The 57671-nt window shown below is 70.8% G+C and carries 53 protein-coding genes and 1 pseudogene (2 of these 54 running past the window's edge); 33 read left to right on the top strand and 21 right to left on the bottom strand.

Features of this window, described 5'->3' with window-relative positions; genetic code table 11:
* The 3 genes and pseudogenes from AB0K00_RS18135 to AB0K00_RS18125 form a co-directional block, all read left to right on the top strand.
* Nucleotides 1-162: pseudogene (locus tag AB0K00_RS18135) on the top strand (transposase family protein) (it extends 664 nt beyond the left edge of the window).
* Nucleotides 163-210: 48 nt separating this feature from the next.
* Entirely contained in the window at nucleotides 211-483 is a 273-nt protein-coding gene (locus tag AB0K00_RS18130; protein ID WP_363522157.1) for a hypothetical protein, read from the top strand.
* Complete coding sequence (locus AB0K00_RS18125; RefSeq protein ID WP_363522156.1) at nucleotides 372-1043, top strand: tyrosine-type recombinase/integrase; 672 nt, start codon at nucleotides 372-374, stop codon at nucleotides 1041-1043. The genes AB0K00_RS18130 and AB0K00_RS18125 overlap by 112 nt, the downstream gene beginning before the upstream one ends.
* A 48-nt stretch (nucleotides 1044-1091) precedes the next feature.
* Here AB0K00_RS18125 and AB0K00_RS18120 read toward each other — a convergent pair whose 3' ends face one another.
* Complete coding sequence (locus AB0K00_RS18120; RefSeq protein WP_363522113.1) at nucleotides 1092-1697, bottom strand: TetR/AcrR family transcriptional regulator C-terminal domain-containing protein; 606 nt, start codon at nucleotides 1695-1697, stop codon at nucleotides 1092-1094.
* 93 nt (nucleotides 1698-1790) lie between these two features.
* Here AB0K00_RS18120 and AB0K00_RS18115 point away from each other — a divergent pair, with 93 nt between their 5' ends.
* Together AB0K00_RS18115 and AB0K00_RS18110 are read left to right on the top strand one after the other, a co-directional pair.
* Nucleotides 1791-2558: a DUF998 domain-containing protein gene (locus AB0K00_RS18115; RefSeq protein WP_363522112.1), complete on the top strand. Its 768-nt coding sequence runs from the start codon at nucleotides 1791-1793 to the stop codon at nucleotides 2556-2558.
* A 341-nt stretch (nucleotides 2559-2899) separates the two neighbouring features.
* Complete coding sequence (locus tag AB0K00_RS18110; protein ID WP_363522110.1) at nucleotides 2900-3721, top strand: hypothetical protein; 822 nt, start codon at nucleotides 2900-2902, stop codon at nucleotides 3719-3721.
* Between the two features lie 136 nt (nucleotides 3722-3857).
* Here AB0K00_RS18110 and AB0K00_RS18105 read toward each other — a convergent pair whose 3' ends face one another.
* Complete coding sequence (locus AB0K00_RS18105) at nucleotides 3858-4328, bottom strand: hypothetical protein (protein ID WP_363522108.1); 471 nt, start codon at nucleotides 4326-4328, stop codon at nucleotides 3858-3860.
* 759 nt (nucleotides 4329-5087) lie between these two features.
* Between AB0K00_RS18105 and AB0K00_RS18100 the strand changes: the two genes are divergently transcribed.
* Nucleotides 5088-7166, top strand: coding sequence for an MMPL family transporter (locus AB0K00_RS18100; RefSeq protein ID WP_363522154.1), 2079 nt, complete (start codon nucleotides 5088-5090; stop codon nucleotides 7164-7166).
* Between the two features lie 32 nt (nucleotides 7167-7198).
* Here AB0K00_RS18100 and AB0K00_RS18095 read toward each other — a convergent pair whose 3' ends face one another.
* The 3 genes from AB0K00_RS18095 to AB0K00_RS18085 form a co-directional block, all read right to left on the bottom strand.
* Nucleotides 7199-8623, bottom strand: coding sequence for a HAMP domain-containing sensor histidine kinase (locus AB0K00_RS18095; RefSeq protein ID WP_363522107.1), 1425 nt, complete (start codon nucleotides 8621-8623; stop codon nucleotides 7199-7201).
* Entirely contained in the window at nucleotides 8620-9294 is a 675-nt protein-coding gene (locus AB0K00_RS18090) for a response regulator transcription factor (RefSeq protein ID WP_363522105.1), read from the bottom strand. The genes AB0K00_RS18095 and AB0K00_RS18090 overlap by 4 nt, the downstream gene beginning before the upstream one ends.
* Nucleotides 9295-9483: 189 nt before the next feature.
* A complete protein-coding gene (locus AB0K00_RS18085) occupies nucleotides 9484-9651 on the bottom strand; it encodes a hypothetical protein (RefSeq protein WP_363522103.1) in 168 nt (55 codons plus the stop codon).
* Between the two features lie 90 nt (nucleotides 9652-9741).
* Between AB0K00_RS18085 and AB0K00_RS18080 the strand changes: the two genes are divergently transcribed.
* A complete protein-coding gene (locus AB0K00_RS18080; protein ID WP_363522101.1) occupies nucleotides 9742-10038 on the top strand; it encodes a hypothetical protein in 297 nt (98 codons plus the stop codon).
* A gap of 852 nt (nucleotides 10039-10890) precedes the next feature.
* Here AB0K00_RS18080 and AB0K00_RS18075 read toward each other — a convergent pair.
* Entirely contained in the window at nucleotides 10891-12078 is a 1188-nt protein-coding gene (locus tag AB0K00_RS18075) for a hypothetical protein (protein WP_363522099.1), read from the bottom strand.
* 213 nt (nucleotides 12079-12291) lie between these two features.
* Complete coding sequence (locus AB0K00_RS18070; RefSeq protein ID WP_363522152.1) at nucleotides 12292-13152, bottom strand: AraC family transcriptional regulator; 861 nt, start codon at nucleotides 13150-13152, stop codon at nucleotides 12292-12294.
* A 162-nt stretch (nucleotides 13153-13314) separates the two neighbouring features.
* Between AB0K00_RS18070 and AB0K00_RS18065 the strand changes: the two genes are divergently transcribed.
* Nucleotides 13315-13944 (top strand): methyltransferase domain-containing protein, encoded by a 630-nt coding sequence (locus AB0K00_RS18065; protein WP_363522097.1) that lies wholly within the window; start codon nucleotides 13315-13317, stop codon nucleotides 13942-13944.
* Nucleotides 13945-14328: 384 nt separating this feature from the next.
* Here the strand turns inward: AB0K00_RS18065 and AB0K00_RS18060 are convergent, their stop codons facing one another.
* The 3 genes from AB0K00_RS18060 to AB0K00_RS18050 all read right to left on the bottom strand — a co-directional run bounded on the left by AB0K00_RS18060 (nucleotide 14329) and on the right by AB0K00_RS18050 (nucleotide 16376).
* Nucleotides 14329-15201, bottom strand: a complete 873-nt coding sequence (locus tag AB0K00_RS18060) for a zinc-binding dehydrogenase (protein ID WP_363522095.1) — start codon at nucleotides 15199-15201, stop codon at nucleotides 14329-14331.
* Between the two features lie 71 nt (nucleotides 15202-15272).
* Entirely contained in the window at nucleotides 15273-15791 is a 519-nt protein-coding gene (locus AB0K00_RS18055) for a DUF3592 domain-containing protein (protein ID WP_363522093.1), read from the bottom strand.
* Nucleotides 15792-15932: 141 nt separating this feature from the next.
* Complete coding sequence (locus tag AB0K00_RS18050; protein ID WP_363522091.1) at nucleotides 15933-16376, bottom strand: hypothetical protein; 444 nt, start codon at nucleotides 16374-16376, stop codon at nucleotides 15933-15935.
* A 341-nt stretch (nucleotides 16377-16717) separates the two neighbouring features.
* Here AB0K00_RS18050 and AB0K00_RS18045 point away from each other — a divergent pair, with 341 nt between their 5' ends.
* Nucleotides 16718-17692 (top strand): hypothetical protein, encoded by a 975-nt coding sequence (locus AB0K00_RS18045; protein WP_363522089.1) that lies wholly within the window; start codon nucleotides 16718-16720, stop codon nucleotides 17690-17692.
* A 54-nt stretch (nucleotides 17693-17746) separates the two neighbouring features.
* On the opposite strand, the gene AB0K00_RS18040 is transcribed toward AB0K00_RS18045, so the two are convergent.
* Nucleotides 17747-18532 carry an SDR family NAD(P)-dependent oxidoreductase gene (locus AB0K00_RS18040; protein ID WP_363522087.1) on the bottom strand — a complete coding sequence of 262 codons (786 nt, stop codon included), beginning with the start codon at nucleotides 18530-18532 and terminating at the stop codon, nucleotides 17747-17749.
* 160 nt (nucleotides 18533-18692) lie between these two features.
* Between AB0K00_RS18040 and AB0K00_RS18035 the strand changes: the two genes are divergently transcribed.
* The 5 genes from AB0K00_RS18035 to AB0K00_RS18015 all read left to right on the top strand — a co-directional run bounded on the left by AB0K00_RS18035 (nucleotide 18693) and on the right by AB0K00_RS18015 (nucleotide 28446).
* Entirely contained in the window at nucleotides 18693-19592 is a 900-nt protein-coding gene (locus tag AB0K00_RS18035) for a hypothetical protein (protein WP_363522150.1), read from the top strand.
* Nucleotides 19593-19845: 253 nt separating this feature from the next.
* A complete protein-coding gene (locus AB0K00_RS18030; protein WP_363522085.1) occupies nucleotides 19846-20193 on the top strand; it encodes a DUF6401 family natural product biosynthesis protein in 348 nt (115 codons plus the stop codon).
* 205 nt (nucleotides 20194-20398) lie between these two features.
* Complete coding sequence (locus tag AB0K00_RS18025; RefSeq protein WP_363522083.1) at nucleotides 20399-25879, top strand: AAA family ATPase; 5481 nt, start codon at nucleotides 20399-20401, stop codon at nucleotides 25877-25879.
* A 92-nt stretch (nucleotides 25880-25971) separates the two neighbouring features.
* The gene (locus AB0K00_RS18020) at nucleotides 25972-26541 is read left to right on the top strand and encodes a GAF domain-containing protein (protein ID WP_363522081.1); all 570 of its coding nucleotides are present in this window, start codon (nucleotides 25972-25974) and stop codon (nucleotides 26539-26541) included.
* A 102-nt stretch (nucleotides 26542-26643) separates the two neighbouring features.
* A complete protein-coding gene (locus AB0K00_RS18015; protein ID WP_363522079.1) occupies nucleotides 26644-28446 on the top strand; it encodes a DUF4118 domain-containing protein in 1803 nt (600 codons plus the stop codon).
* A 130-nt stretch (nucleotides 28447-28576) separates the two neighbouring features.
* Here the strand turns inward: AB0K00_RS18015 and AB0K00_RS18010 are convergent, their stop codons facing one another.
* Nucleotides 28577-30199, bottom strand: coding sequence for a hypothetical protein (locus tag AB0K00_RS18010; protein WP_363522077.1), 1623 nt, complete (start codon nucleotides 30197-30199; stop codon nucleotides 28577-28579).
* 204 nt (nucleotides 30200-30403) lie between these two features.
* On the opposite strand from AB0K00_RS18010, the gene AB0K00_RS18005 reads away from it, so the two are divergent.
* Nucleotides 30404-33196, top strand: coding sequence for a BTAD domain-containing putative transcriptional regulator (locus AB0K00_RS18005; RefSeq protein ID WP_363522075.1), 2793 nt, complete (start codon nucleotides 30404-30406; stop codon nucleotides 33194-33196).
* A 32-nt stretch (nucleotides 33197-33228) separates the two neighbouring features.
* On the opposite strand, the gene AB0K00_RS18000 is transcribed toward AB0K00_RS18005, so the two are convergent.
* Entirely contained in the window at nucleotides 33229-35373 is a 2145-nt protein-coding gene (locus AB0K00_RS18000) for an Hsp70 family protein (RefSeq protein WP_363522073.1), read from the bottom strand.
* A 120-nt stretch (nucleotides 35374-35493) separates the two neighbouring features.
* On the opposite strand from AB0K00_RS18000, the gene AB0K00_RS17995 reads away from it, so the two are divergent.
* The 12 genes from AB0K00_RS17995 to AB0K00_RS17940 all read left to right on the top strand — a co-directional run bounded on the left by AB0K00_RS17995 (nucleotide 35494) and on the right by AB0K00_RS17940 (nucleotide 44280).
* Nucleotides 35494-35835: a hypothetical protein gene (locus AB0K00_RS17995; protein WP_363522071.1), complete on the top strand. Its 342-nt coding sequence runs from the start codon at nucleotides 35494-35496 to the stop codon at nucleotides 35833-35835.
* On the top strand, nucleotides 35832-36224 hold the full coding sequence (locus tag AB0K00_RS17990) for a hypothetical protein (RefSeq protein WP_363522069.1): 393 nt from the start codon (nucleotides 35832-35834) through the stop codon (nucleotides 36222-36224). The genes AB0K00_RS17995 and AB0K00_RS17990 overlap by 4 nt, the downstream gene beginning before the upstream one ends.
* 10 nt (nucleotides 36225-36234) lie before the next feature.
* Nucleotides 36235-36765 (top strand): flavoprotein, encoded by a 531-nt coding sequence (locus AB0K00_RS17985; RefSeq protein WP_363522067.1) that lies wholly within the window; start codon nucleotides 36235-36237, stop codon nucleotides 36763-36765.
* Nucleotides 36762-37373, top strand: a complete 612-nt coding sequence (locus AB0K00_RS17980) for a nucleoside monophosphate kinase (RefSeq protein WP_363522065.1) — start codon at nucleotides 36762-36764, stop codon at nucleotides 37371-37373. The genes AB0K00_RS17985 and AB0K00_RS17980 overlap by 4 nt, the downstream gene beginning before the upstream one ends.
* Complete coding sequence (locus tag AB0K00_RS17975; protein ID WP_363522063.1) at nucleotides 37367-38134, top strand: alpha/beta hydrolase; 768 nt, start codon at nucleotides 37367-37369, stop codon at nucleotides 38132-38134. The genes AB0K00_RS17980 and AB0K00_RS17975 overlap by 7 nt, the downstream gene beginning before the upstream one ends.
* A 77-nt stretch (nucleotides 38135-38211) precedes the next feature.
* Nucleotides 38212-39366, top strand: coding sequence for a serine hydrolase domain-containing protein (locus AB0K00_RS17970; RefSeq protein ID WP_363522062.1), 1155 nt, complete (start codon nucleotides 38212-38214; stop codon nucleotides 39364-39366).
* 89 nt (nucleotides 39367-39455) lie between these two features.
* The gene (locus AB0K00_RS17965; RefSeq protein WP_363522060.1) at nucleotides 39456-40244 is read left to right on the top strand and encodes an ABC transporter permease; all 789 of its coding nucleotides are present in this window, start codon (nucleotides 39456-39458) and stop codon (nucleotides 40242-40244) included.
* Between the two features lie 23 nt (nucleotides 40245-40267).
* Nucleotides 40268-41293, top strand: a complete 1026-nt coding sequence (locus AB0K00_RS17960; protein WP_363522058.1) for an ABC transporter substrate-binding protein — start codon at nucleotides 40268-40270, stop codon at nucleotides 41291-41293.
* The gene (locus AB0K00_RS17955; protein ID WP_363522057.1) at nucleotides 41277-42062 is read left to right on the top strand and encodes an ABC transporter ATP-binding protein; all 786 of its coding nucleotides are present in this window, start codon (nucleotides 41277-41279) and stop codon (nucleotides 42060-42062) included. Before AB0K00_RS17960 ends, AB0K00_RS17955 begins: the two co-directional genes overlap by 17 nt.
* On the top strand, nucleotides 42059-42895 hold the full coding sequence (locus tag AB0K00_RS17950) for a TauD/TfdA family dioxygenase (protein ID WP_363522055.1): 837 nt from the start codon (nucleotides 42059-42061) through the stop codon (nucleotides 42893-42895). The genes AB0K00_RS17955 and AB0K00_RS17950 overlap by 4 nt, the downstream gene beginning before the upstream one ends.
* Before the next feature lie 4 nt (nucleotides 42896-42899).
* Nucleotides 42900-43172, top strand: a complete 273-nt coding sequence (locus tag AB0K00_RS17945) for a hypothetical protein (protein WP_363522054.1) — start codon at nucleotides 42900-42902, stop codon at nucleotides 43170-43172.
* Between the two features lie 49 nt (nucleotides 43173-43221).
* Nucleotides 43222-44280, top strand: coding sequence for a hypothetical protein (locus tag AB0K00_RS17940; protein ID WP_363522052.1), 1059 nt, complete (start codon nucleotides 43222-43224; stop codon nucleotides 44278-44280).
* Here AB0K00_RS17940 and AB0K00_RS17935 read toward each other — a convergent pair.
* On the bottom strand, nucleotides 44255-44395 hold the full coding sequence (locus AB0K00_RS17935) for a hypothetical protein (RefSeq protein ID WP_363522051.1): 141 nt from the start codon (nucleotides 44393-44395) through the stop codon (nucleotides 44255-44257). The genes AB0K00_RS17940 and AB0K00_RS17935 overlap by 26 nt on opposite strands.
* 79 nt (nucleotides 44396-44474) lie before the next feature.
* On the opposite strand from AB0K00_RS17935, the gene AB0K00_RS17930 reads away from it, so the two are divergent.
* The 4 genes from AB0K00_RS17930 (at nucleotide 44475) to AB0K00_RS17915 (ending at nucleotide 48933) form a co-directional block, all read left to right on the top strand.
* A complete protein-coding gene (locus AB0K00_RS17930; protein ID WP_363522148.1) occupies nucleotides 44475-44894 on the top strand; it encodes a glutaredoxin domain-containing protein in 420 nt (139 codons plus the stop codon).
* A gap of 107 nt (nucleotides 44895-45001) precedes the next feature.
* Nucleotides 45002-47302, top strand: coding sequence for a family 43 glycosylhydrolase (locus tag AB0K00_RS17925; protein WP_363522049.1), 2301 nt, complete (start codon nucleotides 45002-45004; stop codon nucleotides 47300-47302).
* Between the two features lie 38 nt (nucleotides 47303-47340).
* A complete protein-coding gene (locus tag AB0K00_RS17920; RefSeq protein WP_363522047.1) occupies nucleotides 47341-48213 on the top strand; it encodes a DUF72 domain-containing protein in 873 nt (290 codons plus the stop codon).
* Nucleotides 48214-48228: 15 nt separating this feature from the next.
* Entirely contained in the window at nucleotides 48229-48933 is a 705-nt protein-coding gene (locus AB0K00_RS17915) for a hypothetical protein (RefSeq protein WP_363522045.1), read from the top strand.
* 8 nt (nucleotides 48934-48941) lie between these two features.
* Here AB0K00_RS17915 and AB0K00_RS17910 read toward each other — a convergent pair whose 3' ends face one another.
* The 7 genes from AB0K00_RS17910 to AB0K00_RS17880 all read right to left on the bottom strand — a co-directional run bounded on the left by AB0K00_RS17910 (nucleotide 48942) and on the right by AB0K00_RS17880 (nucleotide 56540).
* Nucleotides 48942-49856 (bottom strand): formylglycine-generating enzyme family protein, encoded by a 915-nt coding sequence (locus tag AB0K00_RS17910; RefSeq protein WP_363522043.1) that lies wholly within the window; start codon nucleotides 49854-49856, stop codon nucleotides 48942-48944.
* 2 nt (nucleotides 49857-49858) lie between these two features.
* Nucleotides 49859-51268 (bottom strand): sulfatase, encoded by a 1410-nt coding sequence (locus AB0K00_RS17905; protein ID WP_363522042.1) that lies wholly within the window; start codon nucleotides 51266-51268, stop codon nucleotides 49859-49861.
* The gene (locus tag AB0K00_RS17900; protein ID WP_363522040.1) at nucleotides 51265-52752 is read right to left on the bottom strand and encodes a sulfatase-like hydrolase/transferase; all 1488 of its coding nucleotides are present in this window, start codon (nucleotides 52750-52752) and stop codon (nucleotides 51265-51267) included. The genes AB0K00_RS17905 and AB0K00_RS17900 overlap by 4 nt, the downstream gene beginning before the upstream one ends.
* Nucleotides 52749-53750, bottom strand: coding sequence for an aliphatic sulfonate ABC transporter substrate-binding protein (locus AB0K00_RS17895; protein WP_363522038.1), 1002 nt, complete (start codon nucleotides 53748-53750; stop codon nucleotides 52749-52751). Before AB0K00_RS17895 ends, AB0K00_RS17900 begins: the two co-directional genes overlap by 4 nt.
* The gene (locus AB0K00_RS17890) at nucleotides 53747-54526 is read right to left on the bottom strand and encodes an ABC transporter ATP-binding protein (protein ID WP_363522036.1); all 780 of its coding nucleotides are present in this window, start codon (nucleotides 54524-54526) and stop codon (nucleotides 53747-53749) included. The genes AB0K00_RS17895 and AB0K00_RS17890 overlap by 4 nt, the downstream gene beginning before the upstream one ends.
* Nucleotides 54523-55302 (bottom strand): ABC transporter permease, encoded by a 780-nt coding sequence (locus AB0K00_RS17885; protein ID WP_363522034.1) that lies wholly within the window; start codon nucleotides 55300-55302, stop codon nucleotides 54523-54525. Before AB0K00_RS17885 ends, AB0K00_RS17890 begins: the two co-directional genes overlap by 4 nt.
* A gap of 89 nt (nucleotides 55303-55391) precedes the next feature.
* Nucleotides 55392-56540, bottom strand: coding sequence for an ROK family transcriptional regulator (locus AB0K00_RS17880; protein ID WP_363522032.1), 1149 nt, complete (start codon nucleotides 56538-56540; stop codon nucleotides 55392-55394).
* A gap of 96 nt (nucleotides 56541-56636) precedes the next feature.
* Here AB0K00_RS17880 and AB0K00_RS17875 point away from each other — a divergent pair, with 96 nt between their 5' ends.
* Entirely contained in the window at nucleotides 56637-57491 is an 855-nt protein-coding gene (locus AB0K00_RS17875) for an RNA polymerase subunit sigma-70 (RefSeq protein ID WP_363522031.1), read from the top strand.
* Between the two features lie 59 nt (nucleotides 57492-57550).
* Nucleotides 57551-57671: the start of an SDR family oxidoreductase gene (locus AB0K00_RS17870; protein ID WP_363522029.1), read on the top strand. Its footprint extends 638 nt past the window's final position; only the first 121 of its 759 coding nucleotides appear in the window; its start codon is at nucleotides 57551-57553; its stop codon lies off the right edge, out of view.

The following is a 57671-nucleotide window of genomic DNA, read 5'->3' as shown; positions in this document are numbered from 1 at the left end:
AAGGCCCACAACGGCATCCGGGCCATCGGCGAACGCGGCAACTCCCTGCTGATGACGACCTTCAAAGCACTACGCAACGTTAGCCTCTGCCCCTGGAAGATTGGCAAGATCACCGCAGCCGCCCTCGTCCTCCTCCACGTCGAACACGGCCGCACCACCTGATCACCCAACGCCAGAACCCGTTACGCGGAAAGGCTCAATGAGTCGGACCTGCGGGTTTTCCTTAACTGGTGTACCGAACAAGGCCTCGAGCCGCTCGCAGCGGTCCGGGTCGACATCGAGCGGTACCTGCGCTGGCTACAGGATGTGCGCCAGTACCAGCCTTCCACCGTGTCCCGGCGGCTGTCGGTTGTGGTCGGCTTCTACCGGGTCTGCGTTGTCGACGGCATCCTGCCTCACTCTCCCGCCGACTACGTCCGCCGGCCCACCGTGCCCGCCGAGTCACCAACCTCGGCCTGGGTCATCTGCAGTTCGAAGCCCTGATTACGGAGGCGCGGTTGTCGGCCAACCCGAACGACTTCGCCTTGATCGCGTTCCTCGGTCTGCTCGGACTACGGATCTTCGAAACCTGCGCGGCCAGCATCAGCGACCTCGGCGAAGAACACGGTCACCGCGTCCTACGCGTTCGCGGCAAAGGCGGCAAGGTCGTCCTCATTCCGCTGCCACCGGCCGTCGCGCGGGCGATCGAACGCGCCGTTGACGGCCGCACCGACGGACCTATCCTGCGCAGCACTCTCGGCACCAGGATGGACCGCCACGCCGCGACCCGCCGACTCAAGCACCTGGCCGTCACCGCCGGCGTGCGGATGCCGAGGATGCACCCGCACATGCTGCGCCATACCTTCGTGACAACCATGCTCGACGCCGGCGTCAGCCTTCGCGACGTCCAGATCGCTGCCCGCCACGCCGACCCGCGAACGACGATGCGGTACGACCGAGCCCGCAACAACCCTCGACCGGCACCCGAACTACATTCTCGCCGCATACATGGCATCGGGAACGTAACCACCGGCGCACGACTTTGCCGAGAACAGTGCAGGTGATCATGCCGGCCGTCGCCTTGCCCGAGCCGCGAGGCTCCGGCACTACGTTCACGCTTTGGCCCTCCGGCGGGCCGCGATGCCGGCGACCAGGACCCGCAGGCCCTCCTCGAATGCCGCGTCGTTGTCACCGGCCTCCTGGATGGCCGCCGCGAGGGTCGGGGTGGCCCGGAAGGCACCGGCCGGTGGCTGTGGCGCCTCGGCGGCATGCTCGGCCATGGCCTGCTCGTCCAGCACGAAGCCGTTGACGTAGCGCGTGATGGTGCCGATGGCGTGCAGTGCCTGCCCCGGCGTGAATCCGGCCGCCACGAGCGCGTTCAACTCGGCTTCGAACTTCTCGATGAGCGCCGGCCCCGCACGGGTGCCGGCCACGAGCCGGGCGGCGTCCCGGTGGGACAGCAGGATCTGGCGGCGGTCCCGTCCCCGCCGGGTCAGCCATTGCTGCCAGGACTCGCCCTCACGCGGCGGCCCGAAGTCCTGCCGCGCCTGGAGCATCTGGGCCATCTCGTCGAGCAGCGCTCGCTTGCTGGGGAAGTGCCAGTACAGCGCCGGGTTCTTCACGTCCAGACGCTCGGCCAGGCGGCGCACGGTCAGCCCGTCGAGCCCGGTCTCGTTGAGCAGGTGCAGCGCCGCGCTGACTATCGCTTCCCGGTCCACGCACCCCTCCGTCCGGAGAACCTCTTGACACCTTAGCAGTGCTAAGGGACAGTTCTGGGCGAGGCCATTTAGCGTTGCTAAGGAGCATGTGCGATGACCCGGTTCCGCCCGATCCCGACCCGTGCCTTGCTGGGCTGCGGCCTGGCCGCGCCGCTGTTCGTCGCGGTGATCCTCGTCGAGGGCGCCCTGCGCCCCGGCTACCGGTCCGTGGACCACTTCATCAGCGAACTCAGCCTCGGACGGTGGGGCTGGATCCAGATCGCGAACTTCATCGTGACCGGGCTACTGCTGGTCGCCTTCGCCGTCGGCCTGCGGTCGGCGCTGCCCACCGGCCGGGGTTCCCGGTCGGCGCCGATCCTGGCGGCCGCCTGTGGCCTCTCACTGATCACGGCCGGCGTCTTCACCATGGACCCCACGCCCGGCTATCATCCGGACGGCCCGGTTCCCGACAAGCCCACGCTGCACGGCATGATTCACGGCTTCATGCCGTTCGCCCTCTACCTCGCACTGGCCGCGCTGGCCTGCGTGCTCGGCCGGCGTTTCGCCGCGGAACCCAGGCGACACGCCTGGATGTGGTACTGCTTCATCACCGCGGTCGCCACGCCGACGACGTTCATGACGGCCGCCACCCAGTACGACTTCCAGACGCAGACCGGCCACAACCACGGCCTGTGGAACCGCATCAGCCTCGCCGTCGGCCTCGGCTGGCTGGGCCTGGTCGCGCTCCGCCTGATCCTGGACACGGCCGAGGCGCAGCACGCACCAGACGCGACGACCGCGCCCAGCGCCGGCTCGCCGCGCGGCCGTGACGTGTTCAGCCGGTGGTCGGACGCGCCAGCTCCTACCGACGCAGGTGGATGATCAGCTGCTACCAGGCATGTTGGTGTGATGAACCCGATCGTGCTCGACGGCACCTTCCGGCCGGTGCGCTACCTCTACTCCCACCAGCAACTCCTACTGAGCGCCTTCCCGTCTCCGACGGTGAATACATCACGTGCACGGATCTGCCGCCGACAGTGTGCGGCTCGCCGTTGCTTGCACTTCGTGCGCCGCCGGGGCGCGAGGTCATCGGTCGATGCTGTCGGTGCTGATGAGCGCCCACCTGATCCTTCAAAGGTGATGTTCGGCGAGGGGTGCGTCGGCGCGCCTCGCCGTTGGCGGCATGGACCCTGGCGAAGGTTGCCGTGTCTATTCTTCCGGTCGTGAGCACTCACCACTCGATCGTTGTCGCCAGGTCCATGACCCCGTTGCCGTTGCTGCCGCAGGTGCGAAGCGCGTTCGGCACGTCCTGCTTCAATCTCATCCGCTACGACGACGGTTGGCAGATGGCCGAGATCACCGTCTTTCCCCATCAGTGGGCAACCGTCGGGGCCGGACCGGCCCCGATAGCCGCCGTGACCGGCGCACCGGTCCTGGCCGCCTGGATCTCCGACACCGCCTGCGCGCAGATCGCCGCCGCCATCCCCGAGGGACCGTCGTGGACCGCGCATCTCTTCGACGAAGCCGAGGACGACTGCTTCTTCGACCATGAAGTCTTCAACACGTTGCGAGCTGCAGGCCCCAAGCAGCCACCCGCAGACCCTGCCCATCTCGCCACCGACCTGGCCGCCTGGTCCGCGGCGGCCGGCCGTACCACGACGACGGCACGCATCGAAGCACAACTGCGCGACCGGAACAGCCTGCTGGAGTACCGCTACCGCGCGACGATCGATGCGCTCGGCCTCGGCACCGGCGTGACCGTCGAGCGCCAGTACTGGACCAACGAGCGAATCCGGACAGCCTGGCATCTGGGGTGGCAAGCCAGCTGCCGCATCCCGACACCGTGGAACAAGCAACCCCGAGCCTCACCACGCACCACCGCGTTGGTCGCATTCCTGGAACACCACGACGCAGCCAGATTCGATCCGTCCATCATCGAAGCCGACCTTGCCACACACGCTCAACAGGCACTCGTCGTGGGCCAGCGGCAACGCCGCAAGGCTCCCGCACCACGAACGAACACACACCCGGCAGACCCACACTGACCACCGCTGATTGAGGAGGAACCCCGCGCACATCTGCCGCGGGTGTTGCGCGGCGGCAGATGTGGGGTCGTCACGGCGAGTGACAGACCCCAGCGATGCTGGGGCTTCCTGTCCTGTCGATGTGCGGACACGTCGCTCAATTGGCAGATCCGTCGGCAGGAGTTGGGTAGTGCGCGAGGTACTCGGCAAACTGCGGCGGTAGGGTGCCCGCGTCCGGATCGTGCAGGTGTTGCCAGATTCGGTTTTCGATCCAGAACCGGTACGCGAACTCCTCGAACGAGTCCGCGCACATGTTGATCACCCCGAACTCGTCCTCGTCACTGTCGTGGTCGAAGTCCAGGCCGTAGGCGTGCACGACGAAAGGGGGCTCCCCGCGCCGCAGGTACAGGTACCAGGAGACGCAGTCCTGCTGGTCGGACAGGAACCGAACCAGGAACGCACCTGGTTCGACCGGGCTGAATATCGGCCGTGGCCCCAGCCTTGTCCAGCACCCAGTCACCGACACGGTGTCCAGCTGGTATTCCCACCCACTCCACGTGTAGAACGCAACGAAGTCCGCCGGCAGCGCCACACCGACGGCGGCGAGATGCTCAGCCAGGTCAGCCAACCGAACGACATTACTGTCATGGCGCTGTCCGTGATCGCCCAGCCATCGGAAGCCTCCGAGAGCGCCTGACACGGATGGAACGGTGTCAAGTGGATACCGCTCGTAGGTGTAACGGCACGGACGATACCCGCCAAGATCTGTTGCGCACCAAGACGCAGCAAAGTTGAGCACCACCCACGCGATCCTAGAGACCATCAGTGGTCCAGCCCACCTGCCCAGGCCGATCGCACCGGCGCCCGCTCATGCCGCTGGCCCGCAACCCCAGCCGGCGACCGTCGGCGTCGAAGTCCAGAACGATGTCGCCTCGGCCCGTGCGCAACCACGACCACCGGACGCCCGGCACCGCGCGCGTCATCCAAAGAACGAAACAGGGGCAGCAGTACCGGTCCGACGCAGCTCACGATCGGCCATTGCGAGCCCGATCAGGCCGGCCGGCACGAGCGCCAGTATCGGACGCGCCCCTCGGCATGCGCTCGCTGTGCCAGGTTCTGGCGCGTCGCGCCGTACGCCGGTGCCCGTACGCCCGGCAGGCCTTGCCCGCCGGGCAGGACCTTGGAAGCGCTGATGCGTGCGCTCGGCACCTGGTTCGGCCACCCGCCTGAGCAGCGGATTAACGGTCGTCTCAGGTTCGCTCGGTAGGAAGTCGGCATCAGATAAGCGATGTAATCCGTACGTAGGAGGCTAGTGATGGCAGTCGATGCAGCGCCGCCCGGGGAAGCGCCGGCCGGTCGGTTGGCCGGCCGGTGGGTGCCGTGGTTGGTGATCGGCTTGTGGGTGGCGCTGGCGGCGGTCGTGGTACCGCTGAGCGGGAAGTTGAGCTCGGTCACCACCGACCGAGCCGTGGACACCCTGCCGGCCGGTGCCGAGTCCACCAGGGTGGCGGTGCTGGAGGACAGTCTCCCGGGCGGTGAGGACAACACGTTCGTCTTCGTGTACCACCGTGCCGGCGGCATGAGCGACGCCGACCGCGCGACGATCGAGCGCCACTACAACACCCTTGTCAAGCGGTACCCGCCGAAGGTGACGACGGCGGCCGGCGAGGGCGATGACGAGGGCTCACCGACGAGGCCCTCCACCGACGGCGAGGCGATGATGTTCACCTTCGACGTGAGCACGGCCTACGGCGCACCGGAAACCATCGTCGGCCCGTTGCGTGAGGCCACCAAGGACCGCCCCGCCGGCCTGGAACTCGACGTGACCGGCCCCGCCGCGGTCGACGGCGACATGGAAGCGGTCTTCGACGGCATCGACCTGCAGGTCTTCCTCACCACCGTCGTGGTCGTCACGCTGTTGCTCATCTTGACCTACCGCAGCCCGGTGTTGTGGTTCATCCCGCTCATGGCCGTGGGCGCGGCCGCACTGACCGCGATGGCGACCGTCTACCTGCTCGTCAAGGGCTTCGGCATCGTGATCAACGACCAGAACTCGGCGCTGCTGACGATCCTGGTATTCGGCGTCGGCACGGACTACGCGCTGTTGCTCATCGCCCGGTACCGGGAGACACTGCACCACCACGAGAACGTCCGGGTCGCGATGGTCCACGCGCTCCGCGGCGCGGCGCCGGCCATCATCGCGTCCGCGGCCACCGTGATAGCCGGCCTGCTCTGCCTGCTCGTCGCCGACCTGAACAGCACCAGCGGGTTGGGCCCGATCGGCGCGGCCGGCATCCTGTGCGCGCTGGTGGCCATGCTGACGCTGTTCCCGGCGGTGCTCGTGGTGCTCGGCAGGCGGATCTTCTGGCCGGCCATCCCCCGGTTCAGCACGGCGGTGGAGGAGAAGCCGGGGCTGTGGGGACGGCTTGGCACCGCCATCAGCCGCCGCCGGTGGGTGGCGACGCTGGGCTCGCTCGGAGTCCTCGGCGTGCTCGCCGTCGGGCTGGCGGGCAACACCGGCGCCCTGCGGGAGCAGGACCAGTTCCTGTCCGCGCCGGAGTCGGTCACCGGCTTCACCGTTCTGCGCCAGCACTTCCCGGAGCTCGGCGGCCAGCCGATGACGATCTTCACGCGGCCGGCGTACCAGGAGCGGGTGCTCGACATCGTCAAGGGCACTCGCGGTGTGGCGATGGCCATCCCGGGTCAAACCAAGGGTGGCTGGGCCGACATCTCCGTGTTCCCGACGGACGCGCCGGACACCGTCGCAGAGTACGACACGATCAAGCGGGTGCGCACCGCCGTGCACGCGGTGAGCGGGGCGGAGGCGATCGTCGGCGGGCCGAGCGCGGAGAACCTCGACACCGAGGTGACCACCACCCGCGACGAGAGGCTGGTGATCCCGCTGGTGCTCACCGTCGTCCTGATCGTCCTCGGGCTGCTGCTCCGATCAATCGTGGCCCCGCTGGTCCTGATGGCGACCGTGATCGTCTCATTCGCAGCGGCCTTCGGCGGCAGCGTGTTCGTCTTCGACACGATCCTCGGGTTCAAGGGTGTCGACTACTCGGTGCCGCTGCTGGCGTTCCTGTTCCTGGTGGCGCTCGGCGTCGACTACAACATCTTCCTGGCCAGCCGGGCCCGGGAGGAGGCCGTGCGTCTTGGCACCAGAGCGGGCATGCTCAAAGCCCTCTCCGCCACTGGTGGCGTCATCACCTCGGCAGGCCTGGTCCTGGCGGCGACGTTCGCGGTCCTCGCCTCACTTCCGCTGGTGATGCTGATCGAGGTCGGGTTCCTGGTCGCCTTCGGCGTGCTGCTCGACGCCCTGCTGGTGCGGTCGGTCCTGGTGCCCGCCCTCACCCTGCTGATCGGCCGGCGGATGTGGTGGCCGAGCCGGCTGTCCCGACCGGTGGATCTGCCGGCCGGTCACCGGCCGCTCGCAGACGATGAGGAGCCCGCGCTGCAACGGTGAGCGCGGCGGCACGGTCGAGATCCGGGCCGGGCTCAGGCCCGTCCCGGATCTTCGTCAAGGCCGGCGGCTGGAAGGCTGACCCGAAGGAGCGCGCCACCGCGGGCGGAGCGGGCGACGGTGGCCTCGCCGCCGTGGGCGTCGACGACCCGCTGCACGATCGACAGCCCCAGACCGGATCCCGGCAGCGCCCGAGCGCTGTCAGCACGGTAGAACCGGTCGAACACCCGCGGTACGTCGGCGGCGTCGATGCCCGGCCCGGCGTCGTCGACCTCGAGCACCGCCGACGCTCCCTCGGCACGGAGCCGGACCTGGACCGGCTGGTCCACGGGGGACCACTTGCCGGCGTTGTCGATGAGGTTGAGCACCGCCCGCTGGAGCGCAGCCGGTCGCCCTCTCACCCACACGGAGGTCACGTCGAGCGCGACCTCGGTGTCGGGCCCGCGGGAACGCACCCGGGTCGCGGCGGCCACCACCACATCGGCGAGGTCGAGCAGCTCGGTGCTCTCGTCGCTGACATCACCGCGCGCCAGGTCGGTCAGCTCGGCGGCAAGGGTGCTCAACTCGGCCACCTGGGCGCCGACATCGTTGAGCAGCCGGGTCCGGCTCTCCGCCGGCAGTGCGCTGTCCAGGGTGCCGCGCCGATCGAGGCGGATCAGCAGCTCGACGTTGAGGCGCAGGCTGGTGAGCGGGGTCTTGAGCTCATGGGCGGCGTCCTCGGCGAGCAGCCGCTGGGCCCGCCGGGAGTCCCGGAGCGCGGCGAGCATGTCGTTGATCGACTGGATCAGCCGGCGGATCTCCCCACCGCCCTCATCCGGGATGTCGGCATCGAGGTCCCGGGTGCGCGCGACACGTACTGCGGCGGCGGTCAGCCGGTCGATCGGTGCGAGCCCGGTCCGCGCCACGGTCCGCCCGACAAGGGCGCCGCCGACCACGCAGAGCAGCCCGATCAGCAGCATGCCGAACCCGAATCGGTTGATCGGGCTGTCGTCGGCGACGCGGGCCACCTGGATCGCGCCGCCGCCCGCCCGCAGCGTGTAGATGAGATAGCCGCCGTCGTCGATGTCGTCCGACTCCATCAGGTCGGCCGACGCGCCCTGCACCACGCGTCTGGCATGCTCGCTGACGGGGGGCAGCGCGGGTTGGCCGGCCGACGTCCGGACCGAGCCGTCGGGCAGGATGACCCGCACGAGCCGACCGGTTCCGGAATACGGCGGTAGCTGGACCTGCGCCAGACCGGCGCGCTCCGCGTCCGTGGCCAGGACACGGGAGTCGGCGCGTAGCTGATCCTCGGCGGTGGCCCGTAACTCCCAGTCCATGAGCTGGCTGGCCACCTGGAAGGCGACGAACACGCTGACCGCGATGGCCGTCGCCGCGATCACCGTCAGCCTGGTCCGCAGGGACCGTCGGCGCCACCATCGGATCAGCCTGCGCGGTTCCCGGTCGGCGGGCCTGCTCACGGAGGAGTCTCCCGCAACGTGTACCCCAAGCCGCGCAGCGTGTAGATCAGTCGTGGCTCACCCTCAGCCTCCATCTTGCGGCGCAGGTAGCTCACGTACACCTGGAGGTTGTTGGCGGTGGTGCTCATGTCGAAGCCCCAGATCGCCTCGAACAGCGCGTCGCGGGTCAACACCCGGGTCGCGTTGCGCATGAGGACCTGCAGCAATGAGAACTCGGTCCGGGTCAGGCGCAGCGGCCGCCCGCCCCGCCACGCCTCGAACCTGTCGGGATCGAGGCGGACGTCGGCGAACGTCAGGAGCTGCGACTCGACATCGCCCGGCGCCCGGCGGCGCAGCAGGGCCCGAACTCGAGCCAGCAACTCCTCGGTGGCGAACGGCTTGGGCAGATAGTCGTCGGCGCCCGCGTCCAGCCCGGCGACCCGGTCGGAGACCTGATCCCGGGCGGTCAGCATGAGCACCGGCAGATCCCGACCCGCCGCCCGCAACCGCCGGCAGGTCTCCAACCCGCCGAGGCGGGGCATCATCACGTCGAGGATCAGCAGATCCGGCGCGTCGCCACCGACCCCGTCGAGCACGGCGAGACCGTTGACGACGGTGGTGGTGACGTAACCCTCGACCTGGAGCACCCGCTCCAGCGACTCACGGATGGCCGCCTCGTCATCCGCGATCATGATTCGCACCCGCCCAACCCCTCCAGTCGATGCCTTTCCGGTCATCCTCCCCGATGAACCTGAGGCCAGGATTAGAGCCGTCGCTGCTGTGGTGCCCGCGAGCCGTGCTCTTACGGATGCCCTCTGTGCGAGTACCACGCCGAACTCGTCACCAAGTGCAAGACCCTCCCTCACAGGCCGCGGGCCACCTCAGCCAACGTCCAGGAACTCCAGCAACAGCTCGCCGACAGCCGCGAGCGGGTCCACCAGTTCGAGGACCACGTGATCTTGCTCCAGAATCGTATCCACACCCTTGGCGCAGTGATCATTGAACTGATCCTCGAAGCTCAGTCGGCTTGCTTCCAGCCGCACTCGCATGGCCGCCGACCGCGCTCGGATTCGATGAGCCGTCGGAGAGGGGGCCTGCCTGGCGGGTACGCGGAGGCGGGCGGCGCATATCGTTCGCTCATGGCGGACGCCGCGGGCCGGGTGCTCGAGGGCAACGTCGTCCGGTTCCTCGAGCTCGTCAGTACCTACATCGGGTACCGGTACGACGACCTCGATGAGGTTGCAGTCACCGGTGCTATCGAGTGCACTGATAATGAGTCGACCGAGAGCTGGTTCAGCTACCCGCTACAAGGAGCGCCGCCACTGTCGACCTACCTGGCCCGCGCCGTTGGCGGCAGCGTCGTGAGCATCCGGGTGGAAGGGAACATCGATCCGATCCTCGCAGCGAGGATCGAGACTCTCTTCGACCTGCTATAGCGATCGGCGACGGTACACGCTCATACCGCCGGTCGGGTACTGCGGCTCGACGATGATCGTCACGTTGCGCCCGCCGACCGGGCGGCCGGATGTGAAAGCAGGCGCGGTCTCGCGCCGATCGGCAGTCTGTGATCGGGCCCGAGGTTGAATCAGGCTATACCGCCATCGCGGTCCGGTCCGGCGAGTGGTTACCCATGAGCGTTGGGCTCACCCTGACAGCTTCCTGCTCGAGATGGCGCGTTACTAGCGGCCGATGGCGCTGGTCCCCGCGGTCAGACGGCCAAGAGTACATCTCAGCCAGGTCTGAACTCCCGGTCGCGGACGTTTACCGAATCTGCCGCGAGGCGCTCGGTCGCCTAATGCTTGACGGTCGCCGTTCACGCTCGCGCCTCAGTGGTGGACGATCCGTTCGACAACCTGGACGGCCCGGGGCGATGACCATCATCGGAACGGTCCTCGTGTCAGTCTCGGCGTCCCACGCGAACAGGTGGTACAGGTCATCGGTGGTGACCTGACGGGCGAGGTCACGCTCGGCCGGTGTTGGAGGCCGGAAGGCCGGGTGGTGAAACAGCTCCGCGCTGCAGACCCAGGCGACATGGCGTCCCATAGATCCACCTGCCAGTCCCACCATCGACCGGTCAACTCCAGCAGATCAATGCACTCAGCGATCATGCCCTACGCAGGAGAGGCCGCTCCCGCGTTTTCCGCGGGGCGATCGATGGTCAGCTCACCAACCATGATCGGGTGCGCACTTCTGCCGCGGGGCGGACGGTGCGACTCGCCAGCAGTCCTACGGTCCCGTACGTCTTTCTCGGAGTCTTGAGGTGCGTCCGGATACACGGTGGTGCTTCCTCAGCGGAGTTCGAGTTGGACGCCGTCCTCGATGAGGTAGCGGACCAGGTCGTCGAAGGTGACTGCGGGCATCCAACTCTTTCGGTCAAAGCCGGGGACCAAGTGGGTGCGCGCCACCTCAGAGTTGTGCCAGATCATGTGGAAGCCGGGGGTTGCGCCGCCGTCTCCGGTGGCGGCATTTTCGTGTAGCCAGAACAGATCACCGCCGAACCAGCCGCCGGGGCCGTTGACCGCTTCGCCGATCGCGCAGAAGAAGGCGTCATAGTCGGTGACGTAGCGTCCGTCCAAGTGATAGACGGTGCCTGCGGGCTTGTCCGGAGCGTAGATGCGGTGGACTGCGGCGGCACGCACCCAGAGGTAGCGGTCGCTCCGATCAAGTTCTGCCCACAGGTTGGGCTCGGTCGGGCCGCCGCTGCGCCACATGTCCCAGAGTTGGCGTTCATTGGCCGCCATCGGCTCCGGGATCTGGGCATTCAGGGTGACGTCGACGAGGGCGTCGTCGAGGGTGGACGGGCGCGTGGCGACGACTCTTCCGGACACGCGTTGTCCCCAGCCCACCTTGTGGATCGTGCCGTCGATGCGCACGTGGGCCAGTTCGGCGTCGATGGATCCGCTGAGTCCGGGCCGGCAGCCCAGCAAGGTCAACGGCGGACCCGGCGGCCAAATTTCCGGCCGCTCGTGGAACAGACCTGCGATGTCACGGCATTCGCCGGCCGACGGCTCCTCGACGGACCCGTTCACCGACGACCACGCGATCAGCCGATACCCGAAGACGGCGGGCGCGACGCTGCCACCGAGGTTGTTGTCGTCGTCGCGGCGATGACCTTCCAGTTCGATGTCGAACAGATCGGGCCCGTCCGCGGCGGGCCGGTGGCCGACCACCCGAACGTCGAGCAGCTCCTCCAGAATGCCGTAGCATCCCATGCACCCAGGCTCGCAGCTTTCGCTCACCGGCTGGCCGGGGACGTGGGCGCCCTCGATGCCGAAGTTGCCGAACCAGGCGGGCCCCGTGCCGTTGATCGCGGCGAGCAGCGGTCCGGACGGCGCGCAGCTCACCAGGGTGTAGCGCTCGTACAGCGGCTCAACCGGGAACACACGGTCAACGAAGAGCCCGTCAATGTCCGTACAGTCAGTCACGGTGGCGCCGGTTTCGTTGTCGAGCAGCCGCCAGCGCAGGGGAACCGACACGTGCTGACCCTAGCCGATGGGCGCACATCACCGCCGGCATGCGGACCCGCCCAGGGCTCCCTTCGCTTCGGGCGAACGACTCTTCGCGTGGCATGGCCGACTTGATCAAGTGAGCACATCTGCCGCGATGTGGGCGTCGTGCTTGGGGTACGCGAGCGGAATCTTCGGCAGCAGGGTGGAACGGGGTGGCGGGCGGCCCTTGTGGCCACCCTGTCAGCCGCGCCGCCAGAGCGCCGGCGTGATTTGGTGTTCGGTCCGGAACCGTCGGATGAAGTAGCTGACGTCGGGATAGCCGACCCGGTGGGCGATCGCCGCCACCGTGAGATCGGTCTCGGTCAGCAACCGGCGGGCCTCCTGCATCCGCCGCTCGGTGAGCCACTGCTGCACGGTTCGGCCGGTCCGGCGACGCACCGAGGTGGTCAAGTGCCCCGGGGACAGCGCCAGTTCGGCGGCCACATCGGCCAGCGAGATCGGTTCGGTGAACCGGTGCTCGATCACGTCGAACACCGCGGCCAGCAGCGGTTCGTCGGCCGACCGCAGCTCACCGGCGACGTCACCGGCCAGCCGGGCCATCGCGACCAGCAGCAGCATGAGGTGCGCGAGCGACGCCTCCGACCATCCGGTCCGCCGGGTCCGCAGCTCGCCGTCGAGAGCGCTGATCCGCTCCACCCAGCCGGGCCGCTGCTCCGGCGGGACCCGCAACCGCTGCGCCCGGTCGGTGCCGCAGGCGAACGGGAACAGCAGCGGGTGGGCCCGCCACGAGTACGCCCCGCTGCGGATCACATCGGCCGGGAAGAACACTACCCATCCGTCCTCGACGATCTGGTCGGCCGGCTCTGGAAAGGACAGCACCTGGCTGGGCGCGATCACGAACAGATCTCCGTCGGCAGCTGTCCACGTGCGGTCGTCGATGAGGAAGCTGCCGCCGGCGCGGTGTGCATACAGCAGGACCAGGAAATCGTGGGTGTGCGTCTGCGGGCCGGGCAGCGGCTGCGGCGTCAGCGGCCGGTCGGGCAGCCGGGTCACCGCCACCGGCGGGATGCCGGGCACCCGCCGGAACACCGCGACCGGCACGCCGCTGGTGGTCCTGCGGTCCATCCGGGTCAGCTGTGCGTGCGCCGGAGCATCCGAAGAATGTCCTATCCCCGCCACGGATCCGGCGATGGCACCGCTCTGCTCGCGCACGACGCTGAGAGTACGACCGAAGTTCGTCTGATCACCACTACGGAGGCTGCCATGACCGACACCGTACGGCCGTACATCCCGGCGATGGGCCGACACTGGATGCTGTTCCTCTACGACCCGTTCGCCCGGGTGGCCGGCCTCTCCCAGGTGCACGGGGAGCTGCTCGAGCGGGCCGGCGTCCGGCCCGGCCACCGGGTGCTGGAGGTCGGCTGCGGCCCGGGCGACCTGCTCATGCAGCTCAGCCGTCGGGTGCCGGGAGCCGACCTGACCGGGATCGATCCCGACCCGGCCGCGCTCCGCAAGGCCCGTCGCAAGGCCGCCCGGCGCGGTCTGACGGTGCGGTTCACGCTCGCGTACGCCGACGAACTGCCGCTGCCGGACGACAGCCTTGACCGGGTCCTGTCCTCCTACATGCTCCACCATCTCGATGAGGAGCCGCAGGTGGCGGCGATGCGCGAGATCCGCCGGGTGCTGCGCCCCGGTGGCGAACTGCACGTGGTCGACGCGGACGGGACACGGCGCCCGGGCGCGCGGGGGCACCAGCACCCGCGGCTGGCCGGACACACCCCGGAACGGATCCAGGCGATCATGCGCCAGGGCGGGCTGACCGAAGTATCCGCGACCGGGCACGGAAGCCGCCGATTCGCCGGCAACTACGCCTTCTTCCGCGCCGTTGCCTGACAAGTATTGGGTGCCTTGGCACCGTGGGCGGTCTGCGAGTCCAGGACCGCCGTCGACGGCTGCGGATCACGGCCGTCAGCCACCCGGATCGCGCTCGCACACCACGACCGGCCACCGCGGCGCGGGTCCCGCCGCCGTAGCGGCTCCATCACCTCGAGGTATGACATCACGTTCTGCGACGGCAACCACGGAGCATCCCGCAGTATCAGCCGCACTCATCTGGCGCCGGTCGTGCGCGGCTGCCGGCCCATGCACGTAACAGCGAGTGACCAGCCCGGCGAGGCCAAGACTTCCTGTCCTGGCCGATGAGCGGTAGCTCGTCAGCCTCGAAAGAGCGGCGCCGTTAGTCCACGTGCAGCACGACCTTCCCGCCGACCCGGCGGGTCAGCAACGCGTCGATCGCGTCCGCGATCTCCCGCCAGGAGGCCTCGTGGCCGATCTGGGGATCGAGGCGTCCGTCGAGCGCCAGCTCGCAGAGCCGGCCCAGGTCGGCGGCGCCGCTGGCGTGCCGGACCAACTCGTCGGGCAGGTTGAGGGTGCGGATGGCCGCGCCGGCGGCCCGGTCCAGCCGGCTGGCGCGGAAGGTGACCGTCGCGTCGTCGCTCGGTGTGCGACATTCACCACCAGGCCATTCGGAGCCAGATGCTCGATGGCCAGACCGAACACCTCGCCGCCGACGGCGTCGAGCACGAAGTCGAAGTCGCCGTCGAGCTGCTCGACGGTTGCGGCCGCGCCGATCCGGCTCAGCTCGTCCCCGGTCGCGCTGGCGTCGCGGACGAGCGCGGTCACCCGGGCCCCGGCCGCGTGGGCGAGCTGCACGGCCATCCGCCCGACTCCGCCGGTCGCGCCGGTGATCAGTACCCGCCGGCCGAGCAGCAGCCCGCCCATTTCGAGCGAGCGCAGCGCGGTCAGGCCGGCGGTCGGTAATGCGGCGGCCCGCGCGTCCGTGAGCCCGGCAGGGATCGGCGACAACCGGTCCACCGGTACGGCCGCCAGCCGCGCCCACCCGCCGCGGGTCAGGCCGACCACCCGGGTGCCGGCCGGCGGGCCGCCGTCCACCGCCGGCCGTTCGATGACCCCGGCCACGTCCCAGCCGGTGGTGCTGCCCACCGGTTGGCGGGGCAGGTCAGTCACCTCTCCCCGGTTCAGGCTGAACGCCAGGACCCGCACGAGCGCCTGGTCCGGACGAGGCACCGGATCAGGCACCTCGGCGAGTTCGACGTACGGCGGGTCGCCGGTGACGGCGAGCGCAAGCATGACCCCGACCGTAGCTGTCCGATGCTCCAGAACCACGTGACACCGCGGTGGGCCCGCTGATAGTCCTGTCGTCACGCCCGTCGGTGTCCGCGCCGCTGTATTGATCGGAAGCCTGTGGCGCCCCAGACGCCGAGGCCACCGAACAGCGTCATGAAACCAGCCGGTAGCAGCAGGTAGACGGTGGCAACGAGGGCATCGTCGGTGTTGCCGTCCTCGGTCACGAATTCGTGCGGGCGTTGCGGGTCCACCCAGATTCGCAGCGTTGGTCCCGGTGGTTCGGCACACCCCGCGCTGCCGCCGCATCGCGTTTGGGATGAGTACCGTACGCCGCCGTAGGTGTACGTCAGATCGACGTAGTCCGCCGCCGCGTCACTGCGCTGTTTCGTGGACCAGCCGGTAATCGCGGCGTCAACAGGCACTCCGGTGGCGCGCAACCGTTCGGCCTTGTGATGGTTCCATGACAACAGGATCGGGGTCCCGACAGCCAGCGCCAATCCCGCAATGAGCGTCATGACAGCCAGCAGCAGCAGTCCCCGACCCTGCCATTTCCGCTGCCCGCCCCGGCCGTTCACGACGACATCACGATGCAAGGATGCAGCGTTGCCGGCCGCGAACGTTCAGCGTCCCGAGCAACACGAAGATCGACCTCCAGTTGCTCACGGGCATGGACGAACGCTGCCGCCGATCGGCACACGCGGTCGGCGGCAGCGCAGCGCACTCGGAGGTGCTGGTCAGGCGATCGGAGCCTGCTGCAGCGCTTCCGCGAGCGACTCGGCGTTCTTCTTGTCCACCCGCGGGAAGCTGAGCGCCACACCGTCGCCCGGAGTGCCGAACGAGAGGCGCAGCAGGCTCACGATGCCCATCTTGACCTCGACCAGGGAGAGCTGTTCCCGGGGCACCTCGCCGAGGACATTCTTACCGGGGCCGCCCAGGAACGTCTGCGACAGGAAGATCAGACGGTGGTTGGTGAGCACGACGAACTGCTTGCCGGTCGACGCCAGCGCCGCGCCCAGCAATCCTCCGCCTTCCACGATCACCGCCTGGCTGACGACCGTACCGAGGCGACCGGCCGAGAACTTCCCGACCATGGCCCGCGTCGCCACGAGCGGCTGCTCGCCGGGCTGCAGGATCGGCGCCACCTGCTCGAAGGCACGGGTCTGAAGCTTTTGCTGCATTGCATCTCCGTTTCCACGCGGCGGACAGCCGCGATCGTGCCGATGCTAATGACTCAGAGGCTGATCTAGATCAGACGATCAGTTGACATTGAATCTCAAGAACCGTGCGGGACATCACGAGGGCCGGTCGCTTCACCACCTCGGACATCGAGTCGGCGAACGCGTCGATGGTTTGTATCGTGACCAACCATGTGTTTGCCACATTGCGTTACGCCAGCCGATTGACCGCCATATAGCGCTACGCCAAACCGTGCTTCCGGTCGCCGACTCCGCCGGGTCGTCGATTGCGCCCGCTGGCGAGACTGGCCAGGTTGATACCCATGGATCAAACCGATGACGTCATGAGCCAACTCGAGGACCAGCTCGAACGCGCCCGCGTGCTGGCCGCGGACGACGACTCGTACGGCTGGCGACAGAAGGACTGGGACAAACCGCACTTCGCGCTGAACATCAGGCCAGGGTCCAGCCAGTTCCGCACTGACCTCAGCGGACTGCTCAACCGCCACCCCGAACTGCTGCCGCGCGTCGCCGCCTGGCTCGACGACGAGCGCCGGCTGGGCGAGGTGACCGTCGCCGAAGTCGGCCTCGCCCTGCTGCTCAACCGGCGCCCCGCCGACTGCACCGAAGTCTGCCGGGCGCTGGCCGACGGACCACCCGGTTACCGGACCCTGGTCCTCCGCCGATACGCCGCAGATGACATCGAGCCGATGTTCGAGGCGATCGCCGGGTGGGTCGCGCCGCAAGCGTCGCCGCAGTATCCGGAGACCGCGCTGGCCTGCCTGTACAGCCGGGTGAGCTGGGCCGGCCGCGGACTGCCCGAACGGTTCCTCGGCATCCTGGCGACACTACGGACCTGCGGCATCCCCGCCATCGAGGACCGCGCCCTGATCGTCACACTCGCCGTCGCCCCGGTCAGCCCCGACCTCATCGACCAGCTACGGCAACGCCAGTTCGAGTCCGAGGTCCTGGTCCCGGCCGAGTACACCGTGCTGCACGAACGCTGGCCCGACCTCGTCATGTCGATGCTGGCGAACGAGATCCGGCCCGGCACCACCGACCAGCGCGCCATCAACGCGATGCGGCAGATCCTGCACCTGTCCACCGATCGCCGGCTGGCACTCACCGCAGCCCGCCTGTCCCAGTCGCTCATCGACCGCGCGGCGGAGTCCGCCGGCTTCGCCACCGCCATGGCCACCGCTGTCGAGGCTCTACTCGCCCCCCGGACCAGCAACGACCCCACCTGGATCCCACCGCCGGCACGAATCGCCGAATGGACACAGACCCGCCCGCCAGAACAGTCACACCTGGCCTCATAGCAAACGATGAGGAACGGGTCGGCGACAATCCGACCAGCCGCGACCTCATCTCGGTTATTGAAGCCTTTTGTGGAGCGTGTCAGGCGGGCTCAGGTCGATCGGGTTGGGGCCGGTCAGCACACCACCCTCCACGGGCAGGGTGTGTCCGGTGATCCATGCGGCGTCGTCGGAGCCGAGGAACGCGACCGCTGCGGCGATGTCCTCCGGCTCGCCGACGCGGCCGAGCGGATACATCAGCTTGAGGTTCGCCAGTGCGTCCGGCTGGGAGTCCCAATTCGGGGTCCGGACGGTGCCGGGGGCGACCACGTTGAAGCGCACGCCGAGCGGACCGTACCGGGCGGCATAGTTCTGCGACATCGCGATCTGGCCGGCTTTCGCCGCGGCGTACTCCACGTTGCCGAAGGCCGCGATGCCGTTGACCGAGCTGATCGTGACCACGTTGCCGCGAGTCCGCACCAGGTGCGGGATTGCCGCCTGAATGCAACGGGCGGCGCCGACGAGGGTGAGGTCGAGCTGGCGGTGCCAGTCCTCGGCTGAGGTGTCCTCGGGCATCGAGGTGACGATGCAGCCGCCCGCGTTGTTCACCACCAGATCGAGCCGGCCGAACCGCCCGACCGCCGCGGCGACCGCGGCGTCGACGTCGGCGCGTGAGGTGACATCGACCTTGACCCCGAGCGCGTGCTCCGCGCCGATCTCCTCGGCCAGCGCTGCGGCCCCGTCCTCCCGCAGGTCCGTGACGACTACGGCACCGCCCTCGGCGGCGACCCGCCGTACGACGGCCTGCCCGATGCCCTGTGCCGCCGCCGTTACGAGCGCGACCTTGCCCTCGAATCGCCGCATCACCACTCCTCCAGCATCTTGCCGCCATTCTTCTCACGATCCAGCCCCGGGCGCGGTGCAGGCGCTCCGGATGACCGACTGAGTGGCGATTTGTGGTTTTTCGGGTGATTGATCGGGTATACGCATTAGTCCAGTCATCGGCCATCAACGAGGAGTCATGATGTCCGAATACCTCGCCATGTGGAGCGTGGACATCAGCAACCCGCTCAGCAACATGCTCCGAACCGCTGCCGCCTTCCTTCCTCGGGCGATCGGGTTCATCGTCATCCTGATCGTCGGGTACCTGGTGGCTCGCCTGCTACGCACGGCGGTCGACAAGGGGCTGGAGCGCGTCGGCTTCGACCGGCTGGTGGAACGCGGCGGTCTCAAGACAGCCCTCGCGCGCTCCCGCTACGACGCCTCCGGCATCGTCGGACAACTTGTCTTCTACGCGGTGCTGCTGATCACCCTGCGGATAGCGTTCGACGTCTGGGGCCCGAATGCGGTTTCCACGCTCATCACGGCCGTCATCGCCTGGCTGCCGCGGCTCTTCGTCGCGATCCTGATCGTCGTGGTCGCCGCGGCGATCGCCTCCGCGGTCAGAGACATCGTGTCCAACGCGTTGGGGGGACTGTCCTACGGCCGCGCCGTGGCGAACATCGCCTCCGTGTTCATCCTCGGTATCGGCGTCATCGCCGCGCTCAACCAGATCGGGGTGGCGACCACTGTCACGACCCCGGTGCTGATCGCGGTCCTCGCAACCGTGGCCGGCATCTTGATCGTCGGCGTCGGCGGCGGGCTGGTGAGGCCGATGCAGACGCGCTGGGACAGGTGGCTGGACCGGGTGGAGACCGAGTCGGGCAGCCGCTCCGAACTCCCGAAGGCGTACACGGCCGGCCAGAGCGACGCCGAGCGGCTGATGGCAGAAAAGCCGCAGCCCGCCACCACGCCGGTCGCCGCCGGCCAGCAAACCTCTTCGGCCTACCGCGACCAGCCCGCCGGCCAGCGTGCCACCCGCCCGCCGTCGCCACCGTCCGCGACGGACGACCAGACGCGGGCCACGCCACCGCAGACCGGTTAACGGCCCCCGACGGCCCTGTAGCACGGCCCTGTAGCGCGGGTGCTCACCACGGCGCTCGCGTAAGCGGCAACCCGGCAGTCCGCAGGCCTGCCGGGTTGCCGGGGTTGCCGCGGTTGCCGCGGTTGCCGGGGACGGCGGACCGTCCCGGACCTGCCCGGTCGGCCAGTCGGTCGGTAGCCGAACAGTCATGATGCCGGCAAAGGAGCGGTTGCGGCTTTTTCGTCCCGGTACGGCCTCTCTATGGTCGTACTTCATGAGCATCCCCGCCTCGAACCTGGGCGCCGACCACGCGACCGTGCAGATGCTGCTCGATCGCCTCCACCGCCGGATCGGCGCCGCCGGCCTCGCGGCGGCAGCCGTGATTCCCGGCCTGTCGGCGCAGGTCGACCAGCACGCGGCCGAGGTGCGGGACCTGCTCGGCGTCCAGGGCCGCCGGCCGACGCTCGCAGCGTTGGCCAGCTACGCCGACGGACTCCTGGACGGGGCGACCGACCGCGGATGGCAGGCGCCGCAGCACGACCTGGCGGGCTGGGTCGACGCGGACGGTGTGACGGTCCGGCTCACGGCACTGTGCGCCTTGGCCGGCGGCACCATGGCGTAGCGGCAGCAACAGCACGTCTCCACCCGTCCGGCTGCGCCGCCGACAATGTACGTCTCGGCGTTCGGACCGAAGCGCGACCTCCCCACCCTGGGCGAGCCCTACGCCGCATCCACTCGTGGATCGTCGCCTCCGTCCTAACATTTGAATGGTCACCTGCGCACAAACCGGGTGATCACGGCGTGAGGTGTGCGTGGGGAGGTGTCGGATGGGAACGGGAGGAGTGCCGTCGGGCCGGGATCCGCCCGTTCGGGCCGAAACAGTGCACGAGACCGAACACACCCGCGTCACTCGGCTGTTTGTCGCTGGGCGCACGGTCATCCGCAAGGAACCGCTGGGACCGGACGCGCCACGGCGGGTGCAGCACGAGTCGGCGATGTTGGCACGACTGCGCGGCGTTGCGGGCGTCGCGCAATTGGTGGAGGCGCCGCGACACCCCGGGTCGATCATGATGGCGGACGCCGGTGGCACGAGCCTGGCGGGGCTGGTGAGGCCGCCGGCTGTCGGTGATCTGATCGGGTTCGCGGTGCGGTTGGCGCAGGCGGTGGCGGGGATGCACCGGCGTGGGGTCATGCACCGGGACATCACGCCGGCGAACATCGTGATCTCCCGCGACGGCGCGCCGTCCCTGGTGGATTTCGCGCTGGCGTCGTCGCTGGCTGAGCTTCGTCCCGAGTTCACGCACCACACCGAGATCGTCGGCACATTGGCGTACCTGGCGCCGGAGCAGACCGGGCGTACCGCACGGTCGGTGGATCAGCGTGCAGACCTGTACGCGCTGGGCGCGACGCTGTACGAGCTGGCAACGGGCAACCCGCCGTTCGGCTTCGGCGACCCGTTGCGGCTCACCCATGATCATTTGGCTCGGGTGCCGGTGCCGCCGGCGCAGGTGAACCCGGCCGTGCCCGGACCGTTGTCCGAGATCGTCATGCATCTGCTGGAGAAGGAGCCGGACAACCGGTACCAGACGGCCGACGGCGTGGTCCACGACCTGCAGCGGGTACGCGACACCGATCCGCATGCGGCGGCCGCGCTGCGGGTCGGTGAGTGTGATGTCCCGCTGCGGCTGTTACCGCCGTCGCGGCTGGTCGGCCGCGACGACGAGATGGCGGTGCTGCGGGCGGCGTTCGAGGACGCGATGACGGGCCGGTGCCGTGGGGTGCTGGTCGGCGGGGCACCCGGGGTGGGCAAGACCGCCCTGGTCGACGAGCTGCGGCCGGTGGTGACGGGCCGGGACGGCTGGTTCGTGGCGGGCAAGTTCGACCAGTACCGGCGGGACCTGGAGTTCAACGCATCGCACCAGGCGTTTCGCGCGCTGGGTCGGCTGCTGCTGGCCGAGCCGGAGGACGAGCTGGCCAAGGTCCGCGGCTCGATGCTGGCGGCGCTCGGGTCGAACGCGGGGTTACTGACCGCGGTGCTGCCGGAGTTCGCGGCGCTGCTCGGGGTGCCGCCCGATGCCGGGGATCCGCTGACCGCACAGGTACGGATGCAGCGCGCGGCCGCGCAGGTCCTGTGTGCGGTGGCGTCACGAGCTCGGCCGGTCGTGGTGTTCGTCGACGACCTGCAGTGGGCCGGGCGCACGACATTGGGCTTCATCGACCTCCTGCTGAGCGAGGAGCCGGTCGACGGCCTGTTGCTCGTCGGTGCGTACCGCGAAGACGACGTCGACGCGGCGCACCCGCTGGCGACACCACTGTCCCGATGGCGCGATCAGCCCGGGGTGCGGCACCTGCGGCTGGTCAACCTGCCCGGCCCTGATCTCGTCACCATGGTCGCCGAGATGCTGCACGTGGATCCGGCCCGGGCGGCGGGCCTGGCCCAGACCATCGGCCCGTACACCTCCGGAAACCCTCACGAGACGGTGGAGCTGCTCAACGCACTGCGCCGCGACGGCGTCATGACCGTGACGGCGGACGGGTGGCGCTGGGACCAGGCGGTGGTGCGCCGCCGCCTGCGCCGCTCCGATGTGGCGGGCCTGCTGCAGGCGGGCTTCGAGGCCATGCCGGCGGGGTCTCGGCAGCTGGTGGAGACAATGGCGTGTCTCGGCGGGCGAGCCCAGCTGAGCCTGCTGCAGACCGCGACCGGCACGGACACGGTGGAACAGTGGCTGGAACCCGCGCTCGACGAGGGCTTGCTCGTCGTGGAGGCCGGGGCGCACAGGGCGGTGCGGTTTCGGCACGACCAGACCCGCGCGGTGGTCCTGCGCGCGATGGGCCCGCAGCGGCGCCGCACCTTGCAGCTGTCCGTCGCGCGGCGGCTGGCCGGGGTGCCGGAGCTGTTCGCGGCCGCGGCGGAGCAGTACCTGCCGGTGATCGACGCGGTCGACGACCCGCAGGAACGGCACCGGGTCGTGGGGCTGCTGCGACGCGCCGCCGGCCAGGCAGCGTTGACCGGTGACCACGCGCTGGTGGACGCGGTGCTGACGGCCGCCCTGCGGTTGATCGGCCCGGATGAGACCACCACGCTCGTCGAGGTGCATACCGCCCGCCACGCAGCGCTGTACGGGCTGGGGCGCCTGGACGACGCGGACGAGGAGTACCGGACGATCGAGCGGCTGTGCGACAGCGTCATCGACCGGGCGGACGCGACCGGTGTGCAGGTGAGCAGCCTCACCCACCGGAGTCGTTTCGCCGAGGCGACCAGGCTGGGCGTCGAGTCGCTGCGTGCGCTCGGCGTCACCGTCCCGACGGCCGACCGGCTCCCCGCCGCACTCGACTGTCAGTTCGCCTACCTGCACTGCTGGCTGGATCGCCCCGACAGCAGCGACGACCTGACCCGGCCGGAAATCACCGACCCCGCGCTCCTGGCCACGGCGCATCTGCTCAATGCGGTCATCGCCGCGGCCTACTTCGCCGCCGACTACGCCACGCACAGCTGGCTCGGCCTGGATGCGCTGCGGATCTGGGTCGAGCACGGCCCGGACCCCACCCTGATCGGGCCCGCCAGCGTCGCCTGCACCGCCGCGGTGCTGCGCGGGGACTTCTCTGCGGCGTACCGCGCGGGTCGGCGGCTGGTGGCCCAGGGCGAGGCCCGCGGCTACGAACCCGGCACCTCGCAGGCGCGCTGCCTGCTTGCCGGTCACAGCCATTGGTTCGAACCGGCCGAAGACGGTGTCCGAGCATGTCAGTACGCCAGGGAGGGGCTGATCGCCGGTGGTGACCTGGCCAACGCCGGCTACACCTACTACCAGACCGTGTCCGGCCTGGTGGACTGCGCGCCGACGCTCGACGCCTTGGTCGCCGAGGTCGACGCCGGGCTGGCGTTCGTCCGGCGTACCGGCAACGAACAGACCGGCCGGCTGCTGGACAGCTACCGGTGGCTGGTCCGGGTCCTGCGCGGCGAAAGCCTCGACACCGCGGGCGATGCGTATCCCATCGACACGCCCACGCCGCTCCCGGCGCATCTGACCCACGCGACGGCGGCCGCCATCTTCGACGATCCGGCCGGCCTGACCCGGCACACCGCGGCGGCGATGTCGTTGCTGCTGAGCACCGTGGGCCCATATCCGACCGACGCGGCCTACCTGCTGCGCGGGCTCGCCCTCACCCGGCAGATCCGTGACAGCCGCAACGGCGAGCGCGACGCTCTGCTGTCCGAACTGGACGACGTGACGCAATGGCTGGCCGCTCGCACCGCGGACGCGCCGATGAACTTCCTGCACCTGCTGCGACTGGTCGAGGCCGAACGGGCCTGGGCGATCGGCGACCTGCGAAATGCCGCCCTCGGCTTCGACGCCGCCTTACGCGCGGTCGCCCAGCGGCAGCGTCCCTGGCATCGGGCCCTGATCACCGAACGTGCGGCCCGTTTCCACCTCGCCCACGGCTTCGAACACGCCGGCTACAACCTGCTTGCCGAAGCCCGCCGGGAGTACCTCGTCTGGGGCGCGACCGCGAAAGTCGACCAACTCGACCGGGCGTACCCAACCCTGCGACCGCAACCCGACCTGGCTGCCGGGCAGAGCGTCACTGCCAGGCAGAGCGCCGCCCAGCCCGGTGACGCGCTCCATCAGCGGGCCGCCGTCACCACCGGGACGCTCGATCTGCTCGGCATCCTGTCCGCGTCGCAAGCGCTGAGTTCGGAGACCAGCATCGAACGGCTGCACTCGCGGGTAGCCGACGTGCTCGGTGCGATGACCGGCGCCACCGACGTGTTTCTGTTGTTGTGGAGCGACGACCGGCAGGACTGGCTGCTGCCCGCGCCGGGCGGCGACATCGTCCCGGTCAGCGGCACCAGCCACGAAGACGAGGTGCCGATGTCCGTGGTGCGATACGCCCAGCGGACACGTGAGCCGCTGGTCGTGGGCGACGCCACCCGCGACGACCGCTTCGCCCGCGACCCGTACTTCACCAACGTCACGTGCTGCTCACTGCTGGCCGTGCCCATCCTCAGCCGCGGCGCACTGCAGGCGGTGCTGCTGCTCGAGAATCGACTCATCCGCGGCGCCTTCACCACCGGACGGCTCGAAGCGGTCCAGCTCATCGCCGGCCAACTCGCCGTCTCCCTCGACAACGCTCAGCTGTACGCCGATTTCCGCCGGATCGCCGACGAGCAGGCGGCACTGCGGCGAGTGGCGACACTGGTCGCCCGCGGCGCGGGGCCGGATCTCGTGTTCGCCACGGTGGCCGACGAGCTCGGCGCGCTCTTCGGCGCGGACGGCACGGCGATCGTACGGTTCGAGCCGGACGGCGACGCGACGCTGATGGGAGGCTACGGGTTCGAGCCCACCCAACTGGGGACCCGCGGCAAACCCGAACCCGGCTTGTCCATGGCATCGGTCCGGGCCACCGGCCGCGCGGCTCGCCGCGATGTGGACGAGCCGGTATCGTCGATCCTGCTCGAGGTCAGCCACGTCGGACTCCGTTCGATGGTCGCCAGCCCGATCGAGGTCGAGGGCCGGGTCTGGGGCGCCATGGGCGTCGGGTCGCGGCGCGAACGGCTCCCTGAGGACACCGAGCAACGGCTGGCCGACTTCACCGAGCTCGTCGCGACCGCCATCGCCAACACGGAAAGCCGGGCCGAGCTCACCACCTCCCGGGCGCGGATCATCGCCACCGCCGACCAGACGCGCCGCCGCATCGAACGCGACCTGCACGACGGCGCCCAGCAACGGCTGGTCGCCCTGGCGCTGCAACTGCGCGCGGCACAGGAGGCACTGCCGCCCGAGCTCGACGCGTCCCGGGCAGAGCTGGACCGCGCCGTCGCCGAGGCGACCGGCACGCTGGACGAACTCCGCGAGATCGCCCGCGGCATCCACCCGGCGATCCTGACCGAGGGCGGCCTCGGCCCGGCGCTGCGCACGCTCGCCCGCCGCTCACCGATCCCGGTCGACCTCGACATGCACCCGGTGGGGCGACTGCCCGAGCAGGTCGAGGTCAGCGCGTACTACGTCGTCGCCGAGGCGCTGACCAACGTGGCCAAGCACGCGCACGCCTCGGCCGCCACGATCACCGTCGAAGCCGACACCGCCGACGCCGTCCTGCGCGTCGCGGTCCGCGACGACGGCGTCGGCGGTGCCGATTTCGCCCGCGGCACCGGCCTGGTCGGCCTCAAGGACCGCGTCGAGGCACTCGGCGGCCGGCTCGCGCTCAACAGCTCCCGAGGGGCGGGAACCAGCGTGCGCGTGGAGTTCCCGCGCACCGCCGCCTCACCCGCAGCGGAGGACCCGGCGACGATCATCCGGAAAGGATGAAAACATCTCGCGAGGGGCGGGACAACCTGGCCGTATCAATGGGACTTCAATGGACCTCGAGGCGGCCCAGCCCCGGACACCCGGTGCACCCAATGCATGTGCACATCGCGATGGGACGGATTTCAATGAGGGGTGCATTCGAGCTGCTGTCCACCGCAGTAGACGACCTGGCCCTGGTGCAGGACCTGGAGCAGAGTCAACACATCATCCGTGGCACCGCCAGGCGTTTGGTGAACGCGCACGGGTCCACCGTGGTGCTGCTGGAGGACGGAGATTGTTTCTACGCCGACGAGGACGCCGTGAGCCCGCTGTGGAAGGGCCAGCGGTTTCCTGTGCAGCAGTGCATCAGCGGGTGGGCGATCCTCCATCGTCAGCCGGCCATCGTGCCGGACATCCGGGTCGACGAGCGGGTCCCGCAGGAGGCGTACCGGCCGACGTTCGTGAAGAGCCTCGTCATCGTCCCGATGCGCGTCGACGATCCGCTCGGGGCGATCGGCGTCTACTGGATCCAGCCGCACCAGGTCGCCGATGAGGACCTGGCCCGACTCCAGTCACTGGCCACGGCGGCCGGCGCAGCGCTGACACGCCTTATGACGCCGGCGGGCACGACGCCGCGGCGGTGCAGGTCGGTAGGCTCGGAGGCGACGGGCACACCGGTATAGCCGGACGGCCCGCTCGCCGAGAGCAACCCGTGCTTTGCGCGCAGGCATCGCGTGCCGACGCAAGGTGAAGGACGGTAGCCGGTGCACGTAAACCGAGTTCCGTTGCCGCTGAGGCCGAAGCCGCCGCCGATCTGGCTCGGACTGGTGGCCGCCGTGGCGTTCATCGCGGCGGAGACCATCGTGCTGTTCCCCCTCAGGGGAGACGCTTCAACGGGCGCCCCGGCCGTGCTCTACCTGTGCGGCATCCTGGTCGTCTCGATGGCGTGGGGGGCCGGGCTCGGTGTCGCGACAGCGGTGGCCAGCGCCATCGCCTTGAACTACTTCCACGTCCCGCCCTTCTGGGCGTTCGACTTCACCGCGCGCCGGGACCTGCCGACCGTCGTGGTGTTCATCGCCATCGGGCTGGTGATCAGCCACCTTGCCGACGGGGTCCGCGCTCGAGCCACCGAGGCGTCGCACTACCGCCAGGACGCCGACCTCACCGCCGAACTGGCCAAACGCATGCTGTGCGCACACGACCTGCGCACGGCGCTCGACCCGACCGCACAGCACCTCGCGCACGTGCTCGAGCTGCGGTCCGCGGCAGTCGAACTCGATGCGGTTGCCGAGGACGGGCGGCGGACCGCGTTCCCGCTGTGTGCCGGTGCGACGCGCCTGGGCACCCTGCTGGTCCCGGCCGACCTGCCCGAACAGACCCGCGAGCGGCTGCGGCAACGGGTGGTGCCGTTGCTGGAGTCCCTGCTGTGCGCCGCATGTGACCGTGAGGCGATCACCACCGCCTGCCGCCAGAGGTTTGCCGTGCTCATGGAGGAGCACGCCGCGTGGCGGCGGGTAGCCACGCTGGTCGCACGTGGCGCCGCACCGACCGACGTGTTCGACGCGGTAACGGCGGAACTCTGCCGGACCCTCGGGCCGGTCCGCACAGCGCTGATGCGCTACGAGCCGGACCGCACGGTCACCCGCTTCGCGGGTCCCGGCGAGCCGAATGACCCGATGTCCGTGCCGCTCGAAGTGGACCATCTCGTCGGCGTGGTGTTGCGCACCAGGCGTCCGGCCCGGATCAACAGCCACGACGATGCCACGGGCCCGGCCGCAGCGACCGTGCGCGGGCTGGGGATGCGCTCAGCGGTGGGCACTCCCGTCATGGTTCAGGGCCGTCTCTGGGGCGTCCTCGCCGTGGTGTCGTTGACGGCCGAGCCCATCCCGCCCGCCACCGAAGCGCGCCTGGCCGACTACGCCGACCTGATCGCGACCGCGATCGCCAACGCCGGGAGCCGCGCGCAGCTCACCGCCTCCCGCGCCCGCATCGTCACCGCCGCCGACCACGTCCGGCGACAGCTCGAACGAGAACTGCACGATGGCGCACTGCAAGGTCTCGTCTCGGTCGGCCTCGACCTGGGCATGCTCGAGGCGTCAATGCCGTCCGAGCTGAACAGGTACAAAGAGCAGCTGTCACAGACGACGCGGCGCCTGAACGGCGTGTTCGCGTGCGTGCAGGAGGTCTCGCGGGGAATCCACCCGGCGATCATGTCCAAGGGCGGGCTCGGCCCCTCGATCAAGTCGCTCGCCCGCCGCAGCGAGATCCCGGTGGAACTCCAACTGCACATCCACCGGCGGCTGCCCGAAATCGCCGAGGTGGCCGCGTACTACGTCGTGTCCGAAGCACTCGCCAACGCCGCCAAGCATGCCCACGCAACGGTGGTGCACGTCAACGCCGAGGCGGAGGACGCGGTCTTCCGGCTCTCGATCCAGGACGACGGTGTCGGCGGAGCCTGCCCCGGCGAGCAGTCCGGGCTGATCGGCCTGCAGGATCACATCGAGGCCCTCGGCGGCCACATGGAGGTCCTGAGCCCCGTCGGACACGGCACAGCACTCCTGGTCAAGATCCCGATCGACGACGCATGAACGCCGACGGTCAGCAAGGTCGACGGACTTCTGCATGACCTCGGTGAGGCCGACAGCCGACCGGACCGGGCCACCACGACGAGTGCGGTGGCCCGGCCCGACGTCATGCCGGACGCCGGCTGTCCGGACGCTAGGCGGAGGCGGCCAGGGAGAAGCCGAACCTGTCCTGGGCCAACGGATCACCGAAAATCCCGCTGCTTCCCTGGTACCAGGACTGGTTGTCGGCGGTGCCGAGGCCGGTGCTCGAACCGTAGAGCACATTCACGGAGCCGTCGTCGGTGGCCGCCGAGTCCTCGAACGGCACCCCGATGGCAAGGTCGGCATAGGAGCCGTTGCCGAAGTCGGCCGCGGCCAGCGAATACCCGAAGAGGTCGTCGCCCTCGGCGATCCCGATGACGCCGCTGCTGGCCTGGGACCAGAACGCGTTGTTGGCGGAGTCGAGGCCGGTGGACGATCCGTAGATCACGTTCACGCCGCCGGCCTGGCCCACCAAGCTCACATCCTCCGACGGCACCCCGATGGCGAGGTCGTCGTAGGAGCCGTTGCCGAAGTCGGCCGCCGCCAGGGAGTACCCGAAGTGGTCCCCGATCGCGGCGTCACCGGCGATGCTGAGACTGTACTGGCTCCACAGCTGATCGCCGGTTGCGGTCAGCCCGGTGGACGACCCGTACAGCACGTTCACCGCGCCGGCGTCGGCGAGCCCGGAGATCTCGTCCTCGTACGGCACCCCCACGGCGAGATCCGCGTACGACGTGCCACCGAAGTCGGCCGCCGCCAGCGAGTAGCCGAACAGATCCGAGTCCTGCGCGGTGCCCTCCACGCCGGTGGAGTCCTGGCACCAGAAGAAGCTGTCCGCGGCGTTGAGCCCGGCCGGCCCGCCGGCGATCACGTGGACCCCGCCGTCGTCGAGCGCCGCGTTGTTCTCGTACGGCACCGAGATCGCCAGATCGGCGTGGGAACTGTCGCCGAAGTCGGCGGCGGCCAACGCGAAGCCGAACCTGTCGTACGACTCGGCGACGCCGTACATGCCCGGGGTGTTCTGGCTGAAGAAGAAGCTGCGGGCCGAGGACAGCCCGCTCGTCGTCCCGTAGATCACGTTGACGCCACCGGCGTCGGTCTGCCCGTCGACGTCCTCCAACGGAACGCCGACCGCGAGGTCGTCCTGCAACCCGTTGCCAAAGTCCGCGGCCGCCAAGGACTGGCCGAAGCCGTCGAAGTTCTCGGCGCCGCCGTAGATGCCGAGACTGTCCTGGCTCCAGTACTCGCTGCCGGCGGTCGTCAGCCCGCCGGGCCCGCCGTACAGCACGTGGACGAAGCCGTCGTCGATCGCGATCCAGTCTTCGCCCGGAACGCCGATCGCGAGGTCGGTGTAGCCGTCGCCGTCGAAGTCCCCGGTCGCGACGGCGGCGCCGAACTCGTCGTTCTGCTCGGCGTCGCCGAAGACGCCCGGCGTGTTCTGGCTGATGAAGAAGCTCGCGGCCGAGTCGAGGCCGCCGGACGTCCCGTAGATGATGTTGACGCCGCCCGCGGCGAGGAAACCGTCCACCTCCTCGAACGGCGACCCGACGACGAGGTCGGCGAGGCCGTCGCCGTCGAAGTCGGTGAGCGCCTGGACGGCCATCCGGGTGGTTGCCGCCGTGGCGGCACCGCCCCGGCCGGGCACTGCCGCGGCGGCGGGCTCGACCGCCGTCATGAGGGCAAGGCCGGTCAGGGCGGAGACGATCACCGGCCAGGTCTGGCCGCGTCTAGTCATGATGTCTGCCTGTCGTGCGCATATGGTGCCTCCGTCGATCGTTCATGCACCGACGGTGCGCCGGCGTGTTTGAACGATCCTTGGACCGGCATTGAATCCGCTGGTCACGGCCGAACCGGAACGGGCGCGGCTGCGTGTTGTCAGGTGGGGGCATCCCGCCCCGCACCCAGGCAACCGCGACGACGATCGGGGAGGCGGATCCGCATGCCGATCGCTTTCCGCGTCCTCGGCGACGTCGGTCTGGAGATCGACGGGTGCCCCGTCGACGTCGGACCCGCCCGCCAGCGGCACGTCCTGGCCGCGTTGCTGATCGACGCCAACCGGCCGGTGCCGCTCGATCACCTGCTCGACCGGGTGTGGGGTGACTGTCCGCCCCAGCGGGCCCGCGGCACCCTGCACAGCTACCTCTCCCGGCTGCGCGGCGCGCTGGCGGACGCCGGCGGCGCCGACATCCGGCGTGGCCCGGCCGGCTACGTGCTCGGCGTCGATCCGATGACGGTGGACCTGCACCGGTTCCGTTGCCTCATCGACCGGGCGCGGTCCAGCGACGACGACGCCGCGGCGGCGCTGTTCGCAGAAGCGCTCGCGTCGTGGCACGGCGAGGCGTTCCCGACGCTGGACACCCCATGGTTCAACGCCACCCGGGAAGGGTTGCACCGCCTGCGGCTCGCCGCCGAACTGGACCGCAACGACCTGGCGTTGCGTCAGGGCCGGCACACCGAGGTGCTGGACGCGCTCACGGCCGCCGCCGGCGTGTACCTGTGGGACGAGCGGCTGGCCGGCCAGCTGATCCTCGCGCTGTACCGCAGCGGCCGGCAGGCCGAGGCGCTGGAGACCTACGACCGGCTCCGGCGACGGCTCGCCGAGGCGTTGGGCACCGACCCCGGCCCGCCGCTGCGGCGGCTGCACCGGCAGATCCTCACCGACGACCCGGACGTGAGCGGTCCGCCGCCGCCCGCCGGCCGCGCCGGACCCGGCACCCGCGCCGCCCCGCTACAGGTGCCGCGCCAACTGCCGGCCCCGCCGGGCTCGTTCATCGGCCGGTCCGACGAGCTGGCCCAACTCGCCAAGTCCATGGACGCCCGCTCGGACGAGACCGCCGCCATGGTGATCTCGGCCGTTGTCGGCGCCGGTGGCATCGGCAAGACCTGGCTCGCGCTGCGATGGGCCAACGACAACACCGACCGGTTCCCCGACGGGCAGCTGTACGCCAACCTTCGCGGCTTCGACCCGGCCGGCGATCCGGTCGACGCGTCCACCGTCCTGCGCAGGTTCCTCGAGGCGCTCGGGGTCGAGCAGGCACGGATCCCGGTGGACTCGGACGCCCGGGCCGGCCTGTACCGCAGCCTCGTCGCCGGCCGGCGGCTGCTCGTCGTGCTGGACAACGCCAGGGACTCCGCCACCGTCGCCCAGTTGCTGCCCGGCACGGCCACCAGCGCCGTCCTCGTCACCAGCCGTTCCCAGCTCCCCGGCCTGGTCACCGGGCACGACGCCCGGCCGCTGGCACTGGACGTGCTGCCCGAGGCCGACGCCCGCACGCTGCTCGCGCAGCACGTCGGCGCCGAACGGATCACCGCGGACCCGGCGGCGACCGCCGCCATCCTCGAACACTGCGCCGGCCTGCCGCTGGCCCTGGGCATCCTCGCGGCCCGCGCCGCGCTGCACCCGGACCTGCCGCTCGCCACCCTCGCCGCGGAGGTGCGCACCGCCGCAACCCGCCTGGACGCGCTCGACGCGGGAGAGTTGACGGTCGACCTCCGGGCGGTCCTGTCCTGCTCCCAGCGGGCCCTCGACCCACCGGCCGCGACGGCGTTCGTCCTGCTCGGCCTCGCGCCCGGCCCCGACCTCAGCGAGGCCGCCGCGGCCAGCCTCATCGCCACACCGCCGGCGCGGACCCGGCACCTGCTGCGCCGGCTGATCGGCGCGCACCTGGTGCAGGAGCACCAGCCCGGCCGGTACCGGATGCATGACCTGGTGCGGCTGCACGCCTACGAGACGGCCGTCGCCGACCCGTCGGCGCGGGGCAGGCCGGCCCTGCGCCGGCTGCTCGACCACTACCTGCACACGGCCCACCACGCGGCCATGCTGCTGTCGCCGCAACGCGATCCGCTGACGTTGGCACCGGCCGGGCCGGGCGTCGTCCCGGCCGACCTCACCGACCTGGACGGCGCCATGGCCTGGTTCGCCACCGAGCACGCGGTCCTGCTCGCCGCGGCGCGCCGCGCGGCGGCCGACGGCTTCGACGTGCACGCATGGCAGCTGCCCTGGACGCTGGCCACCTACTTCGACCGGCGCGGACACTGGGACGACTGGGCCGCCATGCAGCAGACAGCCCTCGACGCGGCCGCCCGCCTCGGGAACCGGGCCGCGCAGGCCCAGGCGCACCGCCTCCTCGCCAACGCGCTGTCCAACCTCCAGCGCTACGACGAGGCCCACGCGCAGCTCCAGTGCGCCCTGGACCTCTTCGACGGCCTCGGCGACGACGCCGGCCGCGCGCACACCAACTTCGACATCGCCATGCAGTTCGACCGGCAAGGGGATCCGCGCACCGCGCTGACCTACGCCAACGAGTCGCTCCGGCTGTACCGCGCCGCCGGCACCACGCTCGAACAGGCGGTGGCACTCAACGCCGTCGGCTGGTACCACTGCCAACTCGGTGAGCACCGGCCGGCCGTCGCGCTCTGCACGCAGGCGCTGGCCCTGACCCAGCAGGCCGGAAGCCTCTACGGGCAGGCGAACACGTGGGACAGTCTCGGCTACGCCCATCACCATCTCGGCGAACACGACCACGCCGTCCGGTGCTACGGCGAGGCACTGGCCCTGTTCCGCCGGATGGGCGACCGGCACGCGGAGGCCATCGTGCTGGACCACATCGGCGACACGCACAGCGCCGCCGGAAGCCGCGCCTCAGCACACCGCTGCTGGCTCGACGCGGTCGAGATCTTCGAACAGCTCGGCCACCCCGACGTCGCCACGGTGCGGAGCAAGATGCGCTGAGGCCGCCGCGCGAGCAGGAGGCGTGCGCAGGGCTAGGCGGTCACTTCCAGGGTTGCCTTGGCGGAGCGTTTGCTGGTGGCTCCGACCAGTTCGACGGTGGTGGGGCCCTTCTTCAGCGTCGCGGTCGGCATGTTCCACTCGACAGCGCCCGCGGCCGTGGAGGTCTTGACGATCTTCTGGGTGCCGTTGACCTTGATGGCGACCTGTTCGCCCTTGTCGAAGCCGGCGCCGGTCACCTTGACCGAGGTGCCGGCCTTGACGCTGTCGGGGACGAGCTTGACCGACGGGCCGGCGGCGGCCGGGGCGCTGGACTTCGCGGGGCTCGCGCCGGTGGACGTGGAGACCGCGACGGTCGGGGTGGCGGACGGGCTGCCGGTCCACTCGCTGATCTTGTCGCGGCCGGCGCTGAGCAGGCCGCGGCCCCACGGCGTCAACGCCAGGACGATGACGACCGGCACGGCGATGAGGCGCAGCCGCCAGAACATGCGGGAGATCGAGAATCCCGAGCCGCTGCGGCGGGCGCGGGCCGGCGGATCGGCGGGCGGTTCCGGCGGCTCGTCGCGGGTGCGCCGGTGCGGTTCGTCGCGGGCGTACTGCGGCATCAGGTCTTCGTCGCCGTAGATGGCGACGTTGCCCTGCATCGTCACGCCTGGGCCGATGATGACCGACGGCCGTTGCTGGCGTTGCTGCGGTACGACCGGCTGCTGCTGCGGTGCGTAACCCTCCTGCGGCGCGTACCCGGCCGGTGGTGGATACCCGGCCGGCGCCGCGTACCCGGCCGGCGGCCCCTGATACGCAGCCGGTGCCTGATACGCCGAAGGAGCTGCGCCCTGATAGGCAGGCGGCGCCGAGGCCTGGTAGGCGGCCGGCGGCACGGACGCCTGGAACGTCGCCGCGGGGGCCTGATACGCCGCCGGAGGAGCCGACGCCTGATACGCCGCCGGAGGGGCCGAAGGCTGATACGCGGCCGGCGGCGCTGAGGTCTGGTAAGGAGCCGGCGGCGCAGAGGCCTGGAACGAAGCCGACGCCGGATACCCGCCCGCCGGCGTGACCGGCGCGCCATAGCCGGTCGCCGCCGGCGACGAACCAACGCTGCCCGCGGCCTGTGTGTTGCCCAGCAGCAGCGCCCCGTACGCGACCGGCAGCTCCGGCTGCTCCGGCACCACCGGCGCCAGCCCGAACCGGGCATGCAGCCGACTCGCCACCAGCGGCAGCCGGCTCGACCCGCCCACCAGGAGGATCGCGTCCAGTTGCGCGGCCGGTACACCGGACCGCTGCAGCACACGGCGGGTCTCGTCGACGGCACGGTCCACCAGGGGCCCCGCGACCCGGTCCAGCTCCTCGCGGGTCAGGTGGGTCGCCTGGTCCACGCCCGGCACGTGCACCGGCGCCGAGGCGGCCCTGGACAGCATCTCTTTCGCCGCGCGTACCTCGGACCAGAACGTCATCCGGTCACGGAAGTCGGCCGGGGTCTGCGGATGCTGCAGCCGCCGCCACAGCTCGCCGTCGTGCGCGGCGACCTGCTGGCCGAGATGCCCGACCAGCGCGGCGTCGACGTCGGTGCCGCCCAGGTCGTCGAGGCCGCCGGTGGCCAGGACCCGCAGCCCGTCCGGCGTCGCCTGGGCCACCGTGACGTCCAGGGTGCCGCCGCCGAAGTCGAAGACGGCGACGCTGCGGCCCGGAGCGATCCGGGAGCCGAGGACCCGCATGCAGTACGTGGCGGCGGCGACCGGCTCGTCCAGCAGCGTGACCCGGCCGAGCCCGGCGACCCCGGCGGCCTCCTGCAGCACGGCGCGGCGGCGCGGGCCCCAGTCGGCGGGGCAGGTGAGCACGGTGGTGCCGCCGGCCAGGACGCCGGTCTGCGCGGCCTCGGCGGCGACCCGGCGCAGAATCGCGGCGAGCAGCTCGACGACCGGCACCTCACGGTCACCGAGAAGGATCAGACCCTCGTCGATGTGGCCCTTGGGGTTCGGCTCGTAGCGGGCCGCGTCGGTCGCCATGTGCCGCTCGGCGTCGCGCCCGACGAACACGGTGCCCGACGCGTCGGCGAACACCGCGGACGGCAGCAGCGGGTTGCCGTCGAACAGCAGCGGGCGGGGCGTGCCGTCGCCCCGGTCGACGACGGCCACCGTGTTGGAGGTGCCGAGGTCGACGGCGAACCGGACCTGACCCTGCACGAACAACCCCCCAGCCGCGGGACCCGAACGCCGAATGGTACGCCACCACGCACCGTACTTAGGACGCAACTGAGTACGAACCCCGATGCCCCCGCGGCCGGCGACCGCGAGAATCGCGGCATGGAAGAGACCCGCGCGCCGTATGGGGCGAGCCTGCTGGTCGCCGTCGGCTGGTTCCTGACCCCGGTCGCGGCGTTCGCCGTCGCGGACTGGTCGCTGCCCGACGGGCCGGATGCGACGGACATCGACTGCGGCTCCGGCGGCTGCGGCTGGTCGTCGATGGATTTCCTGCCGGCGATCGTGGTGCTGGTGGGCGTGCCGCTACTGGTGGTCCTCATGACGGTGACGGCCGTCACGTCCCTGCTGCGCATCCCGGCGGCGCTGGCCGGCACGCTGTCCGCGCTCGCGACGGTGCTCGTCGCCGTCTTCATTGTCGCGCTGTACTCGGCAGTCGCCCGATGAAACGCGCCGGCCTGGGAGTGCTGTTCTACACCACGATGTACGGCGCCCCGTTCCTGATCATCGTGGCGCTGGTCCGCCGGACCACGCTGATCTGGCTGCCGACCCGTGCGGCGGCGGAGGCGTTCGGGGCGACCACCGACACGCTGTTCATCGTGGGCATGGCGGCGTCGGTGGCGCTGCCGATGCTGGGCATCGCCCTCGCGAAGGCCGCCGACGAGCCCGGCTGGGGCCGGCACTTCGTCGGCGCGCTCGTCGCCGCCCCGCTGCTGTTCATCGTCTTGGCCGTGGTGAGTTCCAGGGCGAGCACCCCGCTCATCGGGCACGTGCCGGGCGACCACGAGATCCCGGTGCCGGTCACCGTCTGCGCCTACGAGTGCCCCGGCGGTTAGCCTGTGCCGCATGCCGGTGTTGTACGTCGTTGCCTGCGGTGGCCGCCCCGCCGCGGACCTGCCCGACTTCGTCGCCTCCGCCCAGCAGGACGGGTGGGTGGTGTGCGTCGTCGCGACCCCGGACGGCCTGAAGTTCCTCGACGCCGGGGTCCTCGAAGCACAGACCGGGTATCCGGTGCGGTCGCGGTACAAGGAGCCCGACGAGCCTGACGTGCTGCCGCCCGCGGACGCGTTCGTGGTCGCGCCGGCCACGTTCAACACGGTCAACAAGCTCGTCGCCGGGATCAGTGACACCCTGGCCCTGGGACTGCTCAACGAGGGGATCGGGCTGGGCAGGCCGGTCATCGTCGTACCCACGCCGAACGTCGGACTGTCCAACCATCCGGCGTTCAAGACCAGCCTGCGAACCTTGCGCGGGTGGGGCGTGATGGTCCTGTTCGACCCGGCGTCGGTGCCGCCGCTGGACAGCGACACGACGACCCCACCGCCGCCGTTCCCGTGGCCGGCGACGCTCGACGCGCTGCGGGCGCTCCCACGATGAGGCGCCTGGCCGTCCTGGGCCTGCCGCCCGTCGACCGGTGGAGGGTCGTGGAGCTGATCGCCGGGCGCCTCGGCGTGCCCATGGTCAGCATGTACACGGTCTTCCAGACGGAGTTCCGCGCCCAGAGTCCGGCGTCGGTCGAGTTCGGCCGGTTCATGGACGCGGGCGAACTCGTCCCGGACGAGGTGATGCTGCCGGTGCTCCTGACCCACCTCGACGGCCCCGGCTTCGTCCTGGACGGCTTCCCGCACACCGCGGTCCAGGCCGAGATGCTGACCGAGGCGCTCGCCGGTCGCGGCACGCCCCTGGACCGGGTCGTCGACCTCGTCCTGTCCGACGGTGAGGTGCTGCGCCGGGTAACCGGGCGGCGCGTCTGCCGCGGCTGCGGCAAGGTGTGGCACGTCGAGCCCGCCCCGGCCCGCTGCGACCGCTGCGGCGGCGAGGTGTTCCAGCGCGACGACGACGCCGAGTGGCACATCACCGCCAGGCTCCAGAGCTTCCGTTCGAATGCCGCCCCGATCCTCGAGCACTACCGGTCGCTGGAGCTGCTGGTGTCCGTCGACGCGACCCTGCCGCCTGAGGAGATCGCGGAGGCCGCCACGTGCTGACCGACGACGGGTGTCGACTGTGGACGGAGGTCGGCGGCGAGGGGCCGCCACTGGTGTTTGTCCACGGCGGCCCGGGCCTGTGGGACATGGCCGGCGACCTCGCCACGATGTTCGCCGGCCACTACCGCACCGTCCGCTGGGACCAGCGCGGGTGCGGCCGGTCCCAGAACAGCGGGCCGTACACCTTGGACCGCAGCATCAAGGACCTCGACGCGGTGCTGGACGGGCCTGCCACGCTGCTCGGGCACTCGTGGGGCGCGCATCTGGCCCTCGAATACACGCTGCGGCACCCGGATCGCGTGCGGCGCCTGGTGTACGTGGCCGGCACCGGCATCGACGACGAGGACACCTGGAAGCCCGCGTTCCGGGAACGCGTCCGGGACCTGCCGCGCGGCCACGACCGGGCTTCAGTGGTGCGGCAGTGGACCGCCGAGTTCCCCGACCGGGAGCGGGCCACGGCGCACGCCGAGGCGATGGCGACGCCGTGGTTCGACATCAACGGTGAGTGCAACGCCACCCTCAACGCCGAGATCGCGCGGCGGCTGCGGGAGACGGACCTCGCCGCGCAGTGCCGGGACCTGCGGGTGCCGGTGCTCATCATCGACGGCGAGCTGGACCTGCGCCCCCGGTGGGCGGTGGACTCCCTCGCGGCGGCGCTGCCGGACGTGCGCCGGGTGATCCTGGCGGGCGCGAGCCACCTGCCGTGGGTGGAAGACCCTGACGGCTTCTCAGGGGCGGTTCTCGGGGACCCGCGGAGGTAAACCCCGGATGCCCGTGCGGGACAGCCGGCGACAGGGTGGAAGTAACCAATTTCCACCTATCGCTGGAGGTGTCCGCTTTGCGCAAACTCAGTGCCGCCCTGGTCGCGGCAGCGCTCGTCATCGGAACGGCCGGCACCGCGCATGCCGGGGAGGCGGGCCGGCAGCGCTGCACGACCGTGGCGGACGGGACCCCGCTGCGCGACGCCCTCGCCGGGCTGCCAGACGAGGAGGCGTCCGGGGCACTCCTGCTGGTCAACGACGCCAACGGATGCCGCCAGGGCACGGCCGGCGTGGCCGATGTCCACAGTGGACGGACGGTCCCGATCGACGGGCGCTTCCGCATCGGCAGCATGACCAAGACGTTCACCGCCGTGGTCGCGCTGCAGCTCGCCGCGGAGGGGAAGCTCGACCTGGACCAGACCGTGCAGCACTACCTGCCCGACCTCCTGCCCGCCGGGACCGCGCCGATCACGGTGCGGCAGGTGCTCACGTACACCAGCGGCATCAACCACGTCCCGGTGCCGAACAAGCAGACGGAATGGTTCCTCGCCCACCGCTACGACCGCTGGGCGAAGGGCAGCCAGATCGACACCGCGGAGCCCCTGGCGTTCGCGCCCGGCACGAAGCAGCGGTACGGCAACGTCGACTACATCGTCGCCGGGCTGCTCATCGAGAAGGTCACCGGCCGCAGCTGGGAGTCGCAGATCCAGCGGCGCATCGTCGACCGGCTCGGCCTGCGCGGCACCACCGCGCCCGGCCGGGACGACGAGGTGCGCGGCCCGCACGCGCACGGCTATGAGGCCACCGATGCCGGTTGGGTCGACGTGACCCGCGCCGACACGTCGCTGCAGTGGTCGGCGGCGTCGATCATCTCGACCGCGCCGGACCTGGACCGGTTCCTGGTGGCGCTGTTCAGCGGGCACCTGGTGCCGGAGCCGCAGCTGTCGGAGATGTTCACCGTGCCGGCCGGGGTGAAACTGTACGACGGCAACGACGACCCCGCCGACGACCAGGACGCCGTCTACAGCGCCGGGCTCACGAAGCTGCTGGACCTGCCGTCGTTGACGGTGTGGGGCAAGAGCGGCGACCGGCCCGGCTACAACAACGCGATGGCCGCGACCCGGGACCTGTCCATGCGGCTGGTCTACTCCGTCAACACCCTGCACATGGGCGGCACCGACCAGCCGCTGCGTTCCCAGCGCATCGTCGGAGCGGTGCTGCAGGGCAGGTGAGCAACGGCGGCCCCACTTGCTTCTTCTCTACTTTTACGATAGGAATTGCAGACTTCTGCAATGCCCGTCCAAATGAAGTAGGGAGCGCTGTGAACGCCGAGTGGGGCCGCCGGATCGGGTTGCGGGTGGTGGCCATCGTCGTGCTCGGGGTGCTGTGGCAGGTCACCGCCACCGTCATGGACAACCCGACGTTCATCCCCTCCCCCGCCGCCGTGTGGCACCGGCTGATCCAGACCTCCAGCGTCCACGACGGCACCCGCGGCTACAGCGGCCACCTGCTCATCGAGCACCTCGGCGTCAGCCTGCGCCGCATCCTCATCGGCTCCGCGATCGGCGTCGCCGGCGGCCTGATCGCCGGCGTGGTGATGGGCACCGTCGGCTGGATCCGCGTCGTCGCCGAACCGGTCGTCACGTTCGTGCGGGCGCTGCCGCCCCTGGCGTACTTCAGCCTCTTCATCATCTGGTTCGGCATCGACGAGACGCCCAAGCTGTGGCTGCTGTCGATCGCCGCGCTGCCACCGGTCGCCGTGGCCACCGCCGCCGCCGTGCACAACGCGCCCACCGCCCTGGTCGAAGCGACCCGCGCCCTCGGCGCGAAACGCTGGCAGGTGACCCGCGACGTGGTACTGCCCCACGCGCTGCCCGAGATCTTCACCGGGATCCGCCTGGCAGTCGGCATCGCGTACTCCTCCGTCGTGGCCGCCGAGACCATCAACGGCGTACCCGGCATCGGCGGCATGGTCCGCGACGCACAGCGGTACTCGCAGACCGACGTCGTCGTGCTCGGCCTGTTCGCCATCGGACTGTCCGGACTCGCCATCGACGCGGTGCTGCGTCAGGCCGAGACCCGCCTCATCCCCTGGCGCGGACGCGCCTGAAACCCCCTCTGAATAGGACACCCGTGAGACTCAAGAGCCTGATCGCCGTCGCCGCCTTGTTCCTGGCCGCGTGCGGTGATGGCGCCGCCAGCGGCAACAGCAGCTCGGAGCAGAAGACCATCCGGATCGCGTACCAGGCGTTCCCCAGCGGCGACCTCATCGTCAAGAACCAGGGCCTCCTCGAAAAGGCGCTGCCCGACTACAAGATCACCTGGACGAAGTTCGACTCGGGCGCGAGCATCAACACCGCGTTCGTCGCCAAGAGCGTCGACATCGCCGCCATCGGCTCCAGCCCCGTCGCCCGCGGGCTCTCGGCGCCGCTGAACATCCCCTACCAGGTCGCGTTCGTCCTCGACGTCGCCGGCGACAACGAGGCCCTCGTCGCCCGCAACGGCTCGAACGTCAACGCCGTCACGGACCTGCGGGGCAAGAAGGTCGGCACGCCGTTCGCCTCGACCGCGCACTACAGCCTGCTCGCCGCGCTGGACAAAGCCGGCGTCAAGGAGTCCGAACTGACCATCGTGGACCTGGAGCCGCAGGACATCCAGGCCGCCTGGACCCGCGGCGACCTCGACGCCGCCTACACCTGGCTGCCGTCCCTCGACGAGCTGAAGAAGACCGGCAAGGTCCTCGTCACCAGCCGCGAGCTGGCCACCGCGGGCAAGCCGACGCTGGACCTCGGCGTCGTGTCGACCGCGTTCGCGACCGCGCACCCCGACGCCGTCGACGCGTGGCGCAAGGTGGAGGCGAAGGCCCTCGACATCATCGCCAACGACCCCACCGCCGCGGCCACGGCCGTCGGCAAGGAACTCAACATCAGCACCGAGGACGCCAAGCACCAGCTCAGCCAGGGCGTGTTCCTCAAGCCCGCGGACATCGCCAGCAGCACCTGGCTCGGCACCCCCGAGAAGGTCGGCGACCTTGCCAAGAACCTCCTCGCCGCGGCCGAGTTCCTCAAGGCGCAGAAGAAGATCGACGCGGTGCCGGACCTCGCCACCGTCGAGAAGGCCATCTACACCAAGGGCCTCCCGGGTGTCCTCCAGTCCTGAGACCTCGGCCGTCACCGTCACCGGCGTCGAGCACCGCTACGGTGCGGTCGTCGCGGTCGGCCCGATAGACCTGTCCGTGCCGGCCGGCGCCTTCCTGGTGCTGGTCGGCGCGTCCGGCTGCGGCAAGAGCACGCTGCTGCGGCTGATCGCCGGCTTCGAGCAGCCCACCACCGGCACCGTGCGCACCGGCGGCCGCGTCCCCGAGCCGGGGCGCGGCGCCGGGCTGGTCTTCCAGCAGCCGCGCCTGCTGCCGTGGAAGACCGTCGGCGGCAACGTCGCCCTCGCCCTGCGCTACGCGGGCGTGTCCCGCGAGGAACGCGCCGCGCGGGTGCCGGAACTCCTCGAACGGGTCGGGTTGCACGACGTCGCCGAGCGGCGCGTGTGGCAGATCTCCGGCGGGCAGCAGCAGCGGGTCGCGATCGCCCGCGCTTTGGCGGTACCGAATCCGCTGCTGCTGCTGGACGAGCCGTTCGCCGCCCTGGACGCGCTCACGAGGGAGCGGCTGCAGGAGGACCTGCGGCAGGTCACGGCGGAGACCGGCCGCACCTGCGTCTTCGTCACCCACAGCGTCGACGAGGCCGTGTTCCTCGGCAGCCGCGTCGTCGTGCTCACCAGCCGCCCCGGGCAGGTCGCCCTCGACCTGGACATCGACCTGCCCCGCACCGGCGTCGAACCCGACGAGCTGCGGGGCCTGCCCGCCTACGCCGCGCTGCGCGCCACCATCGGCCACGCCGTCCGCGACGCGGCGGCGGGAAAGGAGCCACGATGAAGCTCGACCATCTCGGCCCGCACTTCGGCGCCGACGTCCACGACATCGACCTGGACCGCGCCACCGACGACGAGCTCGCCGACGTCAGGGCCGCGCTGGTCGAGCACAAGGTGCTGTTCTTCGGCGGGCAGCAGCTCGACGACGACGGCCAGGTGCGCCTCGGCCGGCGCCTCGGCGAGCTGACCGCGTCACACCCCGTCGTCGGCGGCGTCGACGAGGCCCACCCCGAGGTGTACGCCCTCGACAGCGCCGACAACGGCTTCGCCGACGTGTGGCACACCGACGTGACCTTCATGCCCCGCCCGCCACTCGGCTCGATCCTGCGCGCGGTGGTGCTGCCACCGTCCGGCGGCGACACCAACTGGGCGGACAGCCAGCTCGCCTACGAGTCGCTGTCCGCGCCGGTACGAGCCCTCGCCGACCAGCTCACCGCGGTGCACGACGGCAACCGCGAGTTCGGCTACTACCTCGCCCAGCGCCGCGGCGGCAAAGGCAGCGTCTGGGACGGCGAGGTCGTCACCCGCCTCGACCCGGTCGAGCACCCGGTCGTGCGGGTCCATCCGGAGACCGGCCGGCGCGGCCTGTTCGTCAACCCCGGCTTCACCTCGCACATCGTCGGCGTCTCCGAGGCCGAAAGCCGCGGCATCCTGGACCTGCTCTACGCGCACCTGACGAAGCCGGAGCACATCGTGCGGCACCGCTGGCGGGCCGGCGACGTGGCGATGTGGGACAACCGCAGCACCGCGCACTACGCCAACCGCGACTACGGCACTGCCCACCGCGTCATGCACCGCATCACGCTGCGCGGCGACGCCCCGGTGGGCCCACACTGAGGGTATGCCTCACCGCCTGCTCGTCGTCCTGCTCGCCGCGGTCCTGACCACCGCGGCCGGGTGCTCGTTCAAGGAGCGGATCTGCGGCTCCGGCGAGCACCCGGTGAAGGCCGTCGGCAACGCCACCGGCCGCACCTGCGTCCGCGACGGCGCCGACCCGCCGGCCGGCTACGTGCCCTACCCGGCCGGCAAGGTCCCGAAGTACGTCGATGACGAGTGGGACCGCTACTGGAGCGACAAGGTCGTCGACGAACGCGGCAACATCGTGGCCCGCTGACCGCGTGTCGCCACGCCGTTCCCAGCGGCGCGTTGCGCAGACTGACCCGATGGCGAAGGAGGAGGCCGCGGAGGCGGCCGCTGGGTCGGGCAAGGCCGCCGAGACCCTGTCGCAGTTCATCGCCCGCGTCCTGGACCAGCTTGCGCTGAGCGCCTGGCTGCCCGCGGCGGCGCTGATCCTGCTCCTCACCTACGTGATCGAGCTCGGCGCCGCCCTCGACGGCACCCGGGACGCCCCTGCACTCCAGGCCCTGAGAGCGATGGCGCACGTGTCTCTCGGCGGGGCGCTGCTGCTCGTCGCGGCCGTCATCGTGCTGACCATGGTGACGCAGGCGTTCTCCTTCGAGGCGATCCGCGTCCTGGAGGGCTACTGGGGCACCAACGTGATCGTGGAACGGATCGCGCAGTGGCGCTGCGAACGGCACCGCCGCCGGCAGGCGGGCCTGCGCCACCGGCACAAGGTGCTGACGGCCGCCGCGTGGGCCGGCGCCGAGCAGCGGCTGCGCGAGCTCAACCAGGACCTACTCGCCCGGGGCGTCGCGACGGAGATGACCCCGAACGTCATCGACGCGATCGGCGCCCGGGTCCTGGAGACCCGCCCCGCCGGGACGCTCAGCACCCAAGAGGCCGCCACCGTCGAGGACGCCGGGCCGCGGTGGCGGGAATGGGCGCCGCCGGAGTTGCTGCGGCGGCGGGTCAACGTCGAGAAGCAGCTGCGGGACTTCCCCGCCGCGGGCCGGATGCTGCCGACCCGGCTGGGCAACATCCTGCGCCGGCACGAGGACGAGACCGGCGAGACCGAGGTCGAGAGCTTCATCCGGCGCCGCTTCGACGACCTGCCGGCCTCGGTCCGGGAGGAGCACGACGACCAGCGCACCCGGCTGGACCTGTACTGCTCGATGGTGTTCGTGATGCTGCTGGTGACGGTGGTGGCCGCGGTGCGTCTGGGGCCGCAGCACCGGCCGGCCGCGCTCGTCGCGGTGGTCGCCGGGCTGATGGCGGCGGCGCTGATGTACCGCGCGGCGGTCGCTAGCGCACGCGCCTACGGCGGGCTGCTGGTGCTCGCCAGCCGGCTGCCGGCGGCTACTGGTCCGGCTCCAGGTCCCTGAACGGGTGGTCGGGGCATCGCTGTGGGCGTTCGAAGCTCACGACGACCCAGTCGCAGTCGCGGCAGCGCCACACCCGCTGCCCCGGCTCCGGGGTCGGCACCCGCCGGTCGATCACGCGAACATTCTGTCACTCTGTGTAGGCGTGCACATCCACCGTGGAGGCTTTCGCTCCGCACCGTTACGGTGGGCCCGTGATGCGGTTGTGGCAGGTGTCGCTGATGTTCGTCGTGCTCGCCGGGGTGCTGGGGGTCGTCCTGGCCTCGGACGGGTCGCCGGTGGCGGGGGCGGTGGTCGCGGTGGTGTTCCTGGCGGCGGCGTTCGGGTATTCGCCGCTGATCTACCCGCGGCACACACCGGCCGCCGAGGCGCAGGCGTCGGGACTGCCGATCGTGTACTGGCGGCCCGGGTGCCCGTTCTGCCTGCGGCTGCGACTGAGCTTGCTCGGGCGGGCGCGGCATGCGAAGTGGGTGAACATCTGGCGCGACCCCGAGGGTGCCGCGGCCGTGCGGGCGATCGCCGACGGCAACGAGACCGTCCCGACCGTCGTCGCCGGTCTTGCGGCTCGGGTCAACCCGGCACCCGCGTGGGCCCGGACGCAGCTGCGCGCGAAGTGACCCGCGTCGCAGTGACCAATCCCAATATGACGGCCCCTCGACGGAGAAATCCTTAAGCCATAGCGTCGCCGGCACGGCTCCCGAACCCGCCATGGAGGAGACCAGCCATGCGCCGCATCGCCATGTTCTGCGCCCTGTTGAGCGCCGCCGCGACCCTCGTCGCTCCCGCCGCCGCACCCGCCGCACCCGCCGCGGCGGCCGCGCCCGCGACCTACACGAACCCGGTGAGCGCCGGCGTGGTCGACACGTTCCCGGACCCGGCGATGATCCGAGGCAAGGACGGGCTCTGGTACGCCTACGGCACCACCAACCCGATCCGGGTCAGCGCTGGCGACACGGCCGAGCACATCCTGCCGGTGCTGCGCTCCCCCGACCTGGTCACGTGGACCTACGTCGGCGACGTCTACCCGGTCACCGGCAAGCCGTCGTGGTGGCCGGCCGGGACCCGGCCGTGGGCGCCCGACATCCGGTACGTCGACGGCAGCTATCACCTCACCTACTCGATGTCGACCGGCGGGATCGCGCTCGTGACCGCGCCGACGCCGACCGGGCCGTGGACGGATCACGGGCGGATCGTCCCCGGCGACCTCGTCGGCAGCGGCTGCCCGAGCGGCAGCATCGACCAGGCCATGTACACCGACATCGGCACCGGCGCGCACTACCTCTACTGGGGCAGCTACGACACCATCTGCGTGTCCCGGATGAACGCCACCGCCACCGCGCTCACCGGCACCGTCACGCAGGTCGCCCGGGGCCGGCGGATGGAGGGCGGGTTCCTGGTCCGCCGCGACGGCATGTACTACCTCTTCTACTCCGACGCCGGCTGCTGCGACGGCGCGTTCAGCGGCTACACGGTCAAGGTGGGACGGGCCAGCAGCCCGCTCGGCCCGTTCACCACCCCCAGCGGCCGCAACCTGATGGACCTGACGAGCAAGGACGGCATCGTCGTGGCCGCGAACGGCAACGGCTGGGTCGGCCCCGGGCACAACGCGATCCAGACCGACCTGTCCGGTCAGGACTGGCTGGTGTACCACGCGATCCCGTCGGCGAACCCGGAGTTCGGTCCGGTGACGAACCCGTGGGGCGGCACGATCAGCAACCTCAGCCGCCGCCCGCTGATGCTGGACCGGCTCGACTGGATCGACGGCTGGCCGGTGGTCCGGGCAGGTGCCGGCCCGTCGACCGGTGCGCAACCGGCGCCGGTCAGCACGTGGACGGTCGGCAGCACCTTCAACGCCGACCTCACCGGCTGGGGCACCACCTGGCCCCTGGCCACCGACCCCGACTCCGGCGGCTATGTGTCCACATCGGTCACTGGTACGTCGCTGTCGACCGCCGCGGTCAGCGGCAACGTGCGCGTCGAAGGCGACCTGCGCCTCGGCGCGGCGAACACGGCCGGCGCGGTCGGGCTCGTCATCACCCAGGCCGACCCGGACAACCGCATCGTCGCCTGGATCAACCGGGCCCAGCAGCGCCTCGTCGTCGACGTCACCGTCGCCGGCGTGACCACGTCCGCGAGCAGTCCGCTCCCGGCGTCCTTCGACTACGACTCGTGGCACAACGTCGCCGCCGAGCGGCGCGGCAGCACCCTCGTCACGTGGGTGACCGCCGACCGCCTCCGCGACGCCGTCTCGACCGTGACGGTCACGCTGCCCGCCGGCGCCCCTGCGAGCGGCCGTGTCGGTGCCGCGTCGACGGATGGGGTCGCGGCCGCCGACAACGTGGGGGCGGCGCCGCTGTATCCGCTGCCGCCGCCCCGCGTGCCGAACCCGGTCCTCGGCGCCCAGCTGCCGGCGTACTCCGACGAGTTCACCACCGGCACCTCTGGCTGGACGTGGCTGCGCGCCGCCGCCGCGACCGTCTCCGGCGGCCAGCTGGTGTGGCCGACCCAGGCGGCCGAGCTGGCGCTGGGCACGAACACCGCGTCGGTCCTGCTGCGCGACGCCCCCGCCGGCGACTTCGTCGTGGAGACCAAGCTGCAGTTCGACGGCACCGTCGGCAACCAGCAGGCGGGCCTGGTCCTGTACGAGAACGACAACCGCTTCCTCAAGCTGACCCACACGGTCCTGCCCCTCGCCTGGGGCGGCGGCACGGTCCTGCACGTGACGGAGTTCGGCAAGGAGGCCGAACGCCCCACGACCACCCCGCCGACCGCCGTGGCCGCCGGTCCGATGTTCGGCGGCCCACCCGCCACGACCACCTGGCTGCGCCTGGTGTACCGCGCCGACACCGGCAACAACGAGCACGACGTACGCATGGCCTCCAGCACCGACGGCGTCAACTGGACCTGGGGCGGCACCTGGTCACTGCCCCACGCCGGCGCCCTGCGCATCGGCCTCGTCTCGATGAACGCCACCGGCGCCACCGCCCGCTTCGACTACGTGCGCACTTACGCGCTGGCCTCCTGACGGTTTACCGGCCGCCGCTGCGGGGACGCAGTGCAGTCATGGGCGAGATCAAGGTGGGTACCGCCTCGTGGACCCACAAGACGCTGCTCGAGTCGGGCTGGTACCCGCCCGACGCGAACAGCCCGGAGCGGCGGCTGGCCTACTACGCCACCCAGTTCCCGATCGTGGAGGTCGACTCGACCTACTACGCGCTGCCCGCCGAGCGGAACACCGTGCTGTGGGCGCAGCGCACCCCGGCGGCCTTCACGTTCAACATCAAGGCGTTCGGCCTGCTGACCGGCCACCCGATCAGGGCCAGCACGTTGCCGAAGGACCTGCGCCCGGACTCCGGCAAGCCGCGCCTGTACCCCGACGACCTGCCGCCGCACACCTACGAGGAGGTGTGGACCCGGTTCCTGACCGCGCTGGCCCCCCTGGTGCGGGCCGGCAAACTGGGCGTCGTGCTGTTCCAGTTCCCGCCGTGGTTCACCGCCCGCGCGGCCAGCAGGCAGACGCTGCTCGACATCGTGGCCCGCTGCCGGCCGCTGCGGGTGGCGGTGGAGTTCCGGCACGCGTCCTGGTTCGACGGCGACACCGGGCAGGAGACGCTGCGGTTCCTGCGCGACCACGACATCCCCTACGTCGCGGTCGACATGCCGCAGGGCCACCGCTCGTCGGTCCCGCCGGTCGTCGCGGCCACGTCGGATCTCGCGGTCGTGCGCTTCCACGGCCGCAGCGACCACTGGACCAGCACCGAGATTGACGAGAAGTTCGCCTACCGGTACTCCGAGCAAGAACTGGCCGACTGGGCCTCGAAGCTGCGCGAACTGGCCGCGCAGACCGACGAGACCCACGTGCTGCTGAACAACTGCTGCGCCGACAACTCCCAACGCAACGCCGCCCAGCTCATCGAACTGCTCAACAAGCCATGACTCTAGGATTCTGGCGTGGGCTTCGATGTCGGCGTCGGGCTGTTCCTGTGCGATGAGACGTTCTGGCCGCTGCAGGAGCGGCAGCGGTTCCTGGACGAGGTCAACGCGACGCTGGAGCGGCACGGACTGCCCCCGCACCGGGAGCCACGGTCGGCCGCGGAGATCGAGCCGCCGCTGCCACCTGGGACGGACCCGTGTCTGCTCGGCGCGTCGATGGGGTCGTACTCCTCGCACGCCCGGCGGGTCGACCGCCTGGACTGGTTCGCCCGGCACGTCGCGGTCCGCGGCACGGCACCCGACGAGGACCCGCCCTACGGGCCGGACCTCTACCAGGCGTACGACACACTGACCGACCGCGGGACGGCGTTCGACCACCTGCTCGCCGCGTGCGGGGAGGGCGTCGTCGTGCTGCCACGGCCGCTGCCCGGCGTGCTCTTCGGCGGGCCCGGCTGCATCGTCTCCGCGCACCGGCTGCGGGCCGAGGCGGTGGCGCTCGGGTACGTGCTGCGCACCGGCGACCCCGCGGCCGGCGACGCACCGGTCGTGGACTGGATCACCGGGACGCCGGTGGAGGACCGCTCGTTCGAGGGTCTCACCGCCCGCATCGCCGATGACGACGACGTCTGGCAGGGCTGGGCCGAGGAGTCCGACCTCTGCCAGCGGCTGCTGCGCTCCGCCGACGACGTCCTGCGTACGGGCGCGCTGGGCCTCACCAGCTGACGGCCGCCTCAGCCGGCCAGGGCCACCGTGCGGAAGCCGGCGTTGCCCATGGACGAGTCGGGGGTGTTGCTGGAGCGGGCGGCGTTGCGGTAGCGGTTGCAGTAGGAGTCGTGGCACAGGTACGAGCCGCCGCGTAGGACCTTCGTGACACCGTCCAGCGGACCGATCGGGGCGTGCGGCGGCGAGTGGCGGTAGTAGTCGGCGGCGAACCAGTCGGCGCACCACTCCCAGACGTTGCCGACGGCCTGCCACAGGCCGTAGCCGTTGGGGCGGTAGGTGCGCACGGGCGCGGTCCCCTTGTAGCCGTCCTCGGCGGTGTTGCGGACCGGGAACTCGCCCTGCCAGATGTTGCACGGCCAGTCGGCGGTGTCCACCGTGGAGCCCCACGGGTAACGCTCGCCGGCCAGGCCGCCGCGGGCGGCGCACTCCCACTCGGCCTCCGTCGGCAGGCGGCGGCCGGCCCAGGTGCAGTACGCCTGCGCGTCGTGCCAGCTGACATGGACGACCGGGTGGTCGGGGCGGGCGGTGGAGCCGGGGCCGTCGGGGTGCGCCCAGTCGGCGCCGCGGACGCCGAGCCACCACGGGGTCGCCGGGGCCGAGCCGACGATGTCGGCGTCGGCGCTGACGAACAGGTGGAAGACTGCCGACCAGCCCTCGGCCGAAGCGGTGGTGCGGTAGCCGGTGGCATCCACGAAGGCAGCGAAGTCGGCGACGGTGACGGTGGTCGCGTCGATGCTGAACGCATCCAGGTGCACGTCGTGGACGGGGCCCTCGCCGTCGGGGCGGGCGCCGTCGCCGTGCGCGTCGCCCATCGCGAACGTCTGCGCCGGCACGTGCGCCTGCTCGACCCCGTGCGAACCTCCACTGTGGCCGGCCGGCAGCAGGCCGCGGGAAGGAAACGCGGGCTGGCAGCAGTGCGTCATCGTCACACCCCCGGCGGGCGCGGCTGGCTGTGGTGCGGCGAATCGTGCAGGCGGGCCTGCTCCAGCCACATCGCGGTGGTCAGCTCGGCACGGACCTGCGCGTACGCGGGGTCGTGGTAGACGTTGCGGACCTCGGCGGGGTCGGCGACCAGGTCGTAGAGCTCCCACTCCGGCGGGTAGGTGCCAGGACCGGTCCCGGGGATGCCGAGGCCGTCGTTGTAGTAGTAGATGAGCTTGTACCGCGACGTCCGGTACCCGTAATGCGCGGGCGCCTTGTGGAACACGTCGTCGTGCTCCCAGTAGCGGTAGTAGACCCCGGCGGCGGGTGGCTCGGCGGGCGCGTCGAGCAGGTCGGGCCAGAAGCTGCGGCCCTGCATCCGCGGGTGGTGCGCGACCCCGGCGGCATCGAGGATGCTCTGCGCCCAGTCGACGTTGGTGACCATGTCGGTGAAGACCCGGCCCGCCGGCAGCCGACGCGGATAGCTGAGCACGAGCGGCATCCGCAGCGACTCCTCGAACATCAGCCGCTTGTCGAACCAGCCGTGCTCGCCGAGGAAGAAACCCTGGTCGGAGGCGTACATGAACAGCGTGTCGGCGAACAGGTCCCGATCGCGCAGCCAGTCGACGACCCGGCCGACGTTGTCGTCGATCGACCGCACGCAGGCGAGGTAGTCCTCCATGAACCGCTGGAACTTCCACAGCGCCTCGTCCTCATAGGACAGTCCGGGCGGCGGCGGCTCCTTGAGGTCCTCCAGGGTGAGGTGCTCGGCGATGCGCATGGTGGCGCGGCGCACCGACGAGGAGCGGGTGGCGTAGTCGTCGAAGAACGTGTCGGGGACCCGCAGCGGCTCCCGGGACACGTCCGCGGGTGGGATCCATGGCCGGTGCGGCGCCTTGTGGTAGATCAGCACGCACCACGGATCGCCGGACGGCAGGCCGGAGAGCCAGTTCAGGGCGAGGTCGGTGACGATGTCGGTGGCGTACCCGGGGACGGTCCGCAGGCCGTCGCGGGACAGCAGCTGCGGGTCGACGTACTCGCCCTGTTCGATGAACACGTCCCAGTAGTCGAAGTGCTGCGGGTCGTGGCCGGGGCCGTCGCCCATGTGCCACTTGCCGATCATCGCGGTGCGGTACCCGGCGGCCTTCAGCTGCGACACGAACGTCGGCTGCGCCGCGTCGATCGGGGTGACGAGCGTGGTGACGCCGTTGACGTGGCTGTAGGTGCCGGTGAGGATCGACGCGCGGCTCGGTGAGCACAGCGAGTTGGTGGCGAAGCAGTTGTCGAAGCGCCAGCCGTGCCCGGCGATCTCGTCGATACGGGGCGTGGTGTTGAACACCGAGCCGTAGGCGCTGATCGCGTGCGCCGCGTGGTCGTCGGTCAGCACCATCACGATGTTGGGCCGGCCGCTCATGGCGCGTAGGAGGCGTCGTCGAGGCCGCTCAGCGTGGGGTCGTGGTGCAGGGAACCGACGTCATACATGGAGGCCATCCAGTGGTGGAAGTTGTCGCCGCGGTCCCGCAGCAGCGTGTACAGCCGGTGCAGCAGCCGGGCCCGCACCCCGGCGAGCTCCGGCAGGTCGTAGGCGTTGTGCAACTCGTCGGGATCGAGTTCCAGGTCGTAGAGCTCGTTGGTGGAGTCGGGGTTGACGATCAGCTTGTAGCGACGCTCGCGCAGCATCCGTTGCGGGTACGGGAAGTGGTGCCCGTGGAACTCGGACACGACGTCCGGCGCCCAATCGGGGGAACCTCCCTGGACCAGTGGCAGGAGGCTGCGGGAGTCGACGGTGGCCGTCGACGGGATGCCGGCGAGGTCCAGGATGGTGGCGGTGCAGTCGGTGAGGCTCACGAACTCGTCGCGGACCTGCCCGGCGGGCGCGCCCGGCACCCTGATGAGGCCGGGCGTACGGTAGATGTCCTCGTACATGGCGGGGCCCTTGTCGTGCAGGCGGTGCGAGCCGGTGAACTCGCCGTGGTCGCAGGTGAAGAACACCGACGTGTCCTCGCGCAGCCCCAGGTCGTCCATCGCGGTGAGGACCCGGCCGAGCTGCTGGTCGATGAGCGTGACGTAACCCCAGTAGACGGCGATGAGCTTGCGGGTCACCTCCAGTGGCATGGTGTCGAATGTCCAGTGGGCGCTGTAGTTGCGCTGCACCGGCGGCTTGCCCTCGAAGGTCTCCGCGATCGACTTCGGCAGCTCCACAGTGGACGGGTCGACCAGGTCGAAGTACTCGTCGGGGACGATGTAGGGCAGGTGCGGGCCGAAGAAGTGCAGCGCCGTGAAGAACGGCTTGCCATCGGCGGCGTAGCGCTGCAGCATCTCGATGGTGCGGGTGGCGAGGTAGTACTCGAACGTGGCCTCGACCGGCTGGTGCAGCCGCGCGGCGAGGAGGTTGCCCGGCCCGCCGTTGGGCAGGGTCCCCCGCACGTGGTCGCTGATCCGGTACGGCGGCAGCCCCCGTGACTCCAGATAGGACAGATAGTCGGGGTGGTCGACCGGGTTGTGCCAGCCGGGCAGGTGCACCCCGTCCAGGCCGTAGTCGGCGGGCTGCTTGCGCGTGCCGGCGTGCCACTTGCCGACCAGGCCGCAGTTGTACCCATTGGCCCGCAACGCCTGCGGGAACGTGAACGTGCCGTCGGGCAGGTCCTCGCTGTAGCCGACGTTGCGCTCCTGGTTGGCGAGGAGCTTGTGCCGGAACGGTGCCTGCCCGGTGAGCAGGCTCGCCCGGGCCGGCGTGCAGATCGCCGTCGGCGTGTACCACCGGTCGAAGCGGGTGCCGGTGCGGGCGAGCTCGTCCAGCACCGGGGTCCGCGCGAGCGGGTTGCCGTAGGCGCCGAGCGTGTCCACCCGGTGCTGGTCGGTCATGAGGAACAGGATGTTGCGTGGAGCGGTCGTCACCTGGTGACCGCCGCACCGGTCCACAGGTCGCCGAGGTAGTAGGTCTTCGGGTCGACGGGCTCCTTGAGCTTGCCGGCGCTGACGAAGAAGTCGCCCATGCCGGTCAGCCACTTGCCGACGGTGCCGTCCTTGGTGGCGGCGTCGAGCTCCTGCGTGGTCAGCGCCTTGCTGTTGGCCGCGTCCGCCTTCACCGCGTCGACCTGCTGCTTGAGCATCTCCGCGGTGGCGGCGACGGTCTCGTCGGGGTGGGCGGCGCGGTAGTCGGTGGCCTCGCGCAGCACCTGGATCACCTTGGTGACGGCGGCGGCCTTCTCCGCGACGACCTTGTTGCCGGCGACGAACGCGTTGGGGAAGGACACCTTGCTGGTGAAGTCGTCGTTCTTCGCCAGTTCGACCAGGTCCGGCACGGTCTTCTTGATGGTGGCGATCGCCGGGTACCAGAACCCGGCCGCGTCGATCTGCTTCGACGAGAACGCCGACACCAGCGTGGACGCGTCCAGGGGGACCCGCTGGATGTCCTTGTTGGTCATGCCGGCGGCCTGCAGCGCGAGGGTGAGGATCATGTCGCCGGAGGTGCCCTCGGGGACGCCGACCTTCTTGCCGCGCAGCTGCTGGATCGAGGTGATGCCGGGCTGGGCGATGACCCGGTCGGCGGCGCCGAGCGTGTTGATGCCGATGATCTTCGCCTGGCCGGACGCTGGCAGCCAGAACGCGCCGGGGCCGATGTAGCCGAAGTCGAGGTCGCCGCTCTGCAGCGCCTGCACCTGCACCGGGCCGTTGGTGAAGACCTTCACCGTGGCGTCGATGCCGTACTTCTTCCACAGGCCCTGCTTGTCGGCGACGGCGAGGAGGCTGGTGCCGTTGTAGTCGCCGATGTAGCCGAACGTCACCTTGGTCGGCTCGCCCGGCTTCGCGGGTTCGTCGGACCCGCATCCGGCGACACCGATGAGGGTTGCGGCCGCCAGTACCGTGGCGAAACTGCGACGCGAGATCTTCATGGTTTCCTCTCCTGAGGTGGCTGGTGATAGACCGCGCTCCAGACGCGGTTGCGCAACCGGCCGAAGTCCGGGCCGAGCCGGATCTCCTCGGTGCGCGGGAACGGCAGGTCGACGTCGATGACCTCGACGATGCGGCCGGGGTTCGCGGCCATGACGACGACCCGGTTGGCGAGGAACACCGCCTCGTCGACGTCGTGGGTGACGAACATGACGGTGCGCCGCTCGCGGCTCCAGGTGTCCAGGAGCTGCTCCTGCAGCCGCACCCGGGTGAGCGCGTCGAGGGCGCCGAACGGCTCGTCCATCAGCAGGATCGACGGGTCGACGGCGTAGGCGCGGGCGATGGCGCAGCGCTGCTTCATCCCGCCGGACAGCGTCTTGGGCAGCGCGTCGGCGAACTGGGTCAGGCCGACCAGGTCGATGAAGTGCTCGGCGCGGCGGCGGCGTTCGGCTCTCGGCACGCCGGCGGTCCGCAGCCCGAACTCGACGTTCTTGCGCACGGTGAGCCACGGGAACAGCGCGAACTGCTGGAAGATGACGCCGCGGTCGGGGCCGGGCCCGGTGACGGCCTGCCCGCCGACGAGTGCCTGCCCGCTGGTCGGGTGGTCCAGGCCGGCGACGATGTTGAGCAGGGTGCTCTTGCCGCAGCCGGACGGGCCGACGATGGTGACGAACTCGTTGTCGGCCACGTCGAGGGACACCTCGTCGAGCGCGACGAAGTCCTTGCCCTGCAACGGGAACGTCCGCGAGACGTTCCTGACGGCGATCCGGGCGCTCATCGGCGTTCCTGCCAGGCGGTGGCGCGTCGCTCGACGAGCAGCAGCAGCCGGTCCATCAGCAGGCCGAGCACGCCGATGCTGATCAGGCCGACGAAGATGGTCGGCAGGTCGTAGTACAGCTGGGCGCTCTGCATCCGGTAGCCGAGTCCCTCCTGGGCGGCGATGAGCTCGGCGGCGACGAGGGTGGCCCAGGACGAGCCGAGACCGACCCGCATGCCGACGAGAATGAACGGGGTGGAGGCGGGCACGACGACCCTGGCGAAGATGACCCGGGTGGGCGCGCCGAGAACCCTGGCCGCATTGATGAGCGTCCGGTCGACGCCGACGACGCCCTGGAACGTGGCGATGACGCAGGCGAGGAACGCGGCGAGGAAGATGACGAACAGCTTCGGGGTCTCGCCGATGCCCATCAGCACGATCGCCAGGGGGATGATCGCCAGAGGCGGGATGGTGCGGAAGAACTGCACCCACGGCTCGATCAGCCCGCGGGCCACGGTGTACCAGCCCATGAGGAACCCCACGGGGATCGCCAGGCCGGTGCCGAGCGCGAAGCCGATCAGCACCCGGCGGAGGCTGGCGACGATGTCGGCCTCCAGGGTGCCGTCGCCGAGCAGGTCGGCGGCCTTGCTGAGCACGGCGGGCGGCGTGGGCACGGTCGGGTCGGTGGTGGCGTAGATCCACCACGCGGCGATCCCGGCGGCCGCGGACACGGCGTTGAGCAACCACACGCCGCGGCGGCGCGGGGCTGTTCTCGTGGTGCCACCGACGACGCTCATCGGCGTCCCGGTCCGGTCATGAACGGCTCCTCAAGGCACGGTGCAGTAACCGTCCACACGGGACGGACGGTGGATCGCGTGGCGGCGGGCTAGTGGTAGCCCGCGAGCAGCGGGGTCTGCCGGTACAGGGCGGCGATGGCGCCGAGGGCCCCGTCCTCGTCGCCGAGCCGGGCGGCGCGGACCACCCGCTCCCCGCCATCGGCGACGACGGTGCCGGCCCGCTCGGCGATGGTGGCGGCGACCCGGTCGACGACGCCCGGCCAACATCGGGTGAGCCGCCCGCCGACCACGATCTGGGCCGGGTCGAGGACCAGCGCCGCGGCGGCGAGGACCTGCCCGACGGCGTCGGCGGCCTCGTCGAGCACCGCCGCCGCGACCGGGTCGCCGCGCCGCAGCGCGGCCTCGAGTTCCTCGGCGGTGTGCACCGCGAGGCCGCGCCGGCGGCAGGTGCGCAGGACGGCGGGCACCGAGGCGACCGTCTCCAGGCAGCCGCGGCGGCCGCACCGGCACGCGTCGGCCTGCGCCGCCGGGAAGACCGCCGGGACGTGGCCGAACTCGCCGGCGACGCCGTGGCCGCCGGTGACCAGCCTGCCGCCGACGACGAGGCCGCCGCCGATGCCGTCGGCGAGCCGGATGTAGAGCACGTCGTGCAGGTCTGGTCCTTCGGTGATCGCCTCGGCGAGCGCGGCGAACCTGGTGTTGTTGTCGGCGATGACCGGCGCGCCGAAGCGTTCCCGGAATGCCCGGGCGACCGCCGGCTCGGCCGGGCGGGGCCCGGCGACGCCGACGCCGACACCCTGCAGCGCGCGGAAGCTGACCCCGGACCGGGCCCCGACGCCATCGATCAGGTCGAAGGCGACCGCGACCCGCTCGGTCCAGCCGGTGTCAGGCCCATAGGCCGCATGACCGGCCGCCATCACCTCGTGGGCGGCGTCGGCGACGGCGATGCGGACCCTGGTGTGGCCGAGGTCGACGCCGAGGAACTGCCCGGACGACGGGTCGAGCGTCAGCAGCTCTGCCGGCCGGCCGCTGCCGGCGCGCAGGCTGGCGTCGGTGTCGACGACCACGACCGCGCCGCGGGAGAGCAGGTCGCCGGTGATCTCCGACAGGGTGGTGCGGGACAGCCCGACCTTCGCCGCGATCTGCCCGCGGCTGAGGGCGCCGTGTTCCCGCAGGACGCGCAGGACGCGCTCCTCATGCGTGCGCCTGACCAGCGCGTGGACACCCTCAACGGACACGACGACACCGTAGGGCGGACCGAATTTTTCCGTCAACCCTCCGACAGAATTTTCCCCAGTAATGTAATGGGAAATACAGGAATTTACGCTGGGTCGGTGACGTTCGAGGCGCTGGCCGGGCCCCTGCGCGGCGAGCTGCTCGCGCACTGTTACCGCATGCTGGGCTCGCTGCACGACGCCGAGGACGCGGTGCAGGAGACCTACCTGAGGGCCTGGAAGGCGTTCCCGGGCCTCGCCGACCACGCCGGGGTGCGGCCCTGGATGTACCGGATCGCCACCAACCGCTGCCTCACCGCCCTGGACCGGCGCGGCCGCCGCGAGCTGCCCGCTGATCCGGCCGGCGAGCCGTTGTGGATGCAGCCGTTCCCCGACGCGATCACCGGGGTCTCGGTGGAGCTGGCGTTCGTCGCCGCCCTGCAGCATCTCGCGCCACGGCCGCGGGCCGCGATCCTGCTCCGGGAGGTCCTCGGCTTCTCCGCCGCCGAGACCGCCGCCGCGCTCGACACGACGGTCGCCGCCGTCAACAGCGCCGTCCAGCGGGCCCGCAAGGTCCTGCCCGCCCCCGACCCCGCGCCCTCACCCGACATACAGGAGGTGGCCCGCGCCTATCGTGCGGCATGGGAGGCGGGTGACGTCGACACCATCGTCGGGATGCTGGCCGACGACGCGAAGTACTCGATGCCGCCCCTGCCCGAGGTGTACCACGGTGCCGCGGCCATCCGCACGTTCCTCCTCGACGGTCCGGCTCTGCACCGGTGGCGGTTCCTGCCGACCCGGGCGAACGGCCGGCCGGCGTTCGGCACGTACCTCCTCGGCCCAGGCGGTCGGTTCGAGGCGGCGAGCATCGACGTGGTGACGGTCCACGGCTCGCGGGTCACGTCGGTGGTGTCGTTCCTCGGCCCGGCCCTGTTCGCCGCGTTCGAGCTGCCTGGGTCACTCGATCCGCGATGAGTCCGGCCGCCACGCCGGGTTGTACCAGTGACGGACACACCGACGTGGAAGGACACAGCATGCTGCTGGCAGGGAAGAACGCGATCGTGTACGGGGGCGGCGGGTCGGTCGGCGGGGCCATGGCCAGGGCGTACGGCCGGGCGGGCGCCCGGGTGTTCCTCGCCGGGCGCACCCGCTCCA

The organism is Dactylosporangium sp. NPDC049525 (genome assembly GCF_040676755.1).
Classification (GTDB): Bacteria; Actinomycetota; Actinomycetes; order Mycobacteriales; family Micromonosporaceae; genus Dactylosporangium.
This window is presented reverse-complemented; position numbering and strand designations above follow the sequence as displayed.

Coding starts and splice junctions, on each gene's coding strand:
- AB0K00_RS18115 (WP_363522112.1), top strand. CDS start 1,791: ATGACCCGGTTCCGCCCGATCCCGACCCGTGCCTTGCTGGGCTGCGGC.
- AB0K00_RS18090 (WP_363522105.1), bottom strand. CDS start 9,294: ATGATCGCGGATGACGAGGCGGCCATCCGTGAGTCGCTGGAGCGGGTG.
- AB0K00_RS18085 (WP_363522103.1), bottom strand. CDS start 9,651: ATGCGAGTGCGGCTGGAAGCAAGCCGACTGAGCTTCGAGGATCAGTTC.
- AB0K00_RS18080 (WP_363522101.1), top strand. CDS start 9,742: ATGGCGGACGCCGCGGGCCGGGTGCTCGAGGGCAACGTCGTCCGGTTC.
- AB0K00_RS18065 (WP_363522097.1), top strand. CDS start 13,315: ATGACCGACACCGTACGGCCGTACATCCCGGCGATGGGCCGACACTGG.
- AB0K00_RS18060 (WP_363522095.1), bottom strand. CDS start 15,201: ATGCTTGCGCTCGCCGTCACCGGCGACCCGCCGTACGTCGAACTCGCC.
- AB0K00_RS18050 (WP_363522091.1), bottom strand. CDS start 16,376: ATGCAGCAAAAGCTTCAGACCCGTGCCTTCGAGCAGGTGGCGCCGATC.
- AB0K00_RS18045 (WP_363522089.1), top strand. CDS start 16,718: ATGAGCCAACTCGAGGACCAGCTCGAACGCGCCCGCGTGCTGGCCGCG.
- AB0K00_RS18040 (WP_363522087.1), bottom strand. CDS start 18,532: ATGCGGCGATTCGAGGGCAAGGTCGCGCTCGTAACGGCGGCGGCACAG.
- AB0K00_RS18035 (WP_363522150.1), top strand. CDS start 18,693: ATGTCCGAATACCTCGCCATGTGGAGCGTGGACATCAGCAACCCGCTC.
- AB0K00_RS18030 (WP_363522085.1), top strand. CDS start 19,846: ATGAGCATCCCCGCCTCGAACCTGGGCGCCGACCACGCGACCGTGCAG.
- AB0K00_RS18025 (WP_363522083.1), top strand. CDS start 20,399: ATGGGAACGGGAGGAGTGCCGTCGGGCCGGGATCCGCCCGTTCGGGCC.
- AB0K00_RS18020 (WP_363522081.1), top strand. CDS start 25,972: ATGCATGTGCACATCGCGATGGGACGGATTTCAATGAGGGGTGCATTC.
- AB0K00_RS18010 (WP_363522077.1), bottom strand. CDS start 30,199: ATGACTAGACGCGGCCAGACCTGGCCGGTGATCGTCTCCGCCCTGACC.
- AB0K00_RS18005 (WP_363522075.1), top strand. CDS start 30,404: ATGCCGATCGCTTTCCGCGTCCTCGGCGACGTCGGTCTGGAGATCGAC.
- AB0K00_RS17995 (WP_363522071.1), top strand. CDS start 35,494: ATGGAAGAGACCCGCGCGCCGTATGGGGCGAGCCTGCTGGTCGCCGTC.
- AB0K00_RS17990 (WP_363522069.1), top strand. CDS start 35,832: ATGAAACGCGCCGGCCTGGGAGTGCTGTTCTACACCACGATGTACGGC.
- AB0K00_RS17985 (WP_363522067.1), top strand. CDS start 36,235: ATGCCGGTGTTGTACGTCGTTGCCTGCGGTGGCCGCCCCGCCGCGGAC.
- AB0K00_RS17980 (WP_363522065.1), top strand. CDS start 36,762: ATGAGGCGCCTGGCCGTCCTGGGCCTGCCGCCCGTCGACCGGTGGAGG.
- AB0K00_RS17950 (WP_363522055.1), top strand. CDS start 42,059: ATGAAGCTCGACCATCTCGGCCCGCACTTCGGCGCCGACGTCCACGAC.
- AB0K00_RS17945 (WP_363522054.1), top strand. CDS start 42,900: ATGCCTCACCGCCTGCTCGTCGTCCTGCTCGCCGCGGTCCTGACCACC.
- AB0K00_RS17940 (WP_363522052.1), top strand. CDS start 43,222: ATGGCGAAGGAGGAGGCCGCGGAGGCGGCCGCTGGGTCGGGCAAGGCC.
- AB0K00_RS17930 (WP_363522148.1), top strand. CDS start 44,475: ATGCGGTTGTGGCAGGTGTCGCTGATGTTCGTCGTGCTCGCCGGGGTG.
- AB0K00_RS17925 (WP_363522049.1), top strand. CDS start 45,002: ATGCGCCGCATCGCCATGTTCTGCGCCCTGTTGAGCGCCGCCGCGACC.
- AB0K00_RS17920 (WP_363522047.1), top strand. CDS start 47,341: ATGGGCGAGATCAAGGTGGGTACCGCCTCGTGGACCCACAAGACGCTG.
- AB0K00_RS17910 (WP_363522043.1), bottom strand. CDS start 49,856: ATGACGCACTGCTGCCAGCCCGCGTTTCCTTCCCGCGGCCTGCTGCCG.
- AB0K00_RS17905 (WP_363522042.1), bottom strand. CDS start 51,268: ATGAGCGGCCGGCCCAACATCGTGATGGTGCTGACCGACGACCACGCG.
- AB0K00_RS17895 (WP_363522038.1), bottom strand. CDS start 53,750: ATGAAGATCTCGCGTCGCAGTTTCGCCACGGTACTGGCGGCCGCAACC.
- AB0K00_RS17890 (WP_363522036.1), bottom strand. CDS start 54,526: ATGAGCGCCCGGATCGCCGTCAGGAACGTCTCGCGGACGTTCCCGTTG.
- AB0K00_RS17885 (WP_363522034.1), bottom strand. CDS start 55,302: ATGAGCGTCGTCGGTGGCACCACGAGAACAGCCCCGCGCCGCCGCGGC.